General features: G+C 66.8%; 57 protein-coding genes and 1 tRNA gene (2 of these 58 running past the window's edge). 25 read left to right on the plus strand and 33 right to left on the minus strand.

Features of this window, described 5'->3' with window-relative positions; all coding sequences use genetic code 11:
- On the plus strand, window positions 1-530 hold the 3' portion of the coding sequence (locus HNP47_RS12090; protein WP_066628116.1) for a glutamate racemase. The gene continues 328 nt to the left of window position 1, outside the view; 530 of the gene's 858 nt are visible here — the last part of the coding sequence; the start codon falls outside the window, past its left edge; its stop codon occupies window positions 528-530.
- 4 nt (window positions 531-534) lie between these two features.
- Here the strand turns inward: HNP47_RS12090 and HNP47_RS12095 are convergent, their stop codons facing one another.
- The 5 genes from HNP47_RS12095 to argH all read right to left on the minus strand — a co-directional run bounded on the left by HNP47_RS12095 (window position 535) and on the right by argH (window position 5251).
- Entirely contained in the window at window positions 535-1524 is a 990-nt protein-coding gene (locus HNP47_RS12095) for a cation diffusion facilitator family transporter (RefSeq protein WP_184279793.1), read from the minus strand.
- A 78-nt stretch (window positions 1525-1602) separates the two neighbouring features.
- Entirely contained in the window at window positions 1603-2259 is a 657-nt protein-coding gene (locus HNP47_RS12100; protein WP_184279794.1) for a hypothetical protein, read from the minus strand.
- Window positions 2260-2308: 49 nt separating this feature from the next.
- The gene (gene lysA, locus HNP47_RS12105) at window positions 2309-3583 is read right to left on the minus strand and encodes a diaminopimelate decarboxylase (RefSeq protein WP_184279795.1); all 1275 of its coding nucleotides are present in this window, start codon (window positions 3581-3583) and stop codon (window positions 2309-2311) included.
- Window position 3584: 1 nt separating this feature from the next.
- Window positions 3585-3815, minus strand: a complete 231-nt coding sequence (locus HNP47_RS12110; RefSeq protein WP_184279796.1) for a hypothetical protein — start codon at window positions 3813-3815, stop codon at window positions 3585-3587.
- Window positions 3812-5251, minus strand: a complete 1440-nt coding sequence (argH, locus tag HNP47_RS12115; protein ID WP_409360158.1) for an argininosuccinate lyase — start codon at window positions 5249-5251, stop codon at window positions 3812-3814. Before argH ends, HNP47_RS12110 begins: the two co-directional genes overlap by 4 nt.
- On the opposite strand from argH, the gene HNP47_RS12120 reads away from it, so the two are divergent.
- On the plus strand, window positions 5250-5924 hold the full coding sequence (locus tag HNP47_RS12120; protein WP_184279797.1) for a TlpA disulfide reductase family protein: 675 nt from the start codon (window positions 5250-5252) through the stop codon (window positions 5922-5924). The two genes, argH and HNP47_RS12120, sit on opposite strands and share 2 nt — an antisense overlap.
- Here the strand turns inward: HNP47_RS12120 and HNP47_RS12125 are convergent.
- A complete protein-coding gene (locus HNP47_RS12125) occupies window positions 5921-6232 on the minus strand; it encodes a hypothetical protein (protein ID WP_184279798.1) in 312 nt (103 codons plus the stop codon). The genes HNP47_RS12120 and HNP47_RS12125 overlap by 4 nt on opposite strands.
- Before the next feature lie 163 nt (window positions 6233-6395).
- Between HNP47_RS12125 and HNP47_RS12130 the strand changes: the two genes are divergently transcribed.
- Window positions 6396-6839: a hypothetical protein gene (locus tag HNP47_RS12130; RefSeq protein WP_184279799.1), complete on the plus strand. Its 444-nt coding sequence runs from the start codon at window positions 6396-6398 to the stop codon at window positions 6837-6839.
- Window positions 6840-6916: 77 nt separating this feature from the next.
- Window positions 6917-7225, plus strand: a complete 309-nt coding sequence (locus HNP47_RS12135) for a hypothetical protein (RefSeq protein WP_184279800.1) — start codon at window positions 6917-6919, stop codon at window positions 7223-7225.
- 1951 nt (window positions 7226-9176) lie between these two features.
- On the opposite strand, the gene HNP47_RS12140 is transcribed toward HNP47_RS12135, so the two are convergent.
- A tRNA-Met gene (locus tag HNP47_RS12140) sits at window positions 9177-9253 on the minus strand.
- Window positions 9254-9440: 187 nt separating this feature from the next.
- Here HNP47_RS12140 and HNP47_RS12145 point away from each other — a divergent pair.
- From HNP47_RS12145 to HNP47_RS12160, 4 genes are all read left to right on the plus strand, one after another.
- Entirely contained in the window at window positions 9441-10676 is a 1236-nt protein-coding gene (locus tag HNP47_RS12145; RefSeq protein WP_184279801.1) for a PQQ-dependent sugar dehydrogenase, read from the plus strand.
- Between the two features lie 58 nt (window positions 10677-10734).
- Window positions 10735-10956 (plus strand): hypothetical protein, encoded by a 222-nt coding sequence (locus HNP47_RS12150; protein ID WP_184279802.1) that lies wholly within the window; start codon window positions 10735-10737, stop codon window positions 10954-10956.
- Between the two features lie 204 nt (window positions 10957-11160).
- Window positions 11161-12366, plus strand: a complete 1206-nt coding sequence (locus tag HNP47_RS12155) for an acetyl-CoA C-acetyltransferase (protein WP_039243871.1) — start codon at window positions 11161-11163, stop codon at window positions 12364-12366.
- 17 nt (window positions 12367-12383) lie between these two features.
- Window positions 12384-14576 (plus strand): 3-hydroxyacyl-CoA dehydrogenase NAD-binding domain-containing protein, encoded by a 2193-nt coding sequence (locus HNP47_RS12160; protein WP_184279803.1) that lies wholly within the window; start codon window positions 12384-12386, stop codon window positions 14574-14576.
- A 71-nt stretch (window positions 14577-14647) separates the two neighbouring features.
- Here HNP47_RS12160 and HNP47_RS12165 read toward each other — a convergent pair whose 3' ends face one another.
- The 9 genes from HNP47_RS12165 to HNP47_RS12200 all read right to left on the minus strand — a co-directional run bounded on the left by HNP47_RS12165 (window position 14648) and on the right by HNP47_RS12200 (window position 22907).
- Window positions 14648-15244 (minus strand): hypothetical protein, encoded by a 597-nt coding sequence (locus tag HNP47_RS12165; protein ID WP_184279804.1) that lies wholly within the window; start codon window positions 15242-15244, stop codon window positions 14648-14650.
- Between the two features lie 174 nt (window positions 15245-15418).
- Entirely contained in the window at window positions 15419-16501 is a 1083-nt protein-coding gene (gene recA / locus HNP47_RS12170; protein ID WP_055807377.1) for a recombinase RecA, read from the minus strand.
- A gap of 169 nt (window positions 16502-16670) precedes the next feature.
- Complete coding sequence (locus HNP47_RS12175) at window positions 16671-18311, minus strand: MHYT domain-containing protein (RefSeq protein ID WP_184279805.1); 1641 nt, start codon at window positions 18309-18311, stop codon at window positions 16671-16673.
- Window positions 18312-18390: 79 nt separating this feature from the next.
- Window positions 18391-20241 carry a M20/M25/M40 family metallo-hydrolase gene (locus tag HNP47_RS12180; RefSeq protein ID WP_184279806.1) on the minus strand — a complete coding sequence of 617 codons (1851 nt, stop codon included), beginning with the start codon at window positions 20239-20241 and terminating at the stop codon, window positions 18391-18393.
- Between the two features lie 66 nt (window positions 20242-20307).
- On the minus strand, window positions 20308-21258 hold the full coding sequence (locus HNP47_RS12185; RefSeq protein ID WP_184279807.1) for a right-handed parallel beta-helix repeat-containing protein: 951 nt from the start codon (window positions 21256-21258) through the stop codon (window positions 20308-20310).
- A gap of 1 nt (window position 21259) precedes the next feature.
- Window positions 21260-21763 carry a phosphatase PAP2 family protein gene (locus tag HNP47_RS12190; RefSeq protein ID WP_260394836.1) on the minus strand — a complete coding sequence of 168 codons (504 nt, stop codon included), beginning with the start codon at window positions 21761-21763 and terminating at the stop codon, window positions 21260-21262.
- Window positions 21715-22056 carry a hypothetical protein gene (locus tag HNP47_RS16415; RefSeq protein ID WP_260394837.1) on the minus strand — a complete coding sequence of 114 codons (342 nt, stop codon included), beginning with the start codon at window positions 22054-22056 and terminating at the stop codon, window positions 21715-21717. Before HNP47_RS16415 ends, HNP47_RS12190 begins: the two co-directional genes overlap by 49 nt.
- Window positions 22053-22550: a hypothetical protein gene (locus HNP47_RS12195; RefSeq protein WP_184279808.1), complete on the minus strand. Its 498-nt coding sequence runs from the start codon at window positions 22548-22550 to the stop codon at window positions 22053-22055. The genes HNP47_RS16415 and HNP47_RS12195 overlap by 4 nt, the downstream gene beginning before the upstream one ends.
- 75 nt (window positions 22551-22625) lie before the next feature.
- Window positions 22626-22907 carry a ribonuclease gene (locus tag HNP47_RS12200; RefSeq protein ID WP_184279809.1) on the minus strand — a complete coding sequence of 94 codons (282 nt, stop codon included), beginning with the start codon at window positions 22905-22907 and terminating at the stop codon, window positions 22626-22628.
- A gap of 102 nt (window positions 22908-23009) precedes the next feature.
- Here HNP47_RS12200 and HNP47_RS12205 point away from each other — a divergent pair, with 102 nt between their 5' ends.
- A complete protein-coding gene (locus tag HNP47_RS12205; protein WP_184279810.1) occupies window positions 23010-24014 on the plus strand; it encodes an LLM class flavin-dependent oxidoreductase in 1005 nt (334 codons plus the stop codon).
- Here HNP47_RS12205 and HNP47_RS12210 read toward each other — a convergent pair.
- On the minus strand, window positions 24011-24982 hold the full coding sequence (locus HNP47_RS12210) for an alpha/beta fold hydrolase (RefSeq protein WP_184279811.1): 972 nt from the start codon (window positions 24980-24982) through the stop codon (window positions 24011-24013). The genes HNP47_RS12205 and HNP47_RS12210 overlap by 4 nt on opposite strands.
- A gap of 47 nt (window positions 24983-25029) precedes the next feature.
- Here HNP47_RS12210 and HNP47_RS12215 point away from each other — a divergent pair, with 47 nt between their 5' ends.
- Window positions 25030-25866 carry an aldo/keto reductase gene (locus HNP47_RS12215; RefSeq protein ID WP_184279812.1) on the plus strand — a complete coding sequence of 279 codons (837 nt, stop codon included), beginning with the start codon at window positions 25030-25032 and terminating at the stop codon, window positions 25864-25866.
- 150 nt (window positions 25867-26016) lie between these two features.
- Here HNP47_RS12215 and HNP47_RS12220 read toward each other — a convergent pair whose 3' ends face one another.
- A complete protein-coding gene (locus HNP47_RS12220; protein WP_184279813.1) occupies window positions 26017-26415 on the minus strand; it encodes an HIT domain-containing protein in 399 nt (132 codons plus the stop codon).
- Window positions 26415-27314, minus strand: a complete 900-nt coding sequence (locus tag HNP47_RS12225) for an SIMPL domain-containing protein (RefSeq protein ID WP_184279814.1) — start codon at window positions 27312-27314, stop codon at window positions 26415-26417. The genes HNP47_RS12220 and HNP47_RS12225 overlap by 1 nt, the downstream gene beginning before the upstream one ends.
- Window positions 27315-27452: 138 nt before the next feature.
- Here HNP47_RS12225 and mdh point away from each other — a divergent pair, with 138 nt between their 5' ends.
- Window positions 27453-28415, plus strand: a complete 963-nt coding sequence (gene mdh, locus HNP47_RS12230) for a malate dehydrogenase (protein ID WP_184279815.1) — start codon at window positions 27453-27455, stop codon at window positions 28413-28415.
- Window positions 28416-28500: 85 nt separating this feature from the next.
- Here the strand turns inward: mdh and HNP47_RS12235 are convergent, their stop codons facing one another.
- Both HNP47_RS12235 and zapE read right to left on the minus strand, forming a co-directional pair.
- Complete coding sequence (locus HNP47_RS12235; protein WP_184279816.1) at window positions 28501-29001, minus strand: YbjN domain-containing protein; 501 nt, start codon at window positions 28999-29001, stop codon at window positions 28501-28503.
- Between the two features lie 34 nt (window positions 29002-29035).
- Window positions 29036-30127, minus strand: coding sequence for a cell division protein ZapE (gene zapE, locus HNP47_RS12240; RefSeq protein WP_184279817.1), 1092 nt, complete (start codon window positions 30125-30127; stop codon window positions 29036-29038).
- Window positions 30128-30273: 146 nt separating this feature from the next.
- Between zapE and HNP47_RS12245 the strand changes: the two genes are divergently transcribed.
- The 3 genes from HNP47_RS12245 (at window position 30274) to HNP47_RS12255 (ending at window position 33931) form a co-directional block, all read left to right on the plus strand.
- Window positions 30274-31320, plus strand: a complete 1047-nt coding sequence (locus tag HNP47_RS12245) for an aspartate-semialdehyde dehydrogenase (RefSeq protein WP_184279818.1) — start codon at window positions 30274-30276, stop codon at window positions 31318-31320.
- A 144-nt stretch (window positions 31321-31464) separates the two neighbouring features.
- The gene (gene rarD, locus HNP47_RS12250; RefSeq protein ID WP_184279819.1) at window positions 31465-32391 is read left to right on the plus strand and encodes an EamA family transporter RarD; all 927 of its coding nucleotides are present in this window, start codon (window positions 31465-31467) and stop codon (window positions 32389-32391) included.
- 25 nt (window positions 32392-32416) lie between these two features.
- A complete protein-coding gene (locus HNP47_RS12255) occupies window positions 32417-33931 on the plus strand; it encodes a DHA2 family efflux MFS transporter permease subunit (protein WP_184279820.1) in 1515 nt (504 codons plus the stop codon).
- On the opposite strand, the gene HNP47_RS12260 is transcribed toward HNP47_RS12255, so the two are convergent.
- The 6 genes from HNP47_RS12260 to HNP47_RS12285 all read right to left on the minus strand — a co-directional run bounded on the left by HNP47_RS12260 (window position 33916) and on the right by HNP47_RS12285 (window position 40051).
- Window positions 33916-35049 carry a serine hydrolase domain-containing protein gene (locus HNP47_RS12260; RefSeq protein ID WP_184279821.1) on the minus strand — a complete coding sequence of 378 codons (1134 nt, stop codon included), beginning with the start codon at window positions 35047-35049 and terminating at the stop codon, window positions 33916-33918. The two genes, HNP47_RS12255 and HNP47_RS12260, sit on opposite strands and share 16 nt — an antisense overlap.
- Window positions 35050-35134: 85 nt before the next feature.
- Window positions 35135-35404 carry an ATP synthase F1 subunit epsilon gene (locus HNP47_RS12265; protein WP_184279822.1) on the minus strand — a complete coding sequence of 90 codons (270 nt, stop codon included), beginning with the start codon at window positions 35402-35404 and terminating at the stop codon, window positions 35135-35137.
- Between the two features lie 2 nt (window positions 35405-35406).
- Entirely contained in the window at window positions 35407-36942 is a 1536-nt protein-coding gene (atpD, locus tag HNP47_RS12270) for a F0F1 ATP synthase subunit beta (protein WP_184279823.1), read from the minus strand.
- A gap of 37 nt (window positions 36943-36979) precedes the next feature.
- The gene (locus HNP47_RS12275; RefSeq protein ID WP_174086486.1) at window positions 36980-37858 is read right to left on the minus strand and encodes a F0F1 ATP synthase subunit gamma; all 879 of its coding nucleotides are present in this window, start codon (window positions 37856-37858) and stop codon (window positions 36980-36982) included.
- A 33-nt stretch (window positions 37859-37891) separates the two neighbouring features.
- A complete protein-coding gene (atpA, locus tag HNP47_RS12280; protein ID WP_039243850.1) occupies window positions 37892-39424 on the minus strand; it encodes a F0F1 ATP synthase subunit alpha in 1533 nt (510 codons plus the stop codon).
- Between the two features lie 72 nt (window positions 39425-39496).
- Window positions 39497-40051, minus strand: coding sequence for a F0F1 ATP synthase subunit delta (locus HNP47_RS12285; protein ID WP_184279824.1), 555 nt, complete (start codon window positions 40049-40051; stop codon window positions 39497-39499).
- A 346-nt stretch (window positions 40052-40397) separates the two neighbouring features.
- On the opposite strand from HNP47_RS12285, the gene HNP47_RS12290 reads away from it, so the two are divergent.
- Both HNP47_RS12290 and HNP47_RS12295 read left to right on the plus strand, forming a co-directional pair.
- Window positions 40398-41225, plus strand: a complete 828-nt coding sequence (locus HNP47_RS12290) for a TerC family protein (protein WP_184279825.1) — start codon at window positions 40398-40400, stop codon at window positions 41223-41225.
- Window positions 41226-41230: 5 nt separating this feature from the next.
- Complete coding sequence (locus tag HNP47_RS12295; protein WP_184279826.1) at window positions 41231-42004, plus strand: glutaminyl-peptide cyclotransferase; 774 nt, start codon at window positions 41231-41233, stop codon at window positions 42002-42004.
- Window positions 42005-42066: 62 nt separating this feature from the next.
- Here the strand turns inward: HNP47_RS12295 and katG are convergent, their stop codons facing one another.
- Complete coding sequence (gene katG / locus HNP47_RS12300) at window positions 42067-44337, minus strand: catalase/peroxidase HPI (RefSeq protein WP_184279827.1); 2271 nt, start codon at window positions 44335-44337, stop codon at window positions 42067-42069.
- A 144-nt stretch (window positions 44338-44481) separates the two neighbouring features.
- On the opposite strand from katG, the gene HNP47_RS12305 reads away from it, so the two are divergent.
- From HNP47_RS12305 to HNP47_RS12315, 3 genes are all read left to right on the plus strand, one after another.
- Window positions 44482-45381 carry a hydrogen peroxide-inducible genes activator gene (locus HNP47_RS12305; RefSeq protein ID WP_017506284.1) on the plus strand — a complete coding sequence of 300 codons (900 nt, stop codon included), beginning with the start codon at window positions 44482-44484 and terminating at the stop codon, window positions 45379-45381.
- A gap of 52 nt (window positions 45382-45433) precedes the next feature.
- Window positions 45434-45685, plus strand: a complete 252-nt coding sequence (locus HNP47_RS12310) for a hypothetical protein (RefSeq protein WP_184279828.1) — start codon at window positions 45434-45436, stop codon at window positions 45683-45685.
- 92 nt (window positions 45686-45777) lie between these two features.
- Complete coding sequence (locus HNP47_RS12315) at window positions 45778-47151, plus strand: NAD-dependent succinate-semialdehyde dehydrogenase (protein WP_184279829.1); 1374 nt, start codon at window positions 45778-45780, stop codon at window positions 47149-47151.
- Window positions 47152-47228: 77 nt separating this feature from the next.
- On the opposite strand, the gene acnA is transcribed toward HNP47_RS12315, so the two are convergent.
- Window positions 47229-49955: an aconitate hydratase AcnA gene (gene acnA / locus HNP47_RS12320; RefSeq protein ID WP_184279830.1), complete on the minus strand. Its 2727-nt coding sequence runs from the start codon at window positions 49953-49955 to the stop codon at window positions 47229-47231.
- A 208-nt stretch (window positions 49956-50163) separates the two neighbouring features.
- Between acnA and ccmA the strand changes: the two genes are divergently transcribed.
- The 6 genes from ccmA to HNP47_RS12350 are packed head-to-tail and all read left to right on the plus strand — an operon-like array spanning window position 50164 to window position 53357.
- The gene (gene ccmA / locus HNP47_RS12325) at window positions 50164-50787 is read left to right on the plus strand and encodes a heme ABC exporter ATP-binding protein CcmA (RefSeq protein ID WP_184279831.1); all 624 of its coding nucleotides are present in this window, start codon (window positions 50164-50166) and stop codon (window positions 50785-50787) included.
- On the plus strand, window positions 50784-51494 hold the full coding sequence (gene ccmB, locus HNP47_RS12330; protein WP_184279832.1) for a heme exporter protein CcmB: 711 nt from the start codon (window positions 50784-50786) through the stop codon (window positions 51492-51494). Before ccmA ends, ccmB begins: the two co-directional genes overlap by 4 nt.
- Window positions 51495-51533: 39 nt before the next feature.
- Window positions 51534-52253: a heme ABC transporter permease gene (locus HNP47_RS12335; RefSeq protein WP_161639844.1), complete on the plus strand. Its 720-nt coding sequence runs from the start codon at window positions 51534-51536 to the stop codon at window positions 52251-52253.
- Between the two features lie 4 nt (window positions 52254-52257).
- Complete coding sequence (ccmD, locus tag HNP47_RS12340) at window positions 52258-52491, plus strand: heme exporter protein CcmD (RefSeq protein ID WP_184279833.1); 234 nt, start codon at window positions 52258-52260, stop codon at window positions 52489-52491.
- Window positions 52488-53048, plus strand: coding sequence for a DsbE family thiol:disulfide interchange protein (locus HNP47_RS12345; protein WP_184279834.1), 561 nt, complete (start codon window positions 52488-52490; stop codon window positions 53046-53048). Before ccmD ends, HNP47_RS12345 begins: the two co-directional genes overlap by 4 nt.
- Before the next feature lie 45 nt (window positions 53049-53093).
- On the plus strand, window positions 53094-53357 hold the full coding sequence (locus HNP47_RS12350; protein WP_184279835.1) for a hypothetical protein: 264 nt from the start codon (window positions 53094-53096) through the stop codon (window positions 53355-53357).
- On the opposite strand, the gene HNP47_RS12355 is transcribed toward HNP47_RS12350, so the two are convergent.
- The 4 genes from HNP47_RS12355 to HNP47_RS12365 all read right to left on the minus strand — a co-directional run.
- The gene (locus tag HNP47_RS12355) at window positions 53358-54113 is read right to left on the minus strand and encodes a M48 family metallopeptidase (protein ID WP_039244085.1); all 756 of its coding nucleotides are present in this window, start codon (window positions 54111-54113) and stop codon (window positions 53358-53360) included.
- Window positions 54114-54181: 68 nt separating this feature from the next.
- Entirely contained in the window at window positions 54182-54421 is a 240-nt protein-coding gene (locus HNP47_RS16540) for a hypothetical protein (RefSeq protein WP_311770076.1), read from the minus strand.
- Window positions 54418-55719 (minus strand): cryptochrome/photolyase family protein, encoded by a 1302-nt coding sequence (locus HNP47_RS12360; protein ID WP_311770077.1) that lies wholly within the window; start codon window positions 55717-55719, stop codon window positions 54418-54420. The genes HNP47_RS16540 and HNP47_RS12360 overlap by 4 nt, the downstream gene beginning before the upstream one ends.
- Before the next feature lie 12 nt (window positions 55720-55731).
- Window positions 55732-55733: a 2-nt sliver of a DUF393 domain-containing protein gene (locus tag HNP47_RS12365; protein WP_184279836.1), read on the minus strand. The gene runs 355 nt beyond the window's last position; a 2-nt sliver of its 357-nt coding sequence is all that appears in the window; its start codon lies off the right edge, out of view; the stop codon is cut by the window's right edge — 2 of its three bases fall inside, at window positions 55732-55733.

A 55733-nucleotide genomic window follows, 5' to 3' on the forward strand; every position in this document is an offset into this window, starting at 1 on the left:
CGACCGGCAAGCCCTGGAGCTTCGAGGCCGAGCGCCCGCAAGAAGGCGAAAAGGTCGCCTCCATCGACATCACCGGCGTATTCTGCACCGCCGCCACGGCCATCAGCCGCGTCTATGAGATCGAGATCGACAAGCGGCGCGAGGACATCGCCGTCTTTTCCGAGCCCTGCCCCGGCCTGGCGGGTCTGATCGAGCTGGGCGCGCCGCCTGAGGAGCTGAAGGTGGTGATCGACGACCACGTCGATGCCCTGCGTCGCCGCATCGGCCGCCACCCGGACAAGGCCATCCTGGGCTGCACCCACTATGAGATCGTCGCCGAACTGTTCGCCCAGGCCCTGCCGGCCGGCACCGTTCTGATCGAACAGCCGACGGCGGTGGCGGATGCGCTGGAGCGCTATTTCAAGGCGCACCCCGAATACGATCTGGGCGACAGCGGGCGTCGCGACTTCCTGACCACCGGCCAGGCCGGGCCGCAGTCGGAACTGGTGTCTCAGTTTTGGGGCGCGCCGGTGACGTTCGAACAGGCCTAAGGGCTCAGCAGCCCGGGCAATCCGGCAGCGGCTCGGTCTCCAGCTGCAATGTCGTATGGCCGATGGCGTAGCGCTTCGCCACCGCCTGGGCCTCGCAGATCAGGGCCGCCGTGTCGGCGCGGTCGTGGACCAGATGGGCGGTCAGGGCTGTCTCGGTCGTCGACAGTCCCCAGACGTGCAGATCATGCACCGCCCGCACGCCCGGCAGACCGACCAGCGCCTGCTCCAAAGCCGGCACGTCCACCCCCGTCGGGGCGCCGTCCATGGCCAGATTGACCGAGTCCTTCAGCAGGCCCCAGGTCGACCACAGGATCACGACCACGATCGCCAGGCTGACCAGCGGATCGACCACCGACCAGCCGGTCATCATGATCAGCCCGCCCGCCAGCACCACGCCCAGCGACACGCCTGCGTCCGCCATCATGTGCAGATAGGCGCCGCGCGCATTCAGGTCGTGCTGGGACTTCATGAACAGCAGCGCGGTGCCCAGGTTGATGACGAAGCCGATGCCGGCGACCGCCATGATGACGCCCGACCCGACCTGCGTGGGTTCGTTGAACCGCCGCACGGCCTCGAACGCGATGGCCCCGCAAGCGAAGATCAGCAGCAGCGCATTGCCCAGCGCCGCCAGCACCGTCGCCTTGCCGAACCCATAGGTCCGCCGACCGCCCGCCGACCCATGCGCGCCGCGTCGCGCCAGCCAGGCCGCGCCGCCCGCCATGGCCAGACCCAGCACGTCCGACAGATTATGCCCGGCGTCGGCCAACAGGGCGGTGGAATCCGCGATCAGCCCTGCACCGAACTCGCACGCCACGAACAGCAGATTAACCACCAGGCCGACGGCATAGCGCCAGTCCCCGGTGTCCACCGGGCCGTGGCTATGTCCGCCGTGGCCGTGGCTGTGTCCGTGATGGCTATGGGAATGCCCGTGACCATGATCCGTATGATCGTGGTCATGCCGATGGCTGGAGCTGTGGTCGTGCGCGGCGTTCATGGTTCGCCTATACGCCCTCTGGCGAAACAGCCAAGCCGATACATGATAACGCGTTGAATGTTATCATGTAATATCGCGTCAGTGTTGGTGCATGGCGACCACGAGGCCCAACGCGATCAGGGCCACGCCGAGCACCGCCCCCTCATATCGCGCCCAACGCTCCAGCCGCAGGATCGAGGCGCCGGCACTGGCCAGGGCCGTGAAGACCGCCATGCCGGCGATGGTCCCCGCCGCGAACACCACCGTCAGCAGCGCCAAGGCGCCAAGGCCCGCCGAGGCCGAAGACAGATAGATGGGCAGCAGCACTTCGCCAGGCGAGACCGCCATCATGGCGACCAGACCCAGGAAGGCGGCCTTGTCGGACACGGCCGGCTCGGGCGTCTCGACTGCGGGACCGCCGGCCATGGCTGGGCGCTTCAGGGTCGCGCGCGCCAGATAGAAGGCGCCGAACAGGAACAGCAGCACCGCCGCCAGGTGGGGCAGGACGCCTTGGATCCACTGATCCAGCGCCAGACCCGCCGCCACGATCAGACCACCGACCACCGCCGTCGTCACAATATGGGCCAGACCCGCGGCAGTCACCGCCATCAGAATCCGTGACGGCCGCCAGCCTTGCGCCCGTCCCACCAGGGTGAAGGGCAGCCAGTGGGTCGGCAGGGCCGCATGCAAAAAGGCCGCAACGAAGCCGCCGCCCAGCAGGGAAAGCATGACGGACTGTTCGGGGCCGGGGGACATGACCGGCCCTATAGCGTGTTACTTTATAACGGTCGAGAAGAATCCGCGATCAAAGCCAGTCGGCGAACGGCTCGCGGTCCAGCATCTCTTCATAGGTGGGGCGTGGCCGGATCACGGCCCACTGATCGCCATCCACCAGCACCTCGGGGATCAAGGGGCGGCTGTTGTATTCGCTGGACATCACCGCGCCGTAAGCCCCCGCGCCGGTGAAGACGATCAGGTCTTCGGCCTCCAGCGGCGGCAGAGCGCGGTCCCGCGCGAAGGTGTCGCCCGTCTCGCACACCGGCCCGACCACGTCATAGGACGTCGCCCCGCCCCCACGCGGATTGACCGGCTGGATGTCGTGGAAGGCGTCGTACAGCGCCGGCCGCATCAGGTCGTTCATCGCCGCGTCCAGCACCAGAAAGCGCCGACCGTCCGAGCGTTCGTTGACCTGGATCACCTGGCTGAGCAGCACGCCGGCGTTGGCGGCCAGCAGCCGGCCCGGCTCGAACGCCGCCTCAACGTCCAGCCCATTCAGAACCCGCGCGGCCATGGCGACATATTCGGCCGGCGACGGCGGCTCGGTTCCACCGGAATAGGGCACGCCCAGCCCGCCCCCCAAATCCAGCCGGGTCACGGCATGACCCTGCGCCCGCAGTTTGCGCGTCATGTCCGCCAAGACCTCGAAGGCGGCCTCCAGCGGCGTCAGGTCGGTGATCTGGCTGCCGATGTGACAGGCCAGTCCGACGGGCGTGACATGGGGCGAGGCCGAGGCGCGGGCATAGAGGTCCATCGCCTCCTCGACCGGCACGCCGAACTTGTCGCCCTTGCCGCCCGTGGTGATCTTGGCGTGACCGCCCGCGCCCACGTTCGGATTGACCCGGACGGCGATGGCCGGAGACGCATCCATCATGGCTGCAACGGCGATCAGCCGATCCAGCTCGGCGCCCGATTCGACGTTGATCTGACGCACGCCAACGCTGATGGCGAAGGCCATTTCCACATCGGTCTTGCCGACGCCGGAGAAGATGATCCGGTCGGACGGCACGCCGGCCGCAAGAGCCCGGCGGATTTCGCCCTCGGATACCGTGTCCGCCCCGGAGCCCAGTTTCGCCAGGGTCGCCAGCACCGACAGGTTGGAGTTGGCCTTGACCGCAAAGGCGATCAAGGCCTCGCCCAGGGCGTCGCGGTGCGCGTCGGCGGCGGCGCGCAGCAGGCCGTAGTGCCGCTTCAGCGTCGCGGTCGAATAGACATAGGCCGGCGTGCCGACCTCGTCCGCGATCAGCTCCAGCGGCACGCCCTCAGCATGGAGGGCGCCGTCTTTCAGGTCGAAATGGTGCAACTTACCGGGGGTCGTTCTGGGCGGCGCCGGCGCCGATCGGGTTGGACGGACCGCCGTCGATCGGCACGCTGCTGGACGGACGGTTCATGGTCGCCGGCTCGGGCAGACCCGGCGCGCGGCTGCTGCGCGGCGCACGCTCAGTCTCGCGCACCGGCGATTCCAGATCGGCCATCCGGCCGCAGGCGGAGGTCAGAAGGGCGAGCGCGCCCGCGAGGATCATGGTCTTTTTCACAGGCGGGCTCTCCAGTCGACGATACGCGCACGGACCTGTTCCGGCGCGGTTCCCCCATAGCTTTGGCGGCTTTGGCACGAAGCCTCGGCGGTCAGAACCTTGTAAACCGCTTCGGTGATCCCCGGCTCCAGTTTCTGCATTTCTTCGAGCGGCAGTTGCGACAGATCCACGCCCAACCCTTCCGCCCGTTTGACCGCCGCACCCGTTACATGGTGCGCCTTCCTGAACGGCAGGTTCAGCTCGCGCACCAGCCAGTCGGCCAGGTCCGTCGCTGTCGAAAAGCCCGCGCCCGCCGCCTGGGCCATCCGCTCGGTGTTGGGTTGCAGCGCCGACACCATCGCCGTCATGGCGACCAGGGCCAGATCCAGGGCGTCGAAGGCCTCGAACACCGGCGGCTTGTCCTCCTGCATATCCTTGGAATAGGCCAGCGGCAGGCCCTTCATCACCGTGGACAGGGCGACCAGCGAACCCATGATCCGCCCGGTCTTGGCCCGCACCAGTTCGGCGGCGTCGGGGTTGCGCTTCTGCGGCATGATCGACGAGCCGGTGGTCAGGTCGTCGGGCAGGCTGGCGAAACCGAACATCGGCGTCATCCAAACCACGATCTCCTCGGCCAAGCGCGACAGATGCCCGGCCGTGATCGAGGCGGCGGCCAGGCTTTCCAGCGCGAAGTCGCGGTCCGACACGGCGTCCAGGCTATTCGCCATCGGCCTGTCGAAGCCCAGTTCCGCCGCCGTCGCCTGACGATCAATGGGGAAGGGCGAACCGGCCAAGGCCGCCGCCCCCAGCGGGCTTTCATTCATCCGAGCGCGGGCGTCGGCGAAACGCCCCGCGTCACGCCCGAACATCTCGACATAGGCCATCAGGTGGTGACCCAGGGTCACGGGCTGGGCGGTCTGCAAATGGGTGAAGCCGGGCATCAGGTCGTCGGCATGCTGTTCGGCGCGCGCCAGCAGCGCGGCTTGCAAGGCCTTCAACTGCGCCACCGAGCGATCGCAGGCGTCGCGGACCCACAGGCGGAAATCGACGGCGACCTGATCGTTGCGGCTGCGCGCCGTGTGCAGGCGGCCGGACGGCGCGCCGATCAGTTCATTGAGGCGCGCCTCCACATTCATGTGGATGTCCTCGAACTGATCCCGGAAGGGGAAGGTCCCAGCCTCGATCTCGGACTGGATGGCGTCCAGCCCACCCAGGATCGCGTCCGCATCGGCCTGCGCAATGATGCCCTGTTTGGCCAACATGCGGCAGTGGGCCCGTGACCCGGCCAGATCCTGACGCCACAGGCGCTGATCCACGCCGATGGAGACGTTGATCGCCTGCATGATCTCGGCGGGGCGCGACGAAAAGCGTCCGCCCCACATGTCTTGACCCGCGGGCTTCACCGGCGCAGTCGAACCGCCGGATGGATTGGCGTCGGAAGAAGGTGTTTCGGTCATGAGCGGCTCAAGAAAGGCGATCTGGGCGGTCGTCGGCGCGGTCGTCGTCGTCAGCACCATCGCCGGCGCCGGCGGCATGGCGATGTCGCTATACGCCAATCATCGCCAGAAGGCGCAAGTCGAACAGACCACAACGGCCGCTGCGGCGCCAAAAAGCGACCTGGCGCGCTTCGCGGTTGGATCCTTGGCTGCGCTGTCGACCCCGGCCGAGGCGAAGCCGGCGCCCGAATACGCCTTCCGCGACCGCACGGGCACGGCCGTTCGTTTCTCGGCCTTTCAGGGAAAGGTCGTGGTCGTAAACCTGTGGGCGATGTGGTGCGCGCCGTGCAAGGCGGAGATGCCGACGCTCCAGGCGCTGGCGAAAACCTATGAGGCGAACGAGGATCTGGTCGTCCTGCCGATCAACGTGGACGCCACACCCGAAGCCGCAGCCGAGGCGAAACGCTTCTTGGCCGACCACGCGCCCCTGCCCTTCTACAGCGACGCCAAATTCCAGCTGCCGTTCGAGTTTCCCGGCAAGGGCGCCATGCCGCAGACCATCGTCCTGGACCGTCAGGGCCGCATCCGCGCCGTTATGAAGGGCGAGGCGGACTGGTCCAGCCCGGAAGCCCGCGCCCTGATCGATGCGATCCTGGCGGAAGGCGGCTCTGCGCCCCCACCTGATCAAACTTAGTTGTTATTGGCCGGCACGCGCTGATCGGTCGCCGGATTGATGGCGCCGGGCTTGCCCTCGGCCGCCGCCTCGGCCTGTTCACCTTCCAGCTTGTCGGCGACCTTGCCGGCGCCGCTCTCGACCGCCTGCGCCGCCTTCATTGCGCCGCCCTCGATCACTTCCCCGGCCTGAGACGCCACATCGGCCGTCTTGTCGGCGGCAGCCTCGGCATGCGCCTCGGTCTTTTCCTGCTCGGCCTGGGTGCAGGCGGCCGCGCCCAGCGTCATTGCGGCGACGGCCGCCATCAGGGCTTTGGTTCGGATCGTCACGACGAAACTCCGGTCAAGGTTGAAAGCTCGACGGAAACGCAAAATCTTTGCGCAAGTTGCAGCCGAGTTCGAGGCAAGCGGACCCATAGAAGCCCGCATGGGGTTTGGCTCCGAAGGTGGAAGACGAAACAACAATGGATGAGTTCGCAGAGACGATCCGAATGTGATCATTCCGATCGCCAGCACGGTTGCGCGTGTAGAGGAAACCATCATCGTCGAGCGGGAAAGTACGACGGGATTGTGGCTGGTGGCTGTGCTCGGTGCGGTCGTAATCGGCGTCGCACTTTGGTTGTTCACCAGGCCCTCCGATCGTGATCCATCCGCAGAGCTTCGCCTGGCCCAGGCCGAAGCCGCAGCCGCAGCCGCCGACGCTCAAGCCACCGCGCAAAGCGCCCTCGTCAGAAACAGCGAGGCCGACGCTCGCGACAGTATCGCTCTGGCCCAGGCTCAGGCCATGGCGGCACGAGCGGAAGCTGACAGGGCGATCCAACAAGCTCGCGCAGCACAAGCCCGACCCGCTGAGCCGGTGGTGATTGAACGTCAAACGGTGGTTCGGCCGGCCTCAGGCGGAGACGTGGTGGTCACGTCGACCTCACCTCAACCTTGAGTCTTTCCGCGACGTACTCGTGGATTGCCAGAGCAGGATAGACGTGGGAGCCTGTCTGGTCCGAAAAGGAGACAGCCGTGTTCCCAGTTTCTCTGCTCTTCGCCGCTTCTCTCGCCGCTCAGGCTTCTGGTCAGACGTCGCCGGCTGGCGACGTCGCAACGCCTCAGACTGGGCCAGTCGCTCAAACCACGGTGCAGGAACGACCTCGGCGTGTCTGCGAGCGGCGAGCCCTGACGGGTCGCCGGCTTGAGCAGACCATCTGCTACACGCCTGAGCAATATGCCGCTCTGGTCGAGGCCAAGCGCAAGGAGCTTCGTGAAATCCAAAGCCGCGATGCCGTGCAGTACGATCGCTCGATCGTCGGCATCCCGGCCGGACCGCTTTAAACCGACAACTTTTCTCAACATTGTGGAAGTGGTGACTGGAGGCGGGATCACGCACAGACCCACATCGCCAGCAATGCGCATTGCGTGCTGAAGCAGGCCCGATCATAGGGGAATAACCAAATTCGATTGAGGGTCCGAGAACGCGCAGCCTACCAGCGGACATTTTGAAGTTCCGCCAAGGGTGGAAAGCGGTCGAAAGCATCGGGCGGGACAGCGGATGTGTGGATACGCCCGTAAGAGGGCAGTGTCGTCCGTCAACAAGACTAGCGGGTAATCGGAAGGTGCAGTCCGAAATGCGCGCATTGTCTGATTTTAATCTCGGATAAAGCCCGATTGCGTTCGTCGTCCCAGCTATTTGGCAGCACCAAATAGGGTGTGGAAATAACCCACCTATTGTCGTTGTTCGTTGCGAATACGACGTGTGGACGGCGAGCTTCAAATGTCACCAAGCCGCAAGCGACAACGCCCTTTTGACTGACAGCAGTTATGCGCGCCTCAGGATAAGCCAGAGCCCTTTTCGTCAATGCTTGCGACATCGCGACTGTGGCTGAAGGCGTAGCTTTCGAAGGGGCATCAGGCCGGCTTTCCCATGATGCCGCGACCAGTGCGGATATCAGGCCGGCAGCTACGCCGACATGCCGAGGCTTTCCCTTAATCACGACGCGATCTTGAACTATGACCACGACAACTAGACGCCTGTTTCACAACCACAGTCTCATATCCTAGCATTGACAATATGCGACGGTGGAAACAACGGGGCTAATGTCGCAACGGGTCGAGGAGTGACCTAAAGAGCCAAACAAGCGCGACGAACTACGTCGGCCAGCAGCTTTGCAGTTGAGATACTGCCTCGTGCCCCCATTGGTGATACAGCCCCCAACCATCGACTTGGACAGTAACCAACCCAAAGTCCGGTGCGAGGGTGTCAAACGCGAGCGAAGTCGAATAGCCGTCCTTCAATGTCGGACCTATTGGTCGACTCTCCGCAATCAGTGATGCCAACGGTCTTATTGGGACCGCTGGCAAGTGTGAAAATGACAAAGCAATAGTGCGAAGCGGCGGGCATGAGTTTGAGTTGATAATCGCCGCCTGAGAGCCGATTACCCGTGTAGCGGTCCAGACGCGGTTATGCAGATCAGCCGATGTAATATTGCGGATTGGCGGATCGGTGACGATCTCGATTGTGTGCGCGGGGACGTCCAATACAGGGTCAGCCCTCACCGAGATTGTCACGAGGCGGTCAGGCCTGACGACTGCCTGCGGCTCGGCGGTCAGAGATGCGAATAGGCTGAGGAACAGGATAGCGGCTGATGACATCAGCTATGATCGCCTCACAAAACAAAGTCCGCAACGGGTCGATTTCGGTCATAGGCTTTGGCGCCAAAAGCGGTCGTCTGTCTTCTGGCCTGGACGCGGTCGCGATCAGCGCCGGCTTGGGGTGGAAGCCGGACTATCGCACTTTTTGCTAACCGGGATGCATTGGCCACGTTGGAACACGAAGTAGAACTCTTGGCCCACTCCGGGGGTAACATAGCCGATCTGTCAGGTCGCGCTGGCGCCATCTCCCAAACGCAGCCGAACTTCACCGACCCCTTACACAAGTGATCGGCGCCGTAGCGATCAGGTGATATCCGCGCACGATCAAAGGTGTTTCCTTGTCGCAAAGGACCACCGCACCTGAAACGTTTGGCGATCCCGACGTGTCAATATCGATCGAGTTCTGAGCGGGCACACATGCCGCAAGAGCCGCCGAGCCGACTAGGATGCCGAGAGTGGTGCTCTTCACCTGCAGACTATCGCCGCCGCCACCAGTGCCAACAATAGTTCGATTGGGGTCTTACACTTCCAGCCGAAAAGGACGTTGGGCTGGATATCGCGAAGCTTATTGGCTTACTTATGGAAAAAAACCCAAAACAACAATGCCTGAAGTCTCTGTTAAGAAAGACAAAAATGGTGACTGGAGGCGGGATCGAACCGCCGACCTGTGGGTTATGAATCCACCGCTCTAACCATCTGAGCTACCCAGTCCCGGGCCTGCGCGCGGCCGGGGCCAGCGCGAAAGAGGCGTGCCTATATCGCCGTCGGGCGCGCGGTTCAAGTCGTCTCGGACCAGAACCTGCGGCGATAGAGCGCAAGACGCCCTGCGGCAGGAACGGTAACGCTGGCCTCGCCGTTTCGTAACGACTGCCTACAGCCCAGCCGGAGCTCGCCCTTCATGCGCCTGATCGTCGCCGCCGCCTCGACATCCCTGCTCGTTCTCGCCGCCGCCTGTGGCGCGAATAGCGAGAGCGCCAATGCCGCGCCTCAGGCCGGGGCCCCGCTGGAAACGCGTCAGGCGAACAATCCCGATCAGCAACCGGCCTTCGCCGGCCAGACCCGCGCGCCGGGCGTCGAGACCGAACAGGCCATGACCCACGCGGTGGTCGCCTCGGGCCTTGTGCACCCCTGGGGTCTGGCGGCCCTGCCCGACGGCCGCTGGCTGGTGACTGAAAAGCCGGGCCGTCTGCGCATCATCACCGCTCAAGGCCAGGTTAGCGAACCGGTCACGGGCCTGCCCGCCGTCGATGCGCGCGGTCAGGGCGGCCTGCTGGACGTTGTCGTCGGGCCGAGCTTTGCGCAGGACCGCATGATCTATTGGAGCTATGCCGAACCCCGGGAAGGCGGCAACGCCACCTCGGTCGCGCGCGGGCGTCTGTCGGACGACGGATCACGCGTCGAAAACGTCCAGGTCATCTTCCGCGCCCTGCCCGTCTATGACGGCGACAAGCATTTTGGATCATCCCTTGCCTTCGCACCGGACGGCAAGCTGTTCATCACCCTGGGCGAGCGTTCGGACAGGCCCATGCGGCCCCAGGCGCAGGATCTGGGCTCGCACATGGGCAAGACCATCCGCATCAACGCCGACGGCACGGTCCCGCAGGACAACCCCTTCGTCGGCCGCGCCGGCGCCCTGCCGGAAATCTGGAGCCTGGGACACCGCAACGTTCAGGGCGTCGCCGTTCAGCCGGAAACGGGCGCCATCTGGACCATCGAACACGGCACGCGTGGCGGCAACGAGGTCAATCTGGATAAGGCCGGCGCCAACTACGGCTGGCCGGATGCGGCCTACGGCGTCGAATATGCGGGCGGTCAGATCAACAGCGGCGCCACCCAGACTCCTGGCACCGAACAGCCCGTCTATTACTGGGATCCGGTAATCGCGCCCGGCGGCGCGACCTTCTATCAGGGCGCCATGTTCCCCGGCTGGAACGGAAACCTGCTGGTCGCCGGCCTGAAGGAAAAACACATTGCGCGTCTGGTCATCCAGAATGACCGGGTGGTGGGCGAAGAGCGCCTGCTGACGGACCTGGGCGAACGCATCCGCGATGTGGCGGTCAGCGCCGACGGGTCGGTCTGGGCCATCACCGACGAGCAGAACGGCAAGCTGGTCAGGCTGGCGGCGACGCAGTAGTCTTCGAGCGCCGGGGGGCTATGCGGAGCGGTTGACGCTCCAACGGGAGCACCAAACCATGCGTATCCTCATCCTTTCCGCCGCCGTCGTCCTGCCGCTGCTTTCGGGCTGCGGCACGATGGGCGCGACCAATAGCTATCAGCAGGAGCTGAACGCCCTGGAAGCCGCCTGCACGCGCGACCGAGGCATTCTGACGCCGACGGGCGTTCAGACCGGCCGTCCGCAGACTGACTACGCCTGCAAGATCACCGGTGGCGCGACCCGTATTCCGTCTCGCTGACATCGGGCGCCTGACCGGCGTTCACACGCTCTCATACCGTCAGTCCGTCGAAGCATCCGCCTCAAGCGGCGGCGATCACGCGGCTTATTACTTGACGTTGACGTAAACGTAGGGTTCTTGGCGTCCACGCTTGGAACCGCCCTGTCCGTCGTGCCGCGACCCGCCGCACGTTGAGGATGGGCCCAATGATGGAGACGCACTTCCATGGCTGACGCCTATATCTACGACGCCGTCCGCACGCCGCGCGGCAAGGGCAAGAAGGACGGCTCGCTGCACGAGATCACCGGCCTCAGCCTGGCGACCCAGGTGCTGGAAGCCCTGCGCGACCGCAACGACCTGGACACCTCCAAGGTCGACGACGTCATCCTGGGCTGCGTCACGCCCGTGGGCGAACTCGGCGCCGACATCGCGCGCACGGCCGTGCTTTCGGCCGGCTGGTCGCAGTATACGGCGGGCGTCCAGATCAACCGCTTCTGCGCCTCGGGTCTGGAAGCCGTGAACATGGCGACGGCCAAGGTGAAGTCCGGCGAGGCCGACTTCGCCGTCGGCGGCGGCGTCGAGGTCATGAGCCGCGTGCCCATGGGTTCGGACATGGGCGCCTGGCCGACCGACCCCTCTTCGGCCTTCCCGACCTATTTCGTGCCGCAGGGCGTGTCGGCGGACATGATCGCCACCAAATACGGCTTCAGCCGCGACGACGTGGACGCCTATTCGGTCGAGAGCCACAAGCGCGCCGCCAAGGCCTGGGCCGAAGGCCGGTTCAAGAACTCGGTGATCGGCGTCAAGGACCAACTGGGCCTGACTATCCTGGATCATGACGAGACGATCCGTCCGAACACGGACATGCAGGCGCTCGGCGGCCTGAACCCCTCCTTCGCCATGATGGGCGAAATGGCCTTCGACGGCGTGATCAACCAGCGCTACCCCGAGGTCGAGCGCGTCAACCACGTCCACACGCCGGGCAACTCCTCCGGCATCGTCGATGGTTCGGCCGGCGTGCTGATCGGTTCGCTGGAAGCCGGCCAGGCCCTGGGCCTGAAGCCGCGCGCCAAGATCCTGGGCGGCGCCTCGATCGGCTCGGAGCCGTCGATCATGCTGACCGGCCCGGAATATGTGACCCGCAAGCTGCTGAATAAGCTGGGCATGACGCCCGACGACATCGACCTGTGGGAGCTGAACGAGGCCTTCGCCGCCGTCGTCCTGCGCTACATGCAGGCGCTCGACATCGACCACGCCAAGATGAACGTGAACGGCGGCGGCATCTCGATGGGCCACCCGCTCGGCGCCACCGGCGCCATGATCACCGGCATCGCGCTGGACGAGCTGGAACGCTCGAACAAGTCGACCGCCCTGGTCACCCTGTGCATCGGCGGCGGCATGGGCACCGCCACCGTCATCGAACGCGTCTGATCCAGGAGCAAATGGATATGGAAAACTTCAAGATCGACGTCGACGCCGACGGTATCGCCCTGATCACCTTCGACGTTCCGGGCCGTTCGATGAACACCCTGACCTCCTCGGTGATGAAGGAAATCCCCGAGCTGGTCGAACGCATCAAGACCGACGACGCCATCAAGGGCGCCGTCATCACCTCGGGCAAGGCCTCGGGCTTCTGCGCCGGCGCGGACCTGGGCGACATGGCCGGCGGCGTGCTGTCGGGCGGCGGCGACCTGCAGAAGGCGTTCGATGCCGGCTGGAAGCTGAACGGCGCCTTCCGCGCGCTTGAAACGTCCGGCAAGCCGATCGCGGCCGCGATCAACGGCCTGGCTTTGGGCGGCGGGCTGGAGTTCACGCTGGCCGCTCACTACCGCGTGGTCGAGAACGACAACAAGATTCAGCTGGGCCTGCCCGAGATCAAGGTCGGTCTGTTCCCCGGCGGCGGCGGCACCCAGCGCCTGACGCGTCTGGTCGGCGTCCAGAACGCCATGATGGCGATGAGCGAGGGCAAGTCCTTCCGCCCGAACGACGCCAAGGGCGCCGGCATCGTTCATGAGGTGGTCGAAAAGGGCCAGTCGGTCGAGGCCGCCAAGGCCTGGATCAAGAACGGCGGCAAGGCCGTGCAGCCCTGGGACGAGAAGTCGTTCAAACTGCCCGGCGGCGGCCCCTATCACCCGGCCGGCATCCAGAACTTCATGGTCGGCAACGCCATGCTGCGCAAGCAGTCCTACGGCAACTATCCGGCCGTGGTGAACCTGATGAAGGCCGTTTACGAAGGCGCCCAGGTGCCGATGGACGCGGCCCTGCGTATCGAGACCCGCTACTTCATCAAGACCCTGATGACGCCGCAGGCCCAGGCCATGATCCGTTCGCTGTTCCTGTCCAAGCAGGAGCTGGACAAGGGCGCCGTGCGCCCGGCCGGCGTGCCCAAGTCCGATCCGAAGAAGGTCACGGTCATCGGCGCCGGCATGATGGGCGCGGGCATCGCCTATGTGCAGGCGCTGGCCGGCATTGAGACCATCCTGATCGACCAGACCCAGGAAGCCGCCGACAAGGGCAAGGCCCACGTCGAGGAACTGCTGAAGAAGCGCCTGTCGCGTGGTCAGCTGACGCAGGAGAAATACGACGCCCTGCTGGGTTCGGTCACGGCGACGACCGACTATGAGCTGATCAAGGGTTCGGATCTGGTCGTCGAGGCCGTGTTCGAAAACCGCGAGATCAAGGCCGACGTGACCAAGCGCGCCGAGGCGCAATTGGCTGACGGCGCCGTCTTCGGCTCCAACACCTCGACCCTGCCGATCAGCGGTCTGGCCGAGGCCTCGGTGCGGCCCGAAGACTTCATCGGCATCCACTTCTTCTCGCCCGTCGACAAGATGATGCTGGTCGAGATCATCCTGGGCGAAAAGACGGGTCAGGCGGCCATCGCCAAGGCGCTGGACTATGTGCTGAAGATCAAGAAGACGCCGATCGTCGTCAACGACAGCCGCGGTTTCTACACCTCGCGCTGCTTCTCCACCTTCCTGATGGAGGGCATGGCGATGCTGGAAGAGGGCTACGGCCCCGCTCTGATCGACAATGTCGGTCGCATGACCGGCATGCCGCGCGGCCCGCTGGAGATGCACGACGACGTCGCCCTGGACCTGTCCTACAAGATCGCCAAACAGACGGCGCTGGACCTGGGCGACAAATACGTCGCATCGGAAGGCGCCGACATCGTCGCCAAGATGGTCGAGGGCGGTCGCTTCGGTCGCAAGAACGGCAAGGGCTTCTACGATTACGATCAGAAGCCCAAGACGATCTGGAAGGGTCTGGGCGAACTGGCCCCGACCACCAAGGGCATCGACCAGCCGGAGGAGCCGACGGCCTTCGCCCAGATCGACGAACTGAAGACGCGCCTGCTGTATCGCCAAGCCGTCGAAGTGGCCCGCTGCTGGGAAGAGGGTGTCATCGACGATCCGCGCGAGGCCGATCTGGGCGCCATCCTGGGGTGGGGCTTCGCGCCCTGGACCGGCGGCCCGATCAGCATGATCGATGGCATCGGCCTGGCCAGGTTCGTCGAAACCGCAGACCGCCTGGCTGCGACGTATGGCGACCGCTTCAAGGTGCCCGACTTGCTCCGCGACATGGCCGCGAAGAACGAGACCTTCTACGGCAAGTTCGCCCCGGAGAAGGCCGCCGCTTGATCAGCTGGCGACATCGGCAGACTACCGAACGGGCGGCCTTCGGGTCGCCCGTTTTCGTTTAAAGGGCGTAGCTAGCCGCTGTACGCTAGGATCACGCGTTTCTCGGCCGGGGCCACGATGACGACGCTCCCACCTCGCCCATGGGCGTAAAACGCGTTGTCAGAACTTATGATGGCATTGACCCGCGACACGGTTTTCGGATCGAGTTTGCAGCGGAAATCATTGCGATCCAGGAAGGCCCCGATGCCGGGCTCTCGGCCGCAGTTATGCTCCCCATGTCCAGACCACAATGGAACGATCGGAGTGCGCTTCCAGTCCCAGTAGGTTCGACGCTCATTCGCCTTCCGCTGAGATGCACTCATCAGCACCGGAACTTCAGAAGCGTCAGACAGATAAGCCAATCCTCCTTCTTCGATCTTTGAAAGCGAAGCCTTCTCCAGCCGATATATGATCAGTCCGACCTCGTCGGCGCCGGGTCCAAAGCCCCAAGCCGCTTGCTTCCGATATTCGATCCATCTTGCCTCGACGCCATGAGGCAAGAGGCTTTGATACCAGACGTACTGGTAGGTCTGCCAACCTGCGAGAGGCGCGCATACCAAGAGGGCGAGCAAAGCCAGACACCCAAAGCGGTTTCGCATGGCCATCGTTATTGCGCGGCCCTGGGCCAATCGCAATCTCCCCCCAGGCAAGAAAAAGACCCGCCCGACACGAAGTCGAGCGGGTCGCTCCGCCGCCCTTCGCGGGGTCGGTGGCGGGTCGCTAGGGGCGACGGAGTAGCGGTGGAAAGATCGGACCGAGACCGGGACAAACTCTGACGGTCCGCCCAGCCTCGGAGGCTGGCGTCAGCCTTCCAGATCCTGGCCTTCGTCCGGCTCGGGCGTGCCCAGCAGTTCGTCGGCGATCTTGTTGGTCGAGGCGCGCACGGCCTTTTCGATCGAGGCGGCGATGTCCGGGTTCTGTTTCAGGAACTCGCGCACATTCTCGCGGCCCTGACCGATCCGGGTCGAGTCATAGCTGAACCAGCTGCCCGACTTCTCGATGATGCCGGCCTTGACGCCCAGGTCGATGACTTCGCCCAGTTTGGAGATGCCTTCGCCGTACATGATGTCGAAGATGACCTCGCGGAACGGCGGGGCGACCTTGTTCTTGACCACCTTGACCCGTGTGGTGTTGCCGACCACCTCGTCACGGTTCTTGATCGCGCCGGTGCGGCGGATGTCCAGACGCACCGAGGCGTAGAACTTCAGCGCATTGCCGCCCGTCGTCGTCTCGGGGCTGCCGTACATGACGCCGATCTTGTGACGGATCTGGTTGATGAACAGGACGATGCACTTCGACTTGCTGATGGAGGCCGTCAGCTTGCGCAGCGCCTGGCTCATCAGGCGCGCCTGGAGCCCCGGCAGGCTGTCGCCCATCTCGCCCTCGATCTCGGCGCGCGGCGTCAAGGCTGCGACGGAGTCGACGACCACAATATCGACGGCGCCCGACCGGACCAGCGTATCCACGATCTCCAGCGCCTGCTCGCCGGTGTCCGGCTGCGACACCAGAAGATCGTCCAGATTGACGCCCAGCTTCTGGGCGTAGACCGGGTCCAGCGCATGTTCGGCGTCGACGAAGGCGGCGACCCCGCCCTTCTTCTGCACTTCCGCCACCGTGTGCAGGGCCAGGGTCGTCTTGCCGGACGATTCAGGACCGAAGACCTCGATCACACGCCCGACCGGCAGGCCGCCGATGCCCAGCGCCATGTCCAGGCCCAGCGAACCGGTCGAGACGCTGTCGATCTCGGCGACCACGCCTGCCTTGCCCAGTTTCATCACCGAGCCCTTGCCGAAGGCGCGATCGATCTGCGCGATCGCCGCCTCCAGAGCGCGTTGCTTGTCGCCGTCGTCCTTGCCCACCAATTTGAGTGCCGCCTGTGAAGCCATTGCCTTCGTCTCCCTTGCCATGATTCCCGTCATTCAGCTTGGGAGAGACCCGCCTGGACCCGCCCCCGTTTCGTGAGGCGGACTATGTGCATGGTTTGTTCCAGTTCACAAGATGTTCTCACTGATCAAAACAAGAACACCGGAAAGCTACGACCGTTTTTGGCGTAGGCTAAAGCGGAAGACGTAGGCTGAAGCTGGCGCCCTCGGGTTCGTAGGTCATGACCGCCGACCCCTGGAGCGAGCGATTGATGGTCGAGTTGATCAGCACCGAACCGAAACCCTTGCGTTTCGGCGACGAGACTGTCGGACCGCCGCTTTCAACCCAATCCAGCAGCAAATGGCCGTCCGCCACGGACCAGTCCACCCGTACGCAGCCCGATGCATTCGACAGCGCCCCGTATTTGGCGGCGTTCACCGCCAGTTCGTGAAAGACCATCCCCATGCCCAAGGTCTGCTGCGCGTTCAGATCGACGGCCGGACCAGTCAGTCGAACCTGTTCCTCGGCATAGGGCGCCAGTTCCTGAACCAGCATGGCGCGCAGATCGACACGCTCCCAATTCGCCGCCGTCAGCAAATTTTGCGTATTGGACAGCGCCAGCAGACGCGCCTCGAACAAGACGGTGAAGGTGGCGACATCCGGCGTGCGTCGCGCCGTCTGGTGGGCGATGGATTGCACGGTCGCCAAGGTATTCTTCACCCGGTGATTCAGCTCGTTGATCAGCAATCGCTGCAAGCGTTCGCTGTCGGCCAGGGCTGCGAAAGCCTCGTGGCGATCGGTGATGTCGGTGATGACCCCTGACATCTTGATCGGGCGGCCCGAACGGCTGCGGATCAGGCGCCCGCGCAGATGGACCCAGCGACCCGAGGCTGGCAGACGCCATTCCTGATCATATTCACTCTCGCCCGCCATGGCGCGCTGCAGCGCCTGGCGGTGCAATGGCAGATCGTCGGGCGACAGCCGGTCGCCGATCTCCGTGGCGCCCAAACGGCTGGACGCATCGATCGAAAGGATTTCGCGCGCACGGCGCGACATCATCGTCGTCTTCATCGGCAGGGTTGCTTCCCAGAAGCCGACGCCGCCGGCGTCCACGGCCGACAGGACATTGGCCCGCTGATCCACGATCGAGGCGCCGAGCGCGAGAAACAGCAAGGTCACCGCCCCGGTCGTCACCGCGACCGCCAGGACGACCGGCGACGCCCCGCCCTCCACGGACCCTGCGTCGGCGATTGGCGTCAGGATCAGGGCCGCCATGCCGACATGGTGCATGGAGACGATGGCCAGACCCAGGATCACGGCGGCGACCGCGCGCCAGGCCAGGTCCCGCTCCTGGCGGGCGGCGATCAGGGCGGCATAGGCGGCGGCGACCGCGACCACAACTGACAGGGCGACCAGCACGGGCTGGTAGCTTATGGCGGCGTTGATCCGCATCGCCGCCATCCCGACATAGTGCATGGCGACGATGGATCCGCCCATCAGCAGGGCCGCCGGCGCCAGCCGCAGGGGGCTGGCCTGCGCTGTGCCCGCCGCCAGGAAGGCCGCCGCCGTGCCGGCCGTCGCCAACAGGAACGACACCAGCGTCAGGCCGGGATCATAGAAGACGGGGCCTTCGACCTCGAAACCCAGCATGGCGATGAAATGCATCGACCAGATGCTGACGCCAAGCGCCAGGGCCGCGACGCCCAACCAGCGCAGCCGCGTCGCGCCGATCTGGTCGCGGGTTCGATTGAACAGATCCAAAGCCGTCCACGCGCCCAGGATCGCTATCGCCAATGACAGGACGGTGAACGAATTGACGTGAAGATGATGCAAGCGCGCCGAGGCCCCCAGAAACAGCAGCGATAGCCTTAGCCGGGTTTCACAGCCCCGACGACAGCGAAACGCACTCGCCTTACGCGATCAGTCTCGCCGCCACGGCGATCCCACAGGCGAGCAACAGACTGGCGGCGGCCAAGATCGGCAAGGCGCGGCCCGAGCGAGGCGCCAGCGGGCGGACCAGCATCGCGATCATCAAAGCGATCGGCCCCACCGCGCCCGGCATGTCCATGCCGACCCCCAGGAAGACCCCGTGCCCCTGAACCAGCAACCACCCGCCGACCAAGGCTGTGGCGACGGCGGCGGGCGCGAAGGACGCCCACGAGCCGAAGCGGGCGCCGATCACCGCCGTCGACGCGGCGGCCAGGGCGGCGATCAGACCGGGCCACAGCAGCAGGAAGGCGGCTTCCGGCGCCGCCGCCTGCACCCCGCCGCCAAGGATCAGAACCAGGACGATCAGCCCCAGCCAGCCGCCCCAAACGGCGTCTGCGTCCTGCGGTTTCGGCCGCGTCAGGCTGAGCGCCAGCGCGATCACCGTCGCCCCCAGGACCGGCAGGCTGAAACCGCCCAGCGCCGCTGCAATCGCGAATGCGGCCAGTATCACTCCGGCTGCGCCCCATTGGCCTAGCAGGCGTCTCCCCGCGGTCAGCATCAGAACCAGTCCGAGCATGGCCAGGGCCACGGCGATTTCCAGGACCGGCAGGCGACGCAGCAAGGTGTAGTAGAGGTCGGCCGAATCCACGCGACGGCCGATCGGCCCGGCCAGGACGCGCACCGCCTGTCCCACCACCACTGCGCTCGCCAACAGCCACAGGCCATCCGCCGCGCCACGTAGGACCGACATGGCTCTCAAACCCGTGGCATGGCGCGCCCCCCAAGCGGCGAAGGCCGTCGCAAGGCCCCCCACGGTCAGCAGCAGCCAGCCGATCGCCGGCGAATGCTGCACGACGAACAGGCCGAAGACGTCGGCATAGACCGCGTTTTGCGTCGCCTGCGGCAGGGTCGGCGCCCGTAACAGGTCGTCGGCCATTTCCAGCGCCTGGGAGCCGATATGCTGCACGCTGCCCTGATCCAGCGCCTGCGGCGTCGAGGACGGTGAATGGTACTGCGCCGGGCGGCCGATGAAGGCCAGGTTGATCCCCGCCAGCTTGCGATCCGCCGCCACGGTGAAGTCGGTGCCATTGGGCATCAGCCGATAGACGAAGATGGCCAGGGCGTTGCTGGACGGCCCGCCCGTCGCCTTCTGAGTCGCCTGAGCATAGCGGGCGATGGTCTGGGCGTTGCCGGGTCCGGTCTCGAACATCATGGCGCGGCCGCCGCCGCCCCGCGCCTCCAGATTGATCACCGCGCCGATGTCGTCACGCAGCGGATTCTCGCTGAAGAAGGCCCGCGCCCCGTCCAGATTCAGCTCCTCGGCGTCGGTGAACAGGACCACCAGCGTCCGTTCGGCCCCGCCCCGCGCCTTGATCGCGCGCACGGCCTCCAGAATGGCGGCCACCCCGGTCGTGTCGTCGGCGGCGCCGGGCGAGGTCGGCGAGGTGTCGTAATGCGCCATCATGGCCACGGCAGGCAGGGCCGAACTTCGTCCCGGCAGGACGCCCACGATATTGACGGCCTGAACGCCGCCCGCATTTCCACCCTCCTTCTCGAGCCGCGCCACGGCGGCGGGCGACAGGGCGCCGGTCTGCAGGCTGGGCTGAAGCCCCAACGCCGTCAGCCTTTGGAGCAGATAGGTCTGAACCTGCCGATGCTCGGCCGAGCCGACCGGATGAGGCGCTCGTGCGATCCGGTTCACGTCCATCATGGCGCGCTCGGCCGAGAACTGAACCGCAGGCGTCGAGGCGGGCAGGGGTTTGGGCGTCTGGGCGGTTAGCACCGCCAAGCCGAGGGCCGCCACAAGGGACGCCAGAAACAACACCCAACGCATATCCCATCCCCCGATCGCTCTGTCCCGCAATCCAGCCCCGAAGTACCGGTATGTGCAAGGCCCCGATCAGCGTCGCACGACGTTTCGGGTCGTCAGATTGCCCGTGGCCCCGTCGCCGTCGTCCGCGCTTGACCCGAACGGCCAGCCGCGATCGTCGCCGCAGTAGCGTCGCCCGCCCTCACGCGACCCGATCACCACCGCGCGCGGCCGCAACCAGCCCGCGCCGGTGAACAGATTGTCCGTAATCTGATTATAGGACGGCGTCTGGTGGCGGATCACGCCGTCCTCGCCGCAGTTGCGGTACAGAAATACCCCGCCGTTGCCGTGCAGCGCCAGCCGGTTGCCGACGATGCGATTGGCGCCAGACCCGTCCACCGCAATCAGCTCGCGCCCGGTGCGAATGTCGAAATCGTTGTCCTGGATCAGCGCGCCTGCGCTCTCGGCGTCCAGATAGACGGCGGTGGAGGTCGAACGGCCCACAAAGAGGGATTGCGTCACCGTGGTGCGCGTCACACCGGGGCCGACATACAGGGGAATGGTCCCCACGCCCTCGAACCGAACCCGGTCCAGGGTGACCCGGATCGGCGCGGCGGACTGGGCGGCTTGCGTGTGTCCGACGGTGCGTGACGAGGCCAGCAGGTCGCGCATCGATCCGCCCGCCCCCATGCCCCAGATACGCACATTGCCGACGACGGTGCAGTTTCTGATCGTCACATCGACCGGCCGCGACCACCGATCGCCCTCGCGGCGGGACCAGACGGCGATGGTCGGGGCGGCGGTCGTCGCCGGGCCCGGCGCGCGGATGGTCCCACCGCCGCAATCCAGCGACGCTCCTGAACCTTCCGCGCCCTCGATCAGCACGCGGCGGCGGATGTCGACGCCCGACAGGTCGGCTTGGCACGTCAGGCGATACGGCTGGGTCGATGGCGCCGTCAGCGCCGCCACCTCCTGCGGCGTGCACGGCCGGTCGGCCGGGGCCTGGAAGGTCAGCAGGGCCAGAGCCAGCGCCGCCGTCATATCAGGGCAGAGGGATCGCCAAGGCCGCGCGCTCGGCCGCGCAGCCCGGATTGGTCAGACCGCTGCGACGCGCGGCCGCCAGCTCCGCCCGCGCCGCCGCCATGTCCGCATTGAAGGCCGGGGTGGCGACGGCCCTGGCCGCAACATCCCGCCCGATCTGTTCGCCGACCGCGACATCGGTGGGATAGTGCATGGCGCAGACCAAGCGGCTGACCCCGATCTCGTGCCCGATCCGGCGCACGGCCTCCGCGCGGTCCGGCTCCAGCGCTGCAAAGGCCTCGCCATAGGCCGTCGCGACCGCTGCGCTGCCGGATGGATAAGAGGCGCTGCGTCTCGCCGCCGGCGTCAGGGTCTGGCAGGCGCGGCGATCGGGATCGTCGCCGACCGGCCGCAGCCGCGCCTGGCGCGCCTTGACGCGTTCGGCCGCGCTGTTCGCGTCATGGAAGATCCGCGCCATCACCCGGTCCAGCACCGGCGTCTCGGCCGAGCCCAGCCGTACGCCCAAGGCGCAGTCGAAATGCTGCAAGGCCAGGGGCGACGCAACTCGGCATGGGCGGTCGCCAGCAGCCAACGGTCACCGTCCTCCAGCGCCACAAACCGCGCCGAGGCCGCCTTGTCCGCCAGGTCCGCGACAGACCCCGGCGCCGGAGCTGGCGGGACCGCATCCGTCAGTTGGGCGATCGCTTCATCACTTAGGAAGCCCGTTGTCGGTATCGCGCCGCCTGGCTTGGGCGCACCGGCGCATCCCGCGGCCAGCAGCATCGCCGTCGCCGCGCCCAGGGCGGCGAATCGCTTCACTGACCGGCGCTCCAGCCCAGCTGGACCGAAGTCTCGCCGGACTCGGTCGGCGTGGCGACGACCTGCAGGGAGGCGCCGTTTGTGGCGTCCGCCGCCGCGCCATAGGCGCGTGTGTCGCCCTGGTTCATTCCGGCGACGGACCGCAGGCCCGCCTTCTCGGCCCGCTCGCGATAGAAGGCGACGACATCGTCCGGCGAAGCGGTAGTGGTGAAGGTGACCAGACCGCCCGGCCCAGCCTCGCCGCCGGCGGCCAGCGGCTGTCCGTCCACCTGTGCACCGGGATAGAGGACCGCGAAGGACGGCGCGCCGTCGGCTGCGGCGGGCGCAGCCCCCCCTATAACGGCGGGCGCTTCGGCTGCTGGAGGCGTCGCATCAGCGACGGCCGGCGCCGACGCTTTGGGCGCAGCCTTGGCCTCGACCGGTTGGGCCGAGCGATCACATCCTGCAAGGCAAAACAAAACCACGACGGCGGAGGCCGCCAAGCGAAGCGTCATCGAGAGATCGTCCTTGGACCGAGAGGGTCAGAGCGCCACCGTGGCGCATGGTGGCGGCGGCGACAAGGCGCCCGCTCAGTCGGCGGCGTCGTCCTGGTCCGCCGCGCCGCCTTTGTCGGCCGACCCTTCTTGAGCCAGACGCGCATTGATCTTGGCGGAATCGGGGTCGTCATCCGTGCCGGCTGCCGACCCGCCGCGCAGCGAGCCTGCCCGCGTGTCCGATCCCGAATCGCTGCCGTCCAGGGCGTCGATCAGCGTATCCGCCTTGTGACCCAGATCCGGCTTTTCGCCCATGTCCGCCGCCTCGCGGGCGTCGTCGCAATCCGCTTCGGGCTTGGTGGGATCGGTGTCGGTCATGACGCAGTCTCCATTCGTCGAGATGAGGTTAAAGCGCCTGATCCGGTTGCGGTTCCAGACCCTCGCCCTTGAACCCCGTGGGACAGACCCGATCTAGGCGTCATGATACCGTTTTCAGTTCTCGACCTCTCTCCCATCGTCGAAGGCGGCGACGCCCGACGCGGCCTGGATGAAACTCTGGCCCTGGCCCAGGCCGCCGATCGGCTCGGCTATGAGCGGTTCTGGCTGGCCGAACACCACAATATGCCCGGCATCGCCAGCGCTGCGACCGCCATCGTCATCGGCCATGTCGCGGCGGGGACCGAGCGCATCCGCGTCGGCTCCGGCGGCGTCATGCTGCCCAACCACGCGCCCCTGGTCGTCGCCGAACAGTTCGGCACGCTGGAGACCCTGTTCCCCGGCCGCATCGACCTCGGCCTTGGCCGCGCGCCCGGCACGGACGGCGCGACCGCCCGTGCGCTGCGGCGCTATTTCGAAGGCGCCGACCAGTTTCCGCGCGACGTGGTCGAACTGATCCAGTGGTTCGAACCGGCGTCTGAGAACCAGCCCGTCCGCGCCGTGCCGGGCGCAGGCCTGCGCGTGCCGATCTGGCTGTTGGGCTCCAGCCTGTTCAGCGCGCAACTGGCCGGCCAGCTCGGCCTGCCCTACGCCTTCGCCAGCCATTTCGCGCCCGAACTGCTGCTGGAGGCCCTGGCCCTTTATCGCCGCGAGTTCGTCCCCTCGGACCGCCTGGCCAAGCCCCACGCCATGGCCGCGATCAATGTCTTCGCCGCCGACACGGATGAGCAGGGCGTGCGCCTGTCCACCTCGATGCAGCAGAGCTTCGCCCGCCTCTCGACCGGCAAGCCGGGCAAGCTGCCGCCGCCGGTCGACGACATCACCACGATCCTGACGCCGCAGCAGATCGCGGGCGCCAAGGGTCGACTGCTCTATTCCGCTGTTGGCGGCCCGGAGACCGTCAAGCGCCAGCTGACCGACTTCATCGCCCTGACCGGCGTGGACGAACTGATGGTCACCGGCATGATGTTCGACAACACCGCCCGCATCCGCAGCCTGGAGATCGTGGCCGAGGTCCGTGATCAAATGGCGACGAAACAGGCGGCCTAGAGGCGCTTCAGGAAATCCAGCAGCAGGCGGTTGATCTCGTCCGCCCGCTCCTGCTGGATCCAGTGCCCCGCGCCCGGCACGACGACCGAGCGGATCAGGTTCGGCGCCCAGTCCTTCAGGCCCGCCTCGTGCCCGCCGGCGTAATGGCGCACCGGGTCGTCCTCGCCGACGATGAACAGGGCGGGCGGGGTAATCTTCTTGTCCTGCACGAAGGCCGTCAGCGACCAGTTCAGATCCATCGCCCGATACCAGTTCAGGGGTCCTTCGAACCCGCCCTCCGAAAAGGCCTGCCAATATTCGTCGAAATGCGCCTCGCTCATCCAGGGCGGCAGGGTGGCGTCGTCGGCGATGGTGTCGAGCAGGGCCACGCCTTCGGGCATGAAGCCGGTCGATCTGCGATCGGCGGGGGTCGCGCCGTCGTAGCCGTAAAACAGTTTCCTCAGCGCCATTACCGGATCGGCGTCCAGCGCGCGGTGCGCGTCCGGCGCCTGGAACCGGCTGATGTAGAGGTCGCCCAGCCCGGCCCGCTTCGAAATGGCGGCCATGGCGGCCGTGGGCGGTCCCTTGGGTCGGCGCGGCTGGAACGGCACCGACAGCCCCGCGACCGCCGTGAACAGATCCGGCCGCAACAGGGCGCAATGCCAGGCCACCGGCGCGCCCCAGTCATGCCCGACGACGATGCAGGACGCCTTGCCCAGCGCGCGCACCAGATCGACCATGTCCCCGACCAGATGCAGGATGGAGTAGGCCTCAATCCCCTCCGGCTTGTCCGTCCCGCCATAGCCCCGCATGTCCGGCGCGACGACATGATAGCCCGCCTGCGAGATCGCCTCGACCTGGGCGCGCCAGCTGATCCCCAGTTCTGGAAAGCCGTGGATCAGCAGGACCAGCGGCGCGTTGTCATCCTCGAACCCGGCCTCCAGAACCTGTTGGACCAGACCGTCGGTCTTGATATGCCGGGTTCGCATCGCTTCCTCCGACGGCGTCTTCGCCGCTCATTATCGTCAGGACGGACATGACCCGCCTCGTCACCTTTGCGGACGGTACGACCGTTCCCGCCCTCGGCCAAGGCACCTGGGAGCTGGGCGACGACCCAGCCTGGCGCGATGAGGAGCAGCAAGCCTTGGCGCGCGGCATCGACCTGGGCATGACCCTGATCGACACGGCAGAACTGTACGGCGACGGCCGCTCGGAACGTCTGGTGGGAGAGGTCATCGCAGGGCGGCGCGATGAGGTCTTCCTGGTCTCCAAGGTCCGGCCCGAGAATGCGTCCGAGATGAAGATGATGCTGGCCTGCGAGAAGTCGCTGGAACGGCTCGGCGTCGAGCGGCTGGACCTATATCTGCTGCACTGGGAAGGCAACGTCCCGCTGGAGGAGACCGTCGAAGCGTTCCGCGACCTGGTCGACGAAGGGATGATCGCTCGCTGGGGTGTGTCCAACCTGGACCTGCGCGCCATGGAGCAGTTGATGGAGATCGAGGGGGGCGAGGACTGCGCCGCCAACCAGTTGCTTTATAATCTCGCCTCGCGCGGGGTGGAGTTCGACCTCTTCCCGTGGATGCAGGCGCGCGACATGCCGATGATGGCCTATTCGCCGCTTGGGCGGGGCGAACTGCTGGAACAGCCCCTGATCCGCGACATCGCCAATCGCCATTCCGCCAGCCCGGCCCAGGTGGCGCTGGCCGCTGTTTTGCGCCACGACGGCGTCATCGCCATCCCCAAGGCCAGTTCTATCGAACACGTCGAGGCCAACGCCGACGCCCTGGAGATTCAGTTCGACTTGGAGGATCTGGAACGGCTGGATGCGGCCTTCCCGCCCCCGAAACACGCCGTGCCGCTGGATATCATCTGAAATCTTCGCCGTCATTCCGGGGCGTCCGCAGGACGAACCCGGAACCCAGGAGAGCATCGCCGACAGACTGAATGGCCGACCGTGCGGCGGTCCTGGGTTCCGGGTTCCCCGCTGCGCGAGGCCCCGGAAAGACGATGCGGCCGCGGTGGCCTAGTCGACTCCGATCACGGCCAGCAATCGCGCCCGCTCATCGTCTGTATACGGAACAACCGGCCCGCGCCCCCAGACCGGATCGGGCCACAGACCGTCGTCGCGGCGGCGGCCGACCACATGGACATGTAGTTGCGCCGTCACATTGCCGATGGCGCCGACGTTCAGTTTTTCAACCGGACCCAGCCGCCGAACCATCGCCCCGGCCCGTACCGTCTCCTCCATCAACATGGACCGCTGTTCGACACTGAGGTCTTCCAGCTCCACCGCCCCCTCGACGCGCGGGATCAGGATCAGCCAGGGAAAGCGGGCGTCGTCCTGAAGCCGCACATGGCACAGCGGCCATTCGGCGGCGGCGAGGGAGCCCGCCTCGAAGGCGGGCGCGACGGAAAACCCCATCAGTTCAGGCCATAGATGACGCAGGCGCTGTCGGTCAGAGTCTGCAACGGCGGTTGCAGCGCCAGCCGCGCCGCCTCGATCTGGGCCTCGCTCGGCGCTCCACCTCCGGGCGGCGGAGGAGGAGGAGGAGGCGGGGGCGGCGGCGGCGGAGGTGCATAGGCCATGCGCGAACCCGTCACCACGATGTCGTCCACCATCGTCTCGTGCCCGCTCCCCGCGGCGTACGAAGGCCAGCCCGCCAGCACATCCGTCTGACAGACCCGCCCCGACGGATCGATGATCTTGACCCGCCCGAGGGTCGCGCCCGCATTGGTCGCCGCCGCCTCCGCCCGGCGGCGCGCATCCTTCATCGCCTCGGCCTGCAGATTGGCCTTCCAGCTGTTCTCCGGCTCCAGGTTGAAGTTCACCTGTCCGATCGACGTCGGACGCGAGGCCACGATGGTCGCATACACCCGCTCGATCAGGCGCACGTCGCGCACCGTCACATTGACCGAGGCGTCGGCCTGATAGCGGGCCACGCGGTCGGCGCGGGTGTTGTCGCGCATCACCCCGTTTTCGTCGCGGTACTGGTCATAGAGCGGCCGGGTGGTGACGCTGGTCTCGACCCGCACCTTGTCCGCGCCATAGGCCGACAAGGCCTGGCTCAGCGCCCGCACCTGATCGGCGGCGGCGCGCGAGGCTTCCGTCACGCTGCGGTCCACCGACTGGAAGCTGGCCGAGACGAAGGCGCGGTTGGCCTGGATCTCGACCCGCACCTGACCGACCGAGGCGATCACCGGATCGCGCATCCACCAGGGCGCGGGGATATAGCGGTCGCCGATCGTCGCGGGCGGCGTCTGAGCCAGCACAGGCGTGGCGACCGACGCCAGCAGCAGGGCGAAAGCGAATGAACGGCGCATCGAAATCCTCCGGTTGTCGCCGGACCTTCGCAAGCCTGACCAAGGCCGTAAAGCGAGGTTCTTGCGACAGCCGCGCGAGGGGTCTAGACCGCCCGCACGATTAATCCCCTTTCGCACACGCAATAAACGGAGACATCCATGGCTCGCGCGAAGATCGCCCTTATCGGCGCCGGCATGATCGGCGGAACCCTGGCCCACGTGGCCGCGCGCGAAGCCCTGGGCGACGTGATCCTGTTCGACATCGCCGAAGGCACCCCGCAGGGCAAGGCGCTGGACATCGCCGAGGCCTCGGCCGTCTTCGGCCAGGACGTGGCCCTGAAGGGCGCCAACGACTATGCCGACATCGCGGGCGCCGACGTCTGCATCGTCACCGCCGGCGTGCCGCGCAAGCCGGGCATGAGCCGCGATGACCTGATCGGCATCAACCTGAAGGTCATGAAGGCCGTCGGCGAAGGCATCAAGGCCCACGCCCCCGACGCCTTCGTCATCTGCATCACCAACCCGCTCGACGCCATGGTCTGGGCCCTGCAGAAGTTCTCAGGGCTCCCCAAGGAGAAGGTCGTCGGCATGGCCGGCGTGCTCGACTCGGCCCGCTTCGCCTATTTCCTGGCTGAAAAGACCGGCGTCTCGGTTCAGGACATCCACGCCTGGACCCTGGGCGGTCACGGCGACGACATGGTGCCGATGGTGCGCCATTCGACTGTCGGCGGCCTGCCCCTGCCGGACGCCGTCGCCGCCGGCTTCCTGTCGCAAACCGAACTGGACGCCATCGTCGAGCGCACCCGCAAGGGCGGCGGCGAGATCGTGGCCCTGCTGAAGACCGGCTCGGCCTTCTACGCCCCGGCTGAATCCGCCATCGCCATGGCCAAGTCCTATCTGCTGGACCAGAAGCGCGTTCTGCCCTGCGCCGTCTGGCTGTCGGGCGAATACGGTTTGTCGGACCTCTACGTCGGCGTCCCCGCCCTGATCGGCGCCGGCGGCGTCGAGAAGATCGTCGAGTTCACCACCAACGACGAAGAAAAGGCGATGTTCGAAAAGTCCGTCGCCTCTGTCCAGGGCCTGCTGCAAGCCTGCAAGGACATCGATTCCTCGCTGGCTTAAGCCGCGCGATGATCGAACGACGAAGGGCCTGCGGAGCGATCCGCAGGCCCTTTTTCTTTTCACTTCTCCCGTTGGGAGAGGGACATCATTGCGGTGGGACGTAGCCCATGCCTGCCGCAAACTTGGGCAGCAGTTGCAGCCAGACCGTCAGCGGATCCGCCAGCTGCGCCACGCCTTCGCCCGACAGCACGACGACATCGTACTGCACCGTCGCCGTCGGCGTTTCGGCGGCGGTGTGGAAGGCCTTCAGATAGCGATTGTCGCGGTTCCAGGCGTTGACCGCATCCAGCGTCGCGCCGGCGCCCGGTACAACGGCGCTGAACTGAACCTCTCCGCAGCCAGACGCCTCGCAGCCATAGAAGAAGACCGCCCAGGTCAGACCCGCATTGGTCACGGTGAAGAAGGTCAGGCCGTTCTCGGTCTGCACCGGCCCGACCCGCCCGCCCAGCCCGGTGATCCACGTCGCGACCTCGGCCGGCGTCAGCCCGCGACTGGCCGCAGCCGGCGCCGTTTGGGCGAACGCTCCTCCCGCCGTCAGCGGCGATAAGGTCAAAGAAAGGGCGGCGGCGAGGGCGAGACGGCGCATGGAAACACTCCGAGGGTCAGCCCTACCCTAGCCGTCAGTCGCGGACGTGCGCCAGCCAGTCCTTGCTCTGCATTTCGTTGAAGCGCGACACGGTGCGCTCGAACTCGAACGCCCCCACCCCTTCGGTATAGAGGGCCTCCGGCTTGGCCGCCGCCAGCACGATCAGCTTGGTCTTGGCCTCATAGAGGGCGTCCACCAGGGTCACCAGACGCCGCGCCTCGTGGTGGTTGGCCGAACTCAGGATCGGCACGTCTTCCAGGAACAGGGTGTGGAACCGCTGGGCGATGGCCAGATAGTCCTGCGGCCCCAGCGGCCTGGCGCACAGCTCCGCGAACGTCGCCCGCGCCATCGACCCCACGGTGCGCTTCACCACCACGTCGCGGCCCAGCACGGTCAGGTGCGCCGGTTCTTCCGGCTCACCCCCCTTCAGCTCGCGCCATAACGTCTCGAACGCCGCGCGGTCGTCCGGCGTGTGCCAGACCTGTGCCGAAGTCATCCGGTCCAGCCGCCAGTCCCGCGCCCCGGCCGTCTCCACGACCACGCAGCGCTCGCGGATGATGTCGATGAAGGGCAGGAAGAGCTGACGGTTGATGCCGTTCTTGTAGAGGTCTTCCGGCGCGCGGTTCGAGGTGATGGCCAGCACCACCCGATCCTCGAACAGGGCTTCGAACAACCGGCCCAGGATCATCGCGTCGGCGATGTCGGTGACCTGCAGTTCGTCGAAACACAGCAGCCGGGCTTCCGACGCGATCAGCTTGGCGATCGGCGGGATGGGGTCGTCGCCCTTATGGGTTCCGAACACGGCCTTGCGGGTCTTCGCATCCCCCTCGCGCCACTGTTTCACCAGATCGTGGATACGGGCCATGAAGGCGTGGAAGTGCGCGCGCGTCTTTCGCGGCTCGGGCGTCGCCGAATAGAACAGGTCCATCAGCATCGACTTGCCGCGTCCGGGCGGGCCGTAGAGATAGAGGCCCCGCACCTCCGGCGCCTTGCCGAACAGGCCGCGTTTGGCCAGATCGACCTCCAGCCGCTCCAGCGCCGTGATCACGCTCTCCTGCGCCGGATCGGGCGTCAGCACGCCCTCTTCCACGCGGATGTCGTAGGCGTTGCGGATACGGGAGGTCATGGGAGGACTGCTTAAAGCCCGGCACAGTGAAAAGCGATTGCTTCGCGGCTGCGAACGCCTAATTGCAGTCCCCACCACCACACAAAACGCGCTGAAGCCGCTCGGCCCCTCTGGCCAAGCGGCAACACGTCCGAAGGACAAGAAACATGGGTTATCGCGTCGCCATCGTCGGAGCCACGGGCAATGTGGGCCGCGAAATGCTGAACATCCTCGAGGAGTTGGAATTCCCCGTCGATGAAATCCACGCCATCGCCTCGCGCAAATCCAAGGGCGTCGAGGTCTCCTTCGGCGACAAGACCATCAAATGCCAGGACATCGAGCAGTTCGACTTCTCCAAGGTCGACATCGTCCTGATGTCCGCCGGGGGCGCAGTGTCCAAGGAATGGTCCGAAAAGATCGGCAAGGCCGGTCCCATCGTGATCGACAACTCCTCGGCCTTCCGCAAGGACGCCGACGTGCCGCTGATCGTGCCCGAGGTGAACCCGGACGCCATCAAGGACGCGACCAAGAAGAACATCATCGCCAACCCCAACTGCTCGACCATCCAGCTGGTGACGGCGCTGAAGCCGCTGCACGATGCGGCCAAGATCAAGCGGGTGGTCGTCTCGACCTATCAGTCGGTGTCCGGCGCCGGCAAGGAGGGCATGGACGAGCTGTGGAACCAGACCAAGGCCATCTATGGCCTGGGCGACGCCACGCCCAAGAAGTTCCCCAAACAGATCGCCTTCAACGTCATCCCCTACATCGGCTCCTTCCTCGAGGACGGCTCGACCGACGAGGAGAAGAAGATGTCGGACGAGACGCACAAGATGCTGGACCCCGACATCAAGGTCACCGTCACCTGCGTGCGCGTGCCCGTCTTCGTGGGTCACTCCGAGGCCGTGAACGTCCAGTTCGACCGCCCCGTCGAACCCGACGAGGCCCGCGCCATCCTGCGCGAGGCGCCGGGCGTGCTAGTCATCGATAAGCAGGAGCACGACGGCTATATCACCCCCGTCGACGCGGCCAGCGAACACGCCGTCTATGTCAGCCGCATCCGCAAGGACCCGACCGTCGAGAACGGCCTGAACCTTTGGGTCGTGTCCGACAACCTGCGCAAGGGCGCCGCCCTCAACGCGGTCCAGATCGCCCAGCTGCTGGACGAGACCGGCGTGATCAAGTCGTCGTCGGGATATCGTTCGATCACGGTCTGATCCTCACTTTCGTCATCCTCGGGCTTGCCCCGAGGACCGGATGTTGCGCCGCTGGTGCGAACGAGCGACGCATAGACGCCCGCCGCGCCCGATCCTCGGGTCAAGCCCGAGGATGACGGCAAGGGGGTGAAAGGAATACGCGCCATGAGCGCCACCCCCTCTCCCAACGACCCCCGCGCCGTCGGCACGGCCATCGCCTGCTACACCCTGTGGGGGCTTCTGCCGCTGCTGTTCATGGCGATGGCGGCGCACGGCTTCGGCGCGCCCGAAATCCTGGCGCACCGGGCGGTCTGGTCGGTCTTCGTTGCCGGCCTGGTCCTGCTGCTGGCCGGGCAATGGGGCGAGGCGCGCCGGGTGCTGGCCACGCCGCGCACCCTGGCTTGGCTGGCCCTGTCCGCGCTGCTGATCGGCACGAACTGGAGCCTCTACGTCTTCGCCACCACGCATCACGCGACGCTGGAGGCCAGCCTCGGCTACTATATCAATCCCCTGCTCAATATGGCGGCCGGTGCCGTGCTGTTCCGCGAGAAGATTGACCGCTGGAGCGCGCTCGCCATCGGTCTGGCCGCCATCGGGGTCGTGATCCAGACCATCGCCCTCGGGCATCTGCCGATCATCGGCCTGACCCTGGCCGTCACCTTCTGCGCCTATGCGGTGATCCGTAAGCGCGTGCCCGCCTCGGCCCAGACCGGGCTGTTCGTGGAATGTCTGGTGCTGCTGCCCATTGGCGCGGTCTTCCTGGCCTGGTTGACCACCCAAAGTCACGCGGTCGGGTTCGCCTCGCCCTCCGGCCTGATCTGGGCGCTGGTGAACGGCCCGGCGACCGTGATCCCATTGGCGCTGTTCGCCTGGTCGGCGCGGCGTCTGCCCCTGTCCACGGTCGGTTTCATCCAGTTCCTGGCCCCGACGCTGCAGTTCGCCTGCGGCGTCGCGACCGGCGAGCCGTTGACCGTGCTGCGGATCGTCTCCTTCGTCTTCATCTGGGCCGGCGCCGGCGTCTTCGCCCTGGCCGCCTTCAATCGCAGCCGCGCCGCACGCGAGGCGTTGAAGACCACGGCGGAACCGGCGTAGCCTTCGCCCACACGGAGGCGAGGCCATGACGACCGCCCAACCGGGCCCCTGCGAAGGCGGACAGGTCCACGCCGCCGCCGAACCGGCCCATCCGCTGTCGGCGGCGCGCAAACGCTGGGTGCTGGCCGCGACGGTGCTGGGCTCCAGCCTGACCTTCATCGACGGCTCGGCCCTGGGCGTCGCCCTGCCCGCCGTGCAGCGGGATCTCGCGGCCGGCACGGCGGCGGTGCAGTGGGTGTCGAACGCCTATCTGCTGACACTTGGCGCCCTGGTCCTGATCGGCGGCGCAGCCGGCGATCGGTTCGGCCGGCGGCGGGTCTTTCTGATCGGGGTCGCGATCTTCGCCCTGGCCTCTATCGGCTGCGCCCTGGCCCCCACCGTCCAGGCCCTGGTCGCCGGCCGGGCGATCCAGGGGATCGGCGCGGCCCTGCTGACGCCCGGCGCCCTGGCGGTGATCGGCGCGACCTTCCCGCCCGAGGAGCGGGGCAAGGCCTTTGGAACCTGGGCCGGGTTCGGGGCCCTGACCGGCATGGTCGGGCCGCTGATCGGAGGATGGCTGGCCGACGCCGCCGACTGGCGCGCCATCTTCTGGATCAACGTCCCGCTGGCGATCCTGACCGCCGTCGTGACCCTGGCCGCCACGCCCGAGAGCCGCGATCCGGACGCGCGCGGTCTGGATGGTCTGGGCGCGGTTCTGGCCGTCGCCGGACTGGGCGCCCTGACCTGGGCCCTGACCGCCGCGCCCGACCTGGGGTTCGCATCGCCCGTCATCCTCGCCGGACTGATCGTGGGCGCGGCGCTGCTGGCCGCCTTCGTCTGGGCCGAAGCGAGCCAGACCCATCCGATGATGCCGCTGGACCTGTTTTCGTCCTCGGTCTTCAGCGGCATCAACCTGCTGACCCTGCTGCTCTATTTCGCCCTGGGCGGAGCGATGTTCTTCCTGCCCTTCGATCTGATCCGGGTTCACGGCTGGAGCGCGACCGAGGCCGGCGCCGCCATGCTGCCCTTCGCCGCCGTCATGGGCCTGTTGTCCGGCTTGGCGGGACGCGTCGCCGATCGGTTCGGCGCGCGTCTGTCGCTCAGCGTCGGGCCGGCTCTGGCCGGGATCGGACTGGCGCTCCTCGCCGTGCCTGCGCCGGGCGCCGGCTATGTCGACGGACCGCTGGCGGGCATGACGGTGCTGGCGATCGGCATGACCCTGGCGGTCGGGCCGCTGACGGCGACGGTGATGGGGGCGGTCAAGGCGGGCCACACCGGTGTGGCCTCGGGCGTCAACAATGCGGTGGCGCGCGTGGCCAGCCTTCTGGCCGTGGCCCTCCTGGGCTTGGTGCTGTCGGCGGTTTTCGCCGGCGTCGCCAATCTGCCTGACGCGCGCGCCCAGCTGGCGCAGGTCATGTCGGGCGGCGAGATTATGCCCGCCGTCCGAGACGCCTTCCACGCGGCCTTCCGAGCCGTGATCCTGACATGCGCCGGCTGCGCGGGCTTGGCCGGCCTGATCGGCCTGCTGACCGCGCCCGGCCCTGTTCAGAAGGCGGCGTAAAGCGCGTCCAGCAACCGCTTGGGCCGAGGGTCGCCGATCAGGTGCGGCGACTGGCGCGTCATAACATAGGCCGCCGACAGCTTCCGCGACGGATCGGCCATGGCCATCGACCCGCCCCAGCCATAATGGCCGAAGGCTTCGTTCGGCCCGAACACTTTGAGCCCGTCATTGCGCATCAGACCGGCCGCCCAGCTGATCGTATAGGGCAGCACCTTGTCCGGCCCGTGGATGCGCTCGCGCGTCATCTGATCCAGCGTCCCCGCCGACAGCACCGACCGGCCGTCCAGCACGCCATTATTGGCCACCACGCCCAGCATCTTCGCCAACCCCAGGGCCGTGCCGTGCAGATTGGCCGACGGAATCTCCATCTCGCGCCAGGCCGCCGAACCCCGTCCGCCCGGCGCCGAGCCGCGATCCAGGAAGGCCGCCTGTTTGATCGGATCGATGGCCCCCAGGCTGGGCGCCGCCGTGGGTTTGCGCATCTGCGCCACCCGTCCATGCTCGCTTTCGGGCAGGCCGATCCACAGGTCCAGATCGGGAAAGTCCTGGCGCAGCGCCTGGCCCATCGTTCGTCCGGTCGCGCGGCGATAGACCTCGTTGGCCAGATAGCCGACGGTGATCGGGTGATAGCCCGAGGCCGTGCCCGGCGCCCACATCGGCGCCTGGGCCGCCAGACGCGCCAGAACCGCGGACACGTCGAACCAGATCGTCGGATCGACCGCCTCGGAAAAGCCCGGCAGACCCGACTGGTGGCTCATCAGCTGGGCGACGGTGACCTCCGCCTTGCCCGCCGCGCCGAACTCGGGCCACAGCGAGGCGACCGGCTGGTCATAATCGATCTGCCCGGCCTCGACCGCGCTCGCCATCAGGATGGCCATCACCGCCTTGCCGGTCGAAAACACCGAGGTCAGGGTCGTGTCGGTGAACGGCGTCGTCTTGGCCGTATCCGCATGGCCCGCCCACAGATCGACGACCGCCTCGCCCTCGACCAGCACGCTGAACCGCGCCGCCTGCTCGTTCAGCCCCTCGGGCGCCGCGGTGAAGTTGGCGGCGAACGCCTCGCGCACGGCCTCAAAACCGGGTGCGCAGACGCCGTGAATGTCGATGAGATCGGTCATAGGCCGGTCCTAGCGCGCCCATCGCTCACGAAAAAGGCCTCCCGCCGAAACGGGAGGCCTCAAATCGTTCGATCCGTCGACAGGATCAGGCGGCGACGACCTCGGTGGCCTGTTCGGCCAGGATGGTCAGGCCTTCGCCGTTCACGTCGGCGAAACCGCCGTGCACGTCGTACTGTATCTTCGAGCCGTTGTTATAGACGGTCACCAGGCCCTCGCGCAGGGCGGTCATGAAGGGCGCATGATCCGGCAGAACGCCGAAGTCGCCCTCGACGCCCGGTGCATCGACCTGGTCCACGAGGCCCGAGAAGACCTCGCGTTCCGGCGAGACGAGAGAGAAGTTCAGCTTGCCGGCCATGATCAGGCTTCCGACGCCATCTTCTCGGCCTTGGCGACGGCCTCTTCGATGGAGCCGACCATGTAGAAGGCGGCTTCAGGCAGGTGGTCGTAGTCGCCGGCGACGATGCCCTTGAACGAACGGATCGTGTCTTCCAGCGAGACGAACTTGCCGGGCGAACCGGTGAACTGCTCGGCCACGAAGAAGGGCTGCGACAGGAAGCGGCTGATCTTGCGGGCGCGGGCCACGACCAGCTTGTCCTCTTCCGACAGCTCATCCATGCCCAGGATGGCGATGATGTCCTTCAGGCCCTTGTAGGACTGCAGGACTTCCTGGACCGAACGGGCGACGTTGTAGTGCTCTTCGCCGATGACCAGCGGGTCCATGATCCGCGAGGTCGAATCCAGCGGGTCCACGGCCGGGAAGATGGCCTGGGCGGCGATGTCACGCGAGAGAACCGTTTTGGCGTCCAAGTGGGCGAACGAGGCGGCGGGCGCCGGGTCGGTCAGGTCGTCGGCGGGGACGTAGATGGCCTGGATCGAGGTGATCGAGCCCTTCTTGGTCGAGGTGATGCGCTCTTGCAGGTTGCCCATCTCGGTGGCCAGCGTCGGCTGATAGCCCACGGCCGAGGGGATGCGGCCCAGCAGAGCCGACATTTCCGAGCCGGCCTGCGTGAAGCGGAAGATGTTGTCGACGAACAGCAGAACGTCCTTGCCCTCTTCGTCGCGGAAGTATTCCGCCTGGGCCAGGCCGGTCAGGGCGACGCGGGCGCGGGCGCCGGGGGGCTCGTTCATCTGGCCGTAAACCAGGGCGCACTTGGAGCCCTCGGTCGAGCCGCCGTTCTTGGTCGGGTCCACGTTCACGTTGGACTCGATCATCTCGTGATACAGGTCGTTGCCTTCGCGGGTGCGTTCACCCACGCCGGCCAGAACCGAATAACCGCCGTACGCCTTGGCGATGTTGTTGATCAGTTCCTGCATGGTGACGGTCTTGCCCACGCCGGCGCCGCCGAACAGGCCGGTCTTGCCGCCCTTGGTGTAGGGGCACATCAGGTCGATGACCTTGATGCCCGTGACCAGGATTTCCGACGAGGTCGACTGCTCTTCGAACGACGGCGCCTCGCGGTGGATCGGGCGGTACAGGTCGGTCTTGATCGGGCCCTGTTCGTCGATCGGCTGACCGACGACGTTCATGATGCGGCCCAGGGTGCCGGGGCCCACGGGCGCCTGGATCGACGAACCAGTGTCGGTCACGGGCTGGCCGCGCGTCAGGCCTTCGGTCGTGTCCATGGCGATGGTGCGGACCATGTTCTCGCCCAGGTGCTGGGCGACTTCCAGCACCAGGGTGAAGGGCTCGCCCGTCTTCTGGTCGACGTTCTGGGTGTGCAGGGCGTTCAGGATCGCCGGCAGTTGGCCGTCGAACTCGACGTCGACGACGGCGCCGATGACCTGGGCGATCTTGCCCGAGCCGGCGACGTTGACAGGAGCGGAGACCGCAGCGGCCTTGGCGGCGGCGGGCTTGCGGGCTGCGGGTTTTTTGGGGGCGACGGTGTCGGTCATGGTTGGGGTCCGTATCGGAATGTCTGTTCGGTCGGGATCAGAGGGCTTCGGCGCCGGCGATGATCTCGATCAGCTCGGTGGTGATCTGGGCTTGGCGCTTGCGGTTGTACTGCAGCGTCAGGGCGTTGATGAGATCGCCCGCATTGCGCGTCGCGTTGTCCATCGCCGCCATCTGCGAGCCGAAGAAGCCGGCCTGGTTCTCGTACAGGGCGGCCAGGATCTGGGTCGTCAGCGCGCGCGGCAGCAGGGTTTCCAGAATTTCCTCTTCGGAGGGCTCGTACTCATAGACCGCCCCGTTCAGGTCGATCGGCGCCGCATCGCCATCGACCACGGCAGGGATCAGCTGCTTGCCGGTCGGGACCTGCTGAATCACCGACTTGAACTGGCTGTAGAACAGGGTGACCACATCGGCCTGACCCTCTTCGAACGCCGTGGCGATCATTTCGGCGACCGGCTGGGCCGACGGCAGGCCGACCGTCTTGTGGTCCGACAGTTCGAAGGTGTGGATCACCTTGTCGCCGTACAGACGCGCCAGCTGATCGCGCGACTTCTTGCCGACGGCGATGATCTTCACATCCTTGCCGGCGTTGATCAGGCTGTTGATCCGCTCGCGCGCGGCGCGGATGACGTTGGTCGAGAAACCGCCCGCCAGACCCTTGTCCGCCGTCGCCACCACGATCAGGTGGCGTTGGTCCTGACCCGTGCCAGCCAACATCTTCGGCGCGTCGGCGCCCGAGACGCCGGCGGCCAGATTGGCGATGACCGAGGCCATCTTCTGCGCATAGGGCCTGGCGCTTTCGGCCTGGTCCTGGGCGCGCTTCAGCTTGGCCGCGGCGACCATCTGCATGGCTTTCGTGATCTTCTGCGTGGCTTTCACGCTTCCGATCCGATTGCGCATTTCCTTGAGGCTGGCCATCCGGCGCTTACTCTCTCAGCTTACCAGACGGGTTCAGGCGAAGGTCTTGACGAAGGCGGCCAGGATGTCCTTCAGCTCGGCTTCGAGGTCCGAGGTCAGGTCCTTCTTGGTGCGGATGCCTTCAAGCAGCGACGCGTGGTTCGCATGGATGCGCGCCAGCAGTTCCTTCTCGAAACGGCCCACGTCGCCGACCGCGATGCCGTCGATGTAACCGCGCGTGCCGGCGTAGACCGAGACGACCTGTTCTTCCATCGCCAGCGGCGAATACTGCGGCTGCTTCAGCAATTCCGTCAGACGAGCGCCGCGCGCCAGCAGCTTCTGAGTCGAGGCGTCGAGGTCCGAGCCGAACTTGGCGAAGGCGGCCATCTCGCGATACTGGGCCAGCTCGCCCTTGATCGAACCGGCGACCTTCTTCATCGCCTTGGTCTGGGCCGACGAGCCGACGCGCGACACCGAGATGCCGACGTTCACGGCCGGACGGATGCCCTGATAGAACAGGTCCGATTCCAGGAAGATCTGGCCGTCGGTGATCGAGATCACGTTGGTGGGGATGTAGGCCGAAACGTCGTTGGCCTGGGTTTCGATGATCGGCAGGGCGGTCATCGAGCCCGAACCGTAATCTTCGTTCAGCTTGGCCGAACGCTCCAGCAGGCGGCTGTGCAGGTAGAAGACGTCGCCCGGATAGGCTTCACGGCCGGGCGGACGGCGCAGCAGCAGCGACATCTGACGATAGGCCACGGCCTGCTTGGACAGGTCGTCATAGACGATCAGGGCGTGCATGCCGTTGTCGCGGAAGAACTCGCCCATGGCGGTGCCGGCGAACGGGGCCAGGAACTGCAGCGGGGCCGGCTCCGAGGCGGTGCAGGCCACGACGATCGTGTACTCCAGCGCGCCCGACTCTTCGAGGGTCTTGACGATCTGGGCGACGGTCGAACGCTTCTGACCGATGGCGACGTAGATGCAGTAGAGCTTGGCGCTCTCGTCGTCGGTCTTGTTGACGTTCTTCTGGTTCAGGATGGTGTCGATGGCGACGGCGGTCTTGCCGACCTGACGGTCGCCGATGATCAGCTCGCGCTGGCCGCGGCCGACGGGGATCAGGGTGTCGATGGCCTTCAGGCCGGTCTGCATCGGCTCATGGACCGACTTGCGCGGGATGATGCCCGGCGCCTTGACGTCCACGCGGCGGCGCTCGGTGAACTCGATCGGGCCCTTGCCGTCAATCGGCTCGCCCAGCGGGTTGACGACGCGGCCCAAGAGGCCACGGCCGACCGGCACGTCCACGATCTCGCCCAGGCGGCGCACGTCGTCGCCCTCGGCGATGGCGGCGTCGGCGCCGAAGATCACGGCGCCCACGTTGTCGCGTTCCAGGTTCAGGGCCATGCCCTTCACGCCGGCCTTGGTGAACTCGACCATTTCACCGGCCTGGACATTGTCCAGACCGTGGATGCGGGCGATGCCGTCGCCGACCGACAGCACGCTGCCGACGTCGGAGACATCGGCTTCGACGCCGAAGTTGGCGATCTGCGACTTGAGGATGGCCGAGATTTCAGCGGCGCGGATGTCCATGACGGGCTCTCTGTTCTTCAGTCTTCTGCGGGTGCGCCGTTCAGGCGCGCATTCGTGGTGGCGGGAGCGCGTTTAGGCGCGCTTGAGGGCGAACTTCATCTGGTCGAGCTTGGTCTTCAGCGAGGCGTCGAACAGCTTCGAGCCCACCTTGACCTTCAGGCCGCCCAGGATCGACGGATCGACGCGCGCGGTCAGTTCCGGCGCCTTGCCCAGGCTCTTGGACAGGGCGGCGATGATGGCGGCGACTTGGTTGGCGTCCAGCGGCTGGGCCGAGACGACCTCGGCGGCGACGACGCCGGCGTGTTTGGCGTAGCGCGCCTCGAACCCGGCGATCACGGCGGGCAGATCCTTGGCGCGATGGTTCTGACCCAGCAGACCCAGGAAGTTGGTCGTGGTCTGCTCGAACTTGGCCTTGGCGGCGATGGCCACCAGACCCTTGGCCTGGTCGGGCGCGGCGATGACGGGCGAGACAGCCAAGCGACGCAGGTCGGCGCTTTCGGTCCAGGCCGCCTTCAGCGACTTCAGGTCGGCGCGGACGGCGTCCAGGCGGCCGGTTTCCAGCGCCAGGTCGAACAGCGCCTGTGCGTAGCGATCGCCGACTTCCGTCGTTCTGAAATCATCAGCCACTGATTAGGGTCCGAGGTCGTTGTGTCAGGGTCGCAACCGACTGCGAGGCTCGCAACGGTCAAAAGCTTGAAATGCTTACGGAAAGCACGACGGAGGCCGTATCCGTAAATACGCCCCCTCCAAGCCGGGCGCCTGATAGCACGGGGTTTCGCCGCTCGCAACATTGCGTGAAGGCGCGCCGATGCCGCAGGGCGATGGCGCGCCGCCGTTTCCTGCCACACAGCGTGGCGTGGACCACCGCGCCCCGGGGGGGGTGCGACCATGACGCCGCACCCCATCGCTTGATCGGAACCGGCGTCGGCCCTAGCGCTTTCCGCTCAAGCTTTATCCTCCATCAGGAAACCCAATGCTCGACAGCATAACCCCCCTGCTCTCCGATCCGGCCGCCTGGGCCGCATTGGTGACCCTCATCGTGATGGAGGTCGTGCTCGGCATCGACAACCTGATCTTCATCTCAATTCTGTCGAACAAGCTGCCCGAAAATCAGCGCCAGAAGGTGCGGCGTATCGGTATCGGTCTGGCATTGATCATGCGTCTGGCCCTGCTGTCGATCATCGCCTGGCTGGTTGGTCTGGTGCAGCCGGTCTTCACCGTCATGGGCAATGAATTCTCGTGGAAGGACCTGATCCTGATCGCGGGCGGTCTCTTCCTGGTCTGGAAGGCGACCAAGGAAATCCACCACACGGTCGATCCCACGCCCAGCCACGATGTCATGGACAAGAAGGACGTGGTCATCGCCAACGCCGGCGCGGCCATCTTCCAGATCATCCTGTTGGACATCGTCTTCTCGATCGACTCGATCCTGACCGCCGTCGGCATGACCGAGCACCTGCCGATCATGGTCGTCGCCGTTCTGGTCGCCGTGACCGTCATGCTGCTGGCCGCTGACCCGCTGGCTGACTTCATCAACAAGAACCCCAGCGTCGTCATGCTGGCGCTCGGCTTCCTTCTGATGATCGGCATGGTGTTGATCGCCGACGGCTTCGGCTATCATGTGCCCAAGGGCTACATCTATGCGGCCATGGCCTTCTCGGCCGGTGTTGAGGCGTTGAACATGCTGGGTCGCAAATCCGCATCCAAGAAGGAAAAGGCCGAACTGGCCCGCAGCGAGGCGAACGCCGCCGAGGCCCGCGCCCAGAAGGCCGAGGCCGAAGCCGCCGCCGAGCGGGGCTGAGGCTCATGACGCGCCTGTCGTCCCGGCTCGCCGGCCTTGTCGCCGGCCTGTTGCTGACGACAGGCGTCGCCCTGCCGGTCAGGGCTGAGGTCCCGGTCCAGTCCTACGAGGTCGTGCGGGCCTATCCGCACGACACGGGGGCCTTCACCGAAGGCCTCTTCTTCCATGACGGCGGCCTTTACGAGAGCACGGGCCTTTATCCGTCCTTCATCCGCAAGGTGGATCTGGAGACCGGCCGCGTGGAGCGCCAGCGCGACCTGCCGACCATCTATTTCGGCGAGGGCATGACCGCGCTGAACGGCAAGCTCTACAGCCTGACCTGGCGCAACCACATCGGCTTCATCTGGAAGCTGGAGGACTTCTCGCCCCTGGGCGGCTTTTCGTATCCAGGTGAAGGCTGGGCCCTGACCACCGACGGCCGCCGCCTGATCATGAGCGACGGCACCGACCAGCTGCGCTTCCTCGATCCCGAGACTCTCGCCGAGACCGGCCGCGTCTCCGTCACCGCCGACGGCAAGCCGCTGGATCAGATCAACGAGCTGGAATGGATCGACGGCGAGGTCTTCGCCAACCTGTGGCAGGACAGCCGCATCGCCCGCATCGACCCCGAGACCGGCGTGGTGAAGGCCTTCATCGACCTGACCGCCCTGGTCCCCAAGGACGCCGGCCTGGACCCCAATGACGACGTCCTGAACGGCATCGCCTGGGACGCCGCCGGCAAGCGGCTGTTCGTCACCGGCAAGCGCTGGCCGCAACTGTTCGAGATCAAGCTGCGCTAGAACAGCGAAAGGGCCGGACGCGACGGCGTCCGGCCCTTTGCTTCTTCAGACCCGGATGCGGCTCAGCCGTGCAGGTCGAACCGATCCAGCTCGGTCACCTTGGTCCAGGCGGCCACGAAGTCCGACACGAACTTGGCCTCCGCATCCGCCCCGGCATGGACCTCGGCCAGGGCGCGCAGCACGGCGTTGGAGCCGAACACCAGATCGACGCGGGTGCCGGTCCATTTCGGTTCGCCCGTGCGACGGTCGCGCCCTTCGAACACATCCTGGGCGTCCGAGGTCGCCGCCCACTTCACGTCCATGTCCAGCAGATTGACGAAGACATCGTTGGACAGCACGCCCGGCCGCTCGGTCAGCACGCCGTGCGTCGCGCCGCCCGTATTGATGTTGATGGCGCGCAAGCCGCCGATCAGCACCGTCATCTCCGGCGCCGTCAGCGTCAGCCGCTGCGCCTGATCGATCAGCAGCGACTCGGCTGGCACGGCATAGCGGGCCTTCTGGAAGTTGCGGAAGCCATCGGCGACCGGCTCCAGATAGCCAAAGGACTCGACATCCGTGTCCGCCTGGCTGGCGTCCGTCCGGCCGGGCGTGAACGGCACGCTGGCGTCGTGGCCCGCCGCCTTGGCCGCCTGCTCGACGCCCGCATTGCCAGCCAGCACGATCAGGTCGGCCAAAGAGACCTTCTTGCCGCCCGTCTGCGCCTGATTGAACTCGGTCTGGATGCGCTCCAGCGTCTTCAGCACCCGGTCCAGCTGTTCGGGCTGGTTGACGGCCCAATCCTTCTGCGGCGCCAGGCGGATGCGGGCGCCGTTCGCTCCGCCCCGCTTGTCCCCGCCCCGGAAGGTCGAGGCCGAGGCCCAGGCTGTGCCGACCAGTTCGGCGGCGCTCAGGCCCGAGTCCAGCACCTTGGCCTTCAGAGCCGCCGCGTCCGTCGCGTCGATCAGCGGATGATCCACCTCCGGCACCGGATCCTGCCACAACAGAACTTCGCTCGGGACTTCCGGCCCGACGTAGCGCGAACGCGGCCCCAGATCGCGGTGCGTCAGCTTGAACCAGGCCCGCGCAAAGGCGTCGGCAAAGGCCTGCGGATCGTTCAGGAAGCGTCGCGAGATCTTCTCGTATTCCGGGTCGAACCGCATCGACAGGTCGGTCGTCAGCATCGTCGGCCGCTTCTTCTTGGCCGGATCGTGGGCGTCCGGGATGATCTCGCCCGCGTCCTTGGCGACCCACTGGTGCGCGCCCGCTGGGGACTTCTCCAGCTCCCATTCGAAGCCGAACAGGTTTTCGAAATAGAAGTTGCTCCACTGGGCCGGCGTCTGGGTCCAGGTGACTTCCAGGCCGCTGGTGATGGCGTCGGCCCCGTGTCCCGTGCCGAAGCTGGAGGTCCAGCCGAGGCCTTGCGCCTCCAGGCCGTCGCCTTCCGGCTCTGCGCCGACGTGGTCGGCCGGACCGGCGCCGTGCGTCTTGCCGAAGGTATGGCCGCCCGCGATCAGGGCGACCGTCTCCTCGTCGTTCATCGCCATCCGGGCGAAGGTGTCGCGGATGTCGCGCGCCGCCGCGATCGGATCGGGGTTGCCGTCCGGCCCCTCTGGATTGACGTAGATCAGGCCCATCTGCACGGCGGCCAGGGGGTTCTCCAGATCGCGCGTATGCTCGTCGCCGTCGGCGTCATCGTCCGAAACCAGCACGGCCGCGTCGCCCGGCTTCACCACCCCGTCCGAGCCGTGGGCATAGCGTTCGTCGCCGCCCAGCCAGGTCGTCTCGCGACCCCAATAGACGTCCTGATCCGGCTCCCAGGTGTCGGCGCGGCCGCCGGAGAAGCCGAAGGTGCGGAAACCCATCGTCTCCAGCGCGACGTTGCCGGTCAGGATCATCAGGTCGGCCCATGAGATGGCCTGGCCGTATTTCTGCTTGATCGGCCACAGCAGGCGACGCGACTTGTCGATATTGACGTTGTCGGGCCAGGAGTTCAGCGGGGCGAACCGCTGCTGGCCCCGCCCGCCGCCGCCCCGACCGTCGCCGACGCGATAGGTGCCGGCGCTGTGCCAAGCCATGCGGATGAACTGCGGGCCGTAATGGCCGAAGTCCGCCGGCCACCAGTCCTTGGAGTCCGTCATCAGCGCGCGCAGATCCGCCTTCAGCGCCTCATAGTCCAGCTTGGAGAAGGCCTCGCGGTAGTCGAACGACTCGCCCAGCGGATCAGACTTGGTCGAATGCTGGTTCAGCAGATCGACCCGCAGCTGGTTGGGCCACCAATCGCGGTTCTGCACGCCGCCGCCTGCAACCGACCGGGGCGTCCGGCCGGAAAAGGGGCATTTGGCTTCGTCGGTCATGATGTTTTCTCCCTGCTGCATTGGCGCACGACGGCGAGCGATATCCATCGCCCTGTACATGATGGGGTCATACGACACGGGTCGAACAGATAAAGCCAATCGATTATCCTTGGCGTCAGCATAGGACAGGCCTATTTCGCACTCATGCTCCCCACCCTGCGTCAGCTCCAGTATCTCAAGCTCTTGGCCGAACACGGCAGCTTCTCGCGCGCCGCCGAGGCCGCCCACGTCAGCCAGCCCGCCCTCAGCGCCGGGGTGCAGGAGCTTGAGCGCATCCTGGGCGCGCCGGTGGTCGAACGCGCGCGCGGCGCCGTGATCATGACCGCCGTCGGAGCCGAGGCCGTTCGCCGCGCCGAGGACGTCCTGGCCCGCACCGAGGATCTGGTCGAGGCGGCCAAGAACGCCGGACGTCTGCTGTCCGGCCGCTTCCGCCTGGGCGTCATCCCCACCGTGGCCCCCTTCCTGCTGCCGGCCAAACTGCCTTCGGTAAAGGCCGCCTATCCCAGCCTGAAACTGTTCATCCGCGAGGATCTGACACCCCGTCTGATCGCCGCGCTGAAGGCGGGTCAGATCGACGCCGCGGTCATCGCCCTTCCCTACGATGCGCCGGGCATCGCCCACGCTCGCATCGGCGATGACGAGATCATGGCCGCCGCCCCCGCCGACCATGCCCTGGCCGCGCCCGGCCCCATCCGTCCCGGCTCGCTGCGGGCCGAGGATCTGATCCTGCTGGAAGACGGCCATTGCCTGCGCGACCACGCTCTGGCGGCGCTGGATATCGAGGCCCCGCGCGGCGACGACGTCTTCGCCGCCACCAGCCTGCACACCCTGGTCCAGATGGTCGGCTCGGGCCTCGGCGTCTCCTTCCTGCCGAAGATGGCGGTCCAGGCCGGTCTGGCCGACAACCCTTCCGTCGCTATTCGCGCCTTCGAAAACCAGGCCGACGGCGCCCCGCCCCACCGCGAGATCGTCGTCGCCTGGCGCGCCGGGTCCAGCCGCGCCGCCGAGGCCCGGCTGCTGGCCGAGGCCCTTAAGCTGGATTGAAACTGGACTGACCCTGTTGACCTGAGCGCCGAACAGGCCGCTTGGGAAGCGCATGGCAACCGAAACCGTCTACATCGTCCAGTCCTATGTCCAGGGCCGGGGCAAGGCCCTGCGCGCCGAACAGCAGGTCGGCTGCAAGGACGCCGAGGAGGCGCGCCGCAAGGCCGAACGGCTGGCGCCGTTGCGTCTGGGCGTCGTCGCCTTCGCCGTCTCGGCCGACACCGAAATGGGCGACTATGACGAGGAGCCCACCATCCTCTTCAAGTCCGGCCAACTCCCGCCGCCGTTCAGCGATCCGGACTGACCGCCAGGCAACCCGCCCCGACAGGTCGCGTTTGTTTCCTGACAACGGATCGGCGCCGCCCCGGGCGTCTGACCGAAGCTTCAGGACGACCCATGGCCTATCGCACCCTCAATCCCTTCACCGAAAAACTGGTCGAGGACTATCCGGAACACACCGACGACGCCGTCGAGGCCGCCTTGGCCAAGGCGGACGGCTTGTTCCATTCGAATTGGTCCAAGGGCGACATCCAGCCGCGCCTCGCGGTGCTGAAATCCCTGTCAGGCCTGCTGACCGAAAACCGCGACGACCTGGCCCGCACCATGGCCGAGGAGATGGGCAAGCCCCTGGCTCAGGGGCGGGGCGAGATCGATCTGTGCGCCGGCATCGCCGCCTACTATGCCGAGAAGGCCGCCGATTTCCTCAAGCCTGAAAAGATCGACAGCGAACTGGGCGAGGCCTGGGTCGAGTTTCACCCGATCGGCGTGCTCCTGGCGGTCGAGCCGTGGAACTTCCCGATCTATCAGCTAATCCGCGTCGTCGCGCCCGCCATCGCGGTCGGCAATCCCGTGCTCTACAAGCACGCGGGCATCGTGCCGCGCTGCGCCGCCCGCTTCGCCGAACTGGTGCACGAGGCCGGCGCGCCCGAAGGTTTCGTCGCCAACCTCTACATCTCCTCGGACAAGGTCGCCGAACTGATCGGCGACAACCGCATCCAGGGCGTGGCCCTGACCGGATCGGAGGGCGCCGGCGCCAAGGTCTCGGCCCGCGCCTCGGAAATGCTGAAGAAGTCCACGCTGGAACTGGGCGGCAGCGATGTCTTCGTGGTGCTGGACGACGCCGACATCGAAAAGGCGGTTGCGGCGGGCGTCGAAGGCCGCCTGTCAAACGCCGGCCAGGTCTGCACCGGCTCCAAACGCTTCATCGTCCAGAAGTCGGTCTCCGACGCCTTCATCACCGGCTTCGTCGAAGGCATGAAGAATGCCGTGATGGGCGACCCGCTGGACGAGGCCACCGACCTGGGTCCGCTCTCATCCGAGGATGCGCTGAAGACCCTGACCAAACAGGTGGAAGAGGCGATCCAGCACGGCGCCAAGGCGTTGACCGGCGGCAAGCCCGCCGACCACACCGGCTTTTTCTACGAGCCGACCGTCCTGACTGACGTCGCGCGCGACAACCCAGCTTTCTATCAGGAGTTCTTCGGCCCGGTGGCCCAGGTCTTCGTGGTCGAGGACGACGATGCGGTCGTGGCCCTGGCCAACGATTCCCACTTCGGCCTGGGCGGCTCGATCTTCTCGGGCGACACCGACCGCGCCCGCAAACTGGCTTCTCGGATCGAGACCGGCATGGTCTTCATCAACACCACCACGACCTCCATGCCCGAGCTTCCGTTCGGCGGCGTCAAACGCTCGGGCTTCGGCCGCGAGCTGGGCGATGTCGGCATCAAGGAGTTCGTGAACCGCAAGCTGGTGGTCGTGAGCGCCGACTGACCACCGCCATTCGGCAAACGGAAAAGGGCCGGCGGATCGCTCCGCCGGCCCTCTTTCTTGTCTGGACGAACCGCGACCTATTCGGCGGCGATGGGCGCTTCGGTTTCCGGGCCGCGCGCGAGGTTCCGCAGCACATAGGGCATGACGCCGCCGGCCAGCAGATAGTCCAGCTCGGTCTGGTTATCGATGCGGCAGCGGACCGGGAAGCGGGCCATCTTGCCGTCCGACGGGCGGAACAGCTCGACCCACAGGTCCTGACGCGGCTTCAGCTTGCCGATGTTGGCGTCCGACAGGCCGCGGATCGTGACGATCTCCTCGCCCGTCAGGCCCAGCTTCAGCCAGCCGTCCTGTTTGAACTGCAGCGGCACGACGCCCATCCCGACCAGGTTCGAACGGTGGATGCGCTCGAAGCTTTCGGCGATGACGGCGCGAACGCCCAGCAGACGCGTGCCCTTGGCCGCCCAGTCGCGCGACGAGCCGGTGCCGTATTCCTTGCCGGCGAAGACGACCAGCGGGCGGCCTTCCGACTGATACCGCATGGCCGCATCATAGATCGACATGGTGTCGCCCGACGGGAAGTGCTTGGTCACGCCGCCTTCGATCTCGGGCGTGATGCGGTTCTTGATGCGGATGTTGGCGAAGGTGCCGCGCATCATGACTTCGTGGTTGCCGCGACGGGCGCCGTAGCTGTTGAACTCGGCCGCCTCGACGCCGTGGTTGGTCAGATAGACGCCGGCGGGCGACGTCTTCTTGATCGAACCGGCCGGGCTGATGTGGTCGGTGGTGATCGAGTCGCCGAAGATGGCCAGAACGCGGGCCTCCACCACGTCCTGAACCGGGGTCAGGTCCATCGACAGGCCATCGAAATAGGGCGGGTTGGCGACGTAGGTCGAGCTGTCGTCCCATTCATAGGTCTGACCGCCGGTGACCTTGATGGCCTGCCAGTGCTTGTCGCCCTTGAACACGTCCTTGTAGCGTTTGGCGAACATGGCCGGGGTGACGGACTTGCGCTGGATGTCGGCGATTTCCTGCGTGGTCGGCCAGACGTCCTTCAGGAAGACGTCATTGCCCTTCTTGTCCTGACCGATCGGATCCTTGGTGATGTCGATCCGCATCGAGCCGGCGATGGCGTAGGCCACGACCAGCGGCGGCGAGGCCAGATAGTTGGCCTGGACGTCGGGGTTCACGCGACCTTCAAAGTTGCGGTTGCCCGACAGGACCGAGGTCGCGACCAAGGCGTTGTCGTTGATCGCCTTCGAGATCGCGGGATCCAGCGGACCCGAGTTGCCGATGCAGGTGGTGCAGCCATAGCCGACCAGGTTGAAGCCCAGGGCGTCCAGATCCTTCTGCAGGCCGGCGTCGGTCAGATAGTCGGTCACGACCTGCGAGCCGGGGGCCAGCGAGGTCTTGACCCAGGGCTTGGCCTTCAGGCCCAGCGCATTGGCCTTGCGCGCCACCAGACCGGCGGCGATCAGCACCGAGGGGTTGGAGGTGTTGGTGCAGGAAGTGATGGCCGCGATGACCACATCGCCGTCGCCGACGGTGAACTTCTGGCCATCGACCGAGACGCGCTCGGCGTCGGACGGACGGGCGAAGACGTCGGTCAGGGCGGTTTCGAAGGCCGGGGCGGCGGTGGTCAGTTCGACGCGGTCCTGCGGACGCTTCGGACCCGCCAGCGACGGCACGACGGTCGAGATGTCCAGTTCCAGCACGTCGGTGAAGACGGGGTCTTCGCTCGTCTCGTCGATCCACAGACCTTGCGCCTTGGCATAGGCTTCGACCAGGGCGACGCGCGCCTTGTCGCGGCCCGTGGCGGTCAGATAGCCGATGGTGGCGGCCGAGACCGGGAAGAAGCCGCAGGTGGCGCCGTATTCCGGGGCCATGTTGGCGATGGTCGCCTGGTCCTCGATGGTCATGTTCGGCAGGGCGTCGCCGAAGAATTCGACGAACTTGCCGACCACGCCCTTCTTGCGCAGCATCTGGGTGACGGTCAGCACCAGGTCGGTCGCCGTCGTGCCTTCCGGCATGGCGCCGGTCAGCTTGAAGCCGATGACCTCGGGGATCAGCATCGGGATCGGCTGGCCCAGCATGGCCGCCTCGGCCTCGATGCCGCCGACGCCCCAGCCGAGGACGGCCAGGCCGTTGATCATGGTGGTGTGGCTGTCGGTGCCGACGACGGTGTCGGGATAGGCGACGGTCTTCTTGCCTTCATCCAGGGTCCAGACGGTCTGGGCCAGGTTCTCCAGGTTCACCTGGTGGCAGATGCCGGTGCCGGGGGGCACGACGCGGAAGTTGTTGAAGGCCGACGAGCCCCAGCGCAGGAAGTTGTAGCGCTCGATGTTGCGTTCGTATTCGCGCTCGACGTTCTGGCCGAAAGCCTTGGACGTGCCGAAGTTGTCGACCATGACCGAGTGGTCGATGACCAGATCGACCGGCACCAGCGGGTTGATCTTGGCGGCGTCGGCGCCCAGGGCGCTCATGGCGTCGCGCATGGCGGCCAGGTCGACCACGGCGGGAACGCCGGTGAAGTCCTGCATCAGGACGCGGGCCGGGCGGAAGGCGATCTCGTGCTCGACCGAGCCCTTGTTCTCGACCCAGGCGGCGACGGCCTTCAGGTCGGCCTCGGTGACGGACACGCCGTCCTCGTTGCGCAGCAGGTTCTCCAGCAGCACCTTCATCGAGCGCGGCAGACGGGAAATCCCGGTCAGACCGGCTTCCTCGGCGGCGGGAAGGCTGTAATAGGCGTATTTCTTACGCCCGACGGAAAGGTCCTGGCGGGTCTTGAAGCTGTCGTTCGACGGCATGGAGTCTTCCTCTGGTCAGCGCCGCCCGACAATCCGGTTGCGCCTTCGCGCGGCAGACGCAGCGGCTCACAGGGCCCCTGCGCGCGCGGCGAAAGCCTGCTGCGGCGACCGTGCCTATAGCCCCGCCACGCCGCACCGTCCATGTGTCCACACCCCTGACGTGGACATTGAGAAGGGTTCGCAGATTTGGCGCGGCGGGTGAAACGCGATGATCCACACCCTCACCCTCGCCGGCCTGACCGTCTCACGCGGCGAGCGGCGACTGTTCGACGGTCTCGACCTGACCTTGCGCGCCGGCGAGGTGCTGGCCCTGACGGGCGCAAACGGTGCGGGCAAGACCAGCCTGCTGCGCGCGATCGCCGGCCTGTTGCGGCCAGACGCCGGGACGGTCGCCTTCCAGGACGGCGACGGCAATAAGCTGGACGAGCGGCAGGCGCGTGGACGTGAAACCCACTTTCTCGGTCATCTGGACGGGCTGAAGGGCGGCCGGACCGCGCGCGAAGAGCTGGGGTTTCAGTGCGACTGGCTGGGCCACACCCAGTACGGCGTCGACCACGCCGTCGAGGCCTTCGGCCTGAAGCCCCTGCTGGACCTAGAGGTCCGGCGTCTTTCGGCCGGTCAGCGCCGTCGCCTGGCCATGGGCCGGCTGGTCGGATCGCCGCGCGCCCTGTGGCTGCTGGACGAGCCGATGGCGCCGCTGGACGCCCGCTGGCGCGAAGCCTTCGCCGGGCAGATGCAGCGTCATCTGGACGCCGACGGCCTGATCGTCGCCGCCGTCCACGACCCCCTGCCGCTGCCGACCCGCTCTCTCGATCTGGGGAGCCTGAAGTGAGCCGCCACGATGTCGATCAGGAACCCCGTCCGCCCGGCCTGCGCGGCGCGACGCGCGTTCTGCTGGAGCGCGAGCTGGATCTGGCCTGGGGCGGGGGCGGCGGCCCGTTGCTGGCCTGCGGCTTCTTCGCCTGTCTGACCGCCATCCTGCCGCTGGCGGCCGGCGGCGATCCGCGCACGCTCGGCCCAGTCGCGGGCGGCGTCGCCTGGCTGGCGCTCGCCCTGGCGTCCCTGCTGTCGCTGGAGCGGCTGTTCGAGCGGGACATGGAGGACGGTGGTCTGGACCTGCTGGCGCTCGGCCATCTGGCGCTGGAACAGGTCGTCTTGATTAAGGCCCTGGCCCAGTGGATCGCCGTCGGTCTGCCCTTGGCCCTGACCGCCCCCGTCGCCGCCCTGGCCCTGGGCCTGCCGCCATCGCTGACGCCGCTCGTCGCCCTGACCGCCGTGATCGGCGGCGCGGGCTTCGCCTTCACGGGCGGGCTGGGCGCCGCCCTCGCGCTGGGAGCCAAGCGCGGCGGCCTGCTGATCGCCGTGGTCGTCCTGCCGCTGTTCATCCCGCCCGTCGTCTTCGGCGCCGGCGCCCTGGAGCGCGCTGGATCGGGCCAGCCGGTCGGCCCGGCGCTGGCTCTGCTCTGCGCCTACGTCCTGTTCGCCGCCGTCGTCGCGCCCCTCGCCGGTGCCGCCGCCGTTCGCAACGCGCAAGGGTGAGCTTGCCCGCCGTCCATTCGTTGCGTAAGCGCTGAACCGATGTTCGGCCTGTCCAATCCGCAGCGCTTCATGGCCTTCACCGGCCCGTTGACGCCCGTTCTGTGGGGGCTCGCCGCCGTGCTGCTGGGCGTCGGCGCCTGGCTCAGCTTCACCGTTCCGGCCGATTATCAGCAGGGCGACACGGTTCGGATCATGTTCGTCCATGTTCCCGCCGCCACTCTGGGCCTGGGCGCCTATGCGGCGCTGGGCGTGTCCAGTTTCTTTGCACTGGTCTTCCGCCACGCCCTGGCCGACGCCGCCGCTCGCGCCGCCGCCCTGCCGGGCGCGGCCTTCACGGCCCTGGCCCTGTTCACCGGCTCGCTGTGGGGCCAGCCGATGTGGGGGACCTGGTGGGTGTGGGACGCGCGCCTGACCAGCGTGCTGGTGCTGTTCCTGTTCTACCTCGGCTATATGGCGCTGAGGGCCTCGATCGACGACGAGCAGAAGGCCGGGCGCGCCGCCGCCGTCCTGGGTCTGGTCGGCCTGATCAATCTGCCGATCGTGAAATTCTCGGTCGATTGGTGGAACACCCTGCATCAGCCCGCCAGTTTCCTGACGCCTGGCTCCTCGGGGCTGGACCCCGTCTATCTGCCGCCCTTTCTGACCATGCTCGCGGCCTATGGCGTGCTGTTCGCGGCCCTGTGGCTGACCGCCATCCGCACCGAGATCCGCCGCCGCCGCGTCATGACCTTGCGCGCCCGTCTGGCTCAGGAGGCCTGAAGCCATGCTCGACCTCGACATGACCCCCTACGCCGCCTTCGTCTGGCCCGCCTGGGGCGTCAGCGCCCTGGTGCTGATCGTCCTGACCGTCCGCGCCGTCGTCGCCTCCCGCAAATGGAAGCGCGCACTGGCCCGACTTGAGGCAGACCAAGACACACACCCAAAAGCAGCGGACACCCACCGCCCTCAAGCAGCGCTAAGCGCGATAGGGCCAAAAGAAACAGGGCTTCGCCCGTGAACCGCTGGCTGGCTCTGATCCCGCTGGCGGTCCTCGCGGCGCTAGCGGCCCTGTTCGTCGGCTGGTCGCTGAAGCGCGATCCGGCGTTCAAGCCCGACGCCCTGGTCGGCCAGACCATCCCCGAGACGGTCCTGCCCCTGCTGTCGGGCGACCAGGCGGGACCGGGCAATCTGGACCTGAAGACCGCCGGCGTCGGTCGGCCCATGCTGATCAATGTGTTCGCCTCCTGGTGCGCGCCGTGCCGGATCGAACACCCCAAGTTGCTGGCGCTGAAGGCGCGCGGCGTCGCCGTGGTCGGCATCGCCTACAAGGACGAGCCGGTCGCCACCCGCGCCTTCCTCGACGAACTGGGCGACCCCTATGCCATGGTGCTGGTGGACCGCGAAGGTCGTGCGGGCCTCGACCTCGGCATCTCCGGCGTGCCCGAGACCTTCGCCGTCGACGCCATGGGCCGCATCACCGCCAAACAGTCCGGCCCCCTCTTGGACGACGCCGACATCGACCGGCTGGTCGCCTCCATGCAGGCCCCGCCCCGTCCCGCGCCGACCAAGTGGTGAGGCCGCGTTAACCCTTTTTCGAGGGTTTCCATTAACCATGTCGGCATGAGCGCGATTCGTCCCGGCCTGCCGCTGAACACGCCCGCCCCGGGCCTTGATCTGCCGAGCGCCCGCAGCGCCCAGGCGGCCTTCTTCCGCGCTGCAATGGAGCAGACTGCGGCGCCCAAGCCGCCGGTCCCGGCCGCCGCCGTCATGTCCACGATCCGAACCGCCAACCCGGCCCGGCCGGTGGAGGCGCCCCCCGCCCCGGCCCAGCGCGAGGAGCCGCGGATCATGCGCCCCGGCTCCTACCTCGACATCCGGGTCTGATCAGTTCCAGCCGCGGCTGGCGATATATTGCTGCAACGCCTCGATCCGGGTCGCATCCGAAGGGTGGGTCGAAGCGAACTGCGGCGTCTGGGTCTGACGCTGCGCCGCCATCAATCGCCATAGCGCCACCGCCTGCGACGGCTTGAAACCGGCGCCGGCCATATAGTCCACGCCCAGACGGTCGGCCTCCAGCTCGTCGCGCCGCGAATAAGGCAACAGCAGCCCGTATTGGGCGGCCAGACCGCCATAGGCGTTGACCGCATCCCCATAGCGACCCGCCGCCCCGCCGACGGCCGCCAGACCGACGCTGGTCACCGTCTGGTTCGAGGCGCGCTCGGCCGCATGGTTGGCGACGACGTGTCCGATCTCGTGGCCGATCACGCTGGCCAGCTGGTCGTCGTTCTGGACCAGGGCCAACAGGCTGGTCGTCACGCCGATCTGGCCGGACGGCAGGACGAAGGCATTGGGGCTGGCCTCCGTGAACACCGCATAGTCCCAGGTCCGCCCGCCCAGACCCGCCGCCTGGACCAGACGGTCGCCGACGCGCCGAATCCGGTCGACCTGGGCGCCGGTCGTCATCACGCCAGGCTTGGCGATAGCCTCGCGCCAGGCCGCCGTCGACTGCTGCGACAGGGCGGCGTTGTCCACCAGCAGCAGCTGATTGCGGCCCAGGGCCTCGTTATAGGCGCAGGCGGACAGGGCCGAGGCCGCAACGGCGGCGGCCAGGACAAGGGCGGAACGGCGGGGCAGGATCACGGAAGCGACCTCTTCGAGCAGGACGAAACAGCAAGGCAAATGGTCGCGCTGCGCTTGTGGTTCCACCGTCACTCGATCGGCGTCGCGCCCAGCAGGGTCCGGCACGCCTCCGCCTCGGCCGCCAGGGCCTTGCGCTTGGCCTCACCGAACTTCTCCAGCGTGCGGTAGGGCATGGCCAGCCGCACATTGTCACGCAGCCGGCCGCGATTGCGCTCCAGAAAGCCCCAGTACAGCCGGTTGAACGGACAGGCCGCGTCGCCGCTCTTGCTCTTCACGTCATAGCGACACGCCCCGCAATAATCGCTCATCCGGTCGATATAGGCCCGGAGGCGGCATAGGGCTTGGACCCCACGATGCCCCCGTCGGCGAACAGGGCCATGCCGCGCGTATTGGGCATCTCCACCCATTCATAGGCGTCGGCATAGACGCACATGTACCAGTCATCGACCTGATCGGGATGCACGCCCAGCAGCAGGGCCAGGTTGCCCGTCACCATCAGCCGCTGGATGTGGTGAGCGTAGGCGTTGTCTCGCGTGGTCTTCACGACATCGGCGACGCAGGCCATGTCGGTCTCGCCGGACCAGTAGAACCAGGGCAGCTTGCGGTCCGCATCCAGGAAATTGCGCGCCCGGTACTCCGGCGCCTTCAGCCAGTAGATTCCCCGCACGAACTCGCGCCACCCCAGGATTTGCCGGATGACGCCCTCAACCGCGTTCAGGGGCGCCTTGCCCGCCCGATAGACCGCCTCGGCGCGCTCGCAGACATCCAGCGGGTCCAGCAGGCCCAGGTTGATCGAGGTCGAGATCAGCCCATGCCACATCCACGGCTGCCCCTCCGCCATCGCATCCTGCCAGTCCCCGAATGAGGGCAGGACATCCTTCAGGAAGTGCTTCAGCGTCGTCTCCGCTTCGTCCGCCGTCGTGGCCCAGCCGAACCCGTCCAGCGATCCGAAATGGTCGCCGAACAGCCGCTCCACATCCGCCATCGCCTCGCGCGCCACGGCGTTGGGCGGGGTGCGCAGGCGATCAGGCGGCGTCACGCCCTTGGCCAGCTTCTTGCGGTTCTCGGCGTCATAGTTCCAGCGCCCGCCCTCCGGCTGATCGTCGTCCATCAGGATGCCCGTCGCGCGGCGCATCTCGCGATAGAAGAACTCCATGCGCAGCTGCGACTTGCCCGAGGCCCAGCGACGAAAACGGTCGTGGCTGCTGATGAAGCGGCGATCCTCGCGAATCTCGACCGGCAGCCCCGCCCCTTGCGCAAAGGCGGCCAGATGCTCGGCCAGCCGCCACTCGCCGCATTCGGTCATCACCACCGTTTCATGAGCGCCGTCGTCCAGCGCCCGGGCCAGTTCGCCGGTGATCGAGCCGCTGTTGTCCGCGTCGTCGATCCGCACATAGCGCACATTGACGCCCCGCCCCTTCAGCCGCTCGGCGTGATTGCGCATGGCGGCGAAGACCAGGGCCAGCTTCTGCTTGTGATGCCGGACATAAGTCGCCTCGTCGCGAACCTCGGCCATCAGAACCGTGTCGGCGTCCGGGTTCAGATCCTTCAGCGCCGACAGGTCGTCCGACAGCTGATCGCCCAGCACCAGCCTAAGCACGGACATGCGTTATTCCCATC

The organism is Brevundimonas vesicularis, from assembly GCF_014204545.1.
Lineage (GTDB): Bacteria > Pseudomonadota > Alphaproteobacteria > Caulobacterales > Caulobacteraceae > Brevundimonas > Brevundimonas vesicularis_B.

Excerpts from the sequence above, each read along its gene's own strand:
- HNP47_RS12095 (WP_184279793.1), bottom strand. The coding sequence starts at position 1,524 with ATGAACGCCGCGCACGACCACAGCTCCAGCCATCGGCATGACCACGAT.
- HNP47_RS12100 (WP_184279794.1), bottom strand. The coding sequence starts at position 2,259 with ATGTCCCCCGGCCCCGAACAGTCCGTCATGCTTTCCCTGCTGGGCGGC.
- HNP47_RS12120 (WP_184279797.1), top strand. The coding sequence starts at position 5,250 with ATGAGCGGCTCAAGAAAGGCGATCTGGGCGGTCGTCGGCGCGGTCGTC.
- argH (WP_409360158.1), bottom strand. The coding sequence starts at position 5,251 with ATGACCGAAACACCTTCTTCCGACGCCAATCCATCCGGCGGTTCGACT.
- HNP47_RS12145 (WP_184279801.1), top strand. The coding sequence starts at position 9,441 with ATGCGCCTGATCGTCGCCGCCGCCTCGACATCCCTGCTCGTTCTCGCC.
- HNP47_RS12150 (WP_184279802.1), top strand. The coding sequence starts at position 10,735 with ATGCGTATCCTCATCCTTTCCGCCGCCGTCGTCCTGCCGCTGCTTTCG.
- HNP47_RS12155 (WP_039243871.1), top strand. The coding sequence starts at position 11,161 with ATGGCTGACGCCTATATCTACGACGCCGTCCGCACGCCGCGCGGCAAG.
- HNP47_RS12160 (WP_184279803.1), top strand. The coding sequence starts at position 12,384 with ATGGAAAACTTCAAGATCGACGTCGACGCCGACGGTATCGCCCTGATC.
- recA (WP_055807377.1), bottom strand. The coding sequence starts at position 16,501 with ATGGCTTCACAGGCGGCACTCAAATTGGTGGGCAAGGACGACGGCGAC.
- HNP47_RS12180 (WP_184279806.1), bottom strand. The coding sequence starts at position 20,241 with ATGCGTTGGGTGTTGTTTCTGGCGTCCCTTGTGGCGGCCCTCGGCTTG.
- HNP47_RS12185 (WP_184279807.1), bottom strand. The coding sequence starts at position 21,258 with ATGACGGCGGCGCTGGCTCTGGCCCTGCTGACCTTCCAGGCCCCGGCC.
- HNP47_RS12195 (WP_184279808.1), bottom strand. The coding sequence starts at position 22,550 with ATGACGCTTCGCTTGGCGGCCTCCGCCGTCGTGGTTTTGTTTTGCCTT.
- HNP47_RS12200 (WP_184279809.1), bottom strand. The coding sequence starts at position 22,907 with ATGACCGACACCGATCCCACCAAGCCCGAAGCGGATTGCGACGACGCC.
- HNP47_RS12205 (WP_184279810.1), top strand. The coding sequence starts at position 23,010 with ATGATACCGTTTTCAGTTCTCGACCTCTCTCCCATCGTCGAAGGCGGC.
- HNP47_RS12210 (WP_184279811.1), bottom strand. The coding sequence starts at position 24,982 with ATGCGAACCCGGCATATCAAGACCGACGGTCTGGTCCAACAGGTTCTG.
- HNP47_RS12215 (WP_184279812.1), top strand. The coding sequence starts at position 25,030 with ATGACCCGCCTCGTCACCTTTGCGGACGGTACGACCGTTCCCGCCCTC.
- HNP47_RS12220 (WP_184279813.1), bottom strand. The coding sequence starts at position 26,415 with ATGGGGTTTTCCGTCGCGCCCGCCTTCGAGGCGGGCTCCCTCGCCGCC.
- HNP47_RS12225 (WP_184279814.1), bottom strand. The coding sequence starts at position 27,314 with ATGCGCCGTTCATTCGCTTTCGCCCTGCTGCTGGCGTCGGTCGCCACG.
- mdh (WP_184279815.1), top strand. The coding sequence starts at position 27,453 with ATGGCTCGCGCGAAGATCGCCCTTATCGGCGCCGGCATGATCGGCGGA.
- HNP47_RS12235 (WP_184279816.1), bottom strand. The coding sequence starts at position 29,001 with ATGCGCCGTCTCGCCCTCGCCGCCGCCCTTTCTTTGACCTTATCGCCG.
- zapE (WP_184279817.1), bottom strand. The coding sequence starts at position 30,127 with ATGACCTCCCGTATCCGCAACGCCTACGACATCCGCGTGGAAGAGGGC.
- HNP47_RS12245 (WP_184279818.1), top strand. The coding sequence starts at position 30,274 with ATGGGTTATCGCGTCGCCATCGTCGGAGCCACGGGCAATGTGGGCCGC.
- rarD (WP_184279819.1), top strand. The coding sequence starts at position 31,465 with ATGAGCGCCACCCCCTCTCCCAACGACCCCCGCGCCGTCGGCACGGCC.
- HNP47_RS12255 (WP_184279820.1), top strand. The coding sequence starts at position 32,417 with ATGACGACCGCCCAACCGGGCCCCTGCGAAGGCGGACAGGTCCACGCC.
- HNP47_RS12260 (WP_184279821.1), bottom strand. The coding sequence starts at position 35,049 with ATGACCGATCTCATCGACATTCACGGCGTCTGCGCACCCGGTTTTGAG.
- HNP47_RS12265 (WP_184279822.1), bottom strand. The coding sequence starts at position 35,404 with ATGGCCGGCAAGCTGAACTTCTCTCTCGTCTCGCCGGAACGCGAGGTC.
- atpD (WP_184279823.1), bottom strand. The coding sequence starts at position 36,942 with ATGACCGACACCGTCGCCCCCAAAAAACCCGCAGCCCGCAAGCCCGCC.
- HNP47_RS12275 (WP_174086486.1), bottom strand. The coding sequence starts at position 37,858 with ATGGCCAGCCTCAAGGAAATGCGCAATCGGATCGGAAGCGTGAAAGCC.
- atpA (WP_039243850.1), bottom strand. The coding sequence starts at position 39,424 with ATGGACATCCGCGCCGCTGAAATCTCGGCCATCCTCAAGTCGCAGATC.
- HNP47_RS12290 (WP_184279825.1), top strand. The coding sequence starts at position 40,398 with ATGCTCGACAGCATAACCCCCCTGCTCTCCGATCCGGCCGCCTGGGCC.
- HNP47_RS12295 (WP_184279826.1), top strand. The coding sequence starts at position 41,231 with ATGACGCGCCTGTCGTCCCGGCTCGCCGGCCTTGTCGCCGGCCTGTTG.
- katG (WP_184279827.1), bottom strand. The coding sequence starts at position 44,337 with ATGACCGACGAAGCCAAATGCCCCTTTTCCGGCCGGACGCCCCGGTCG.
- HNP47_RS12305 (WP_017506284.1), top strand. The coding sequence starts at position 44,482 with ATGCTCCCCACCCTGCGTCAGCTCCAGTATCTCAAGCTCTTGGCCGAA.
- HNP47_RS12310 (WP_184279828.1), top strand. The coding sequence starts at position 45,434 with ATGGCAACCGAAACCGTCTACATCGTCCAGTCCTATGTCCAGGGCCGG.
- HNP47_RS12315 (WP_184279829.1), top strand. The coding sequence starts at position 45,778 with ATGGCCTATCGCACCCTCAATCCCTTCACCGAAAAACTGGTCGAGGAC.
- acnA (WP_184279830.1), bottom strand. The coding sequence starts at position 49,955 with ATGCCGTCGAACGACAGCTTCAAGACCCGCCAGGACCTTTCCGTCGGG.
- ccmA (WP_184279831.1), top strand. The coding sequence starts at position 50,164 with ATGATCCACACCCTCACCCTCGCCGGCCTGACCGTCTCACGCGGCGAG.
- HNP47_RS12335 (WP_161639844.1), top strand. The coding sequence starts at position 51,534 with ATGTTCGGCCTGTCCAATCCGCAGCGCTTCATGGCCTTCACCGGCCCG.
- ccmD (WP_184279833.1), top strand. The coding sequence starts at position 52,258 with ATGCTCGACCTCGACATGACCCCCTACGCCGCCTTCGTCTGGCCCGCC.
- HNP47_RS12350 (WP_184279835.1), top strand. The coding sequence starts at position 53,094 with ATGAGCGCGATTCGTCCCGGCCTGCCGCTGAACACGCCCGCCCCGGGC.
- HNP47_RS16540 (WP_311770076.1), bottom strand. The coding sequence starts at position 54,421 with ATGAGCGATTATTGCGGGGCGTGTCGCTATGACGTGAAGAGCAAGAGC.
- HNP47_RS12360 (WP_311770077.1), bottom strand. The coding sequence starts at position 55,719 with ATGTCCGTGCTTAGGCTGGTGCTGGGCGATCAGCTGTCGGACGACCTG.